The following is a 43,927-nucleotide window of genomic DNA, read 5'->3' on the forward strand; positions in this document are numbered from 1 at the left end:
GTCCCAAGACCAAAGCTGGTTAGGCCCGTTCGCAGCGTGCGTCGTGGGTGCCGGATGCCTTTTCGGACGCTGAACGCGGCCCCGGCGATGCTGCTGATCGGCGGCATGCAGCACCCGATAAAAGCTGCTTTCAGACGCGAGATAACGGCCCTGATCGGCCAGCCGGGGCACGATCTGGCTCGGTGGAAGATGCGCGTATTCCGTGCTGTTGCAGAGCTGCAAGATCGTCTCGCGTTCAGCATTAGTCAGGGCATTCGCCAGCGTGGGCCGCTGCGTGGTCGTGCGACCATCGGCTTTCAGCGCGCCTTCTTGTGTCCAGCGTTGCAGCGAGCGGAGACTAATCGCCAGTTCCTTGCAGGCGACCTGTTTTCGGGCACCGGCGGCAATGGCTTCAGCAATCCAGACGACATAATCGCGCCGTACCGACAGCGTCGTTAGCTGTCCTCGCTGTCGTCCCCCCAGTAGGCATTGAGCTTTTTTCGCAGTACCAGAATCGCCGCAGCCTCCGCCAACGCTTTGTCCTTGCGCCTCAGCTCGCGTTCCAGTTCGCGGATACGTTTCTTGTCAGCCTTGGCCTGTTCGCGATCGAGTTGGCGCTGGGCTTTGGCTGTCTGCTGACCCGACAGACAGGCGTCGCGCCATGCCTTGATCTGCTGGGGATATAGCCCTTTACTGCGGCAGTATTCGCTCAGCTCGATTTCAGACAGCGCGGTGGTCTCAATCACCACCGCCAGCTTGGACTCAGCTGACCAGTTATCCGTTAGCTTTTGATCTCCGGGCACCGCAGCCCCTCCCGCTTTGGCCTGTTTGCGCCAAGCATACAGGGTTACATCGGAGATGCCTTCCTGGCGGGCGAGCTCGGCTACAGACATGTTGTGGGGCGGCAAAAGCTTCTTCAGCAGGGCCTCTTTACGCTCAGGTGAATAACGTCGCATCGCATGACTCTTTCCGTCCCCGGGACTTTGGTTTAGATGAAACTGATCAGGCGACAACTACCCTGACACCGGGGGAGCTCTACCAAGCAGGCACAAAAAAAGCCAACCTCAAGAAGGTTGGCTTTTTTCAGTTGCTTATAAAGCAACAAAGTATGGTAGCGGTGGCCGGATACACTCGATCATCCCTGCTTGCCAAACTTCGACCTTGAGGCTTGGGTATGTTGTGAACTGCAGGAACTAGACCCGCTGATGTTCTCATGCACTGCAACGATACAGTTCATTGATAGCGACTATTTTGGCCTTTTGCTGGACTTAGCGCTTGAGCAGTATACGGTGACTTGAGCGTCAAGCCCGTGTTATCGGAGGAGGTGCGGTCATTCATCACTTGAGTTTGGGTTAAGTGATATTGTTCCTTCATTTAGAACAATAGCTCTATATAGCTTTCCAAAGTTAGAGTTGTGACTAGACGCACCGATGATGGCGATCAATAGCGCAAGAATAACTGTAGAGGCAATAGAGGCTCCCATACCCAGTAGCAAACCAGTCTTTGTACTAGTTCGATCTGTTATGTGGGACTTCACATCAACCAAGTCATCTATTACCTGGCTATTGGAGGCTTCTACTTGCTTCAGGACGGAGGAGTTTCGTGTTTGTTCTGTCAGGAACTGTTGTGAAATTTCGTCAGCAAATGCAAATAATGTTTGCTCCGCTTCGGATCGCAACTGCTCTAAGCGTCGATCATTGTAATTTCTAAGAAAGCCTCGCAATTCCTCAGGGGTAGGGGAGCGGCCTTCGTTTTCTTCGGTATCACGATAAAACTCAAACTTTTGGAGTTTATATTCCGCGTACGCCAATCGCCCTATTAAGGCCAAGGGTAGGTCATCTTCATCAATGACCAACTTTCGAAGAATGGGGTTGTGAACTGGAATGAGTGGCTGAACATCTTCAGCTTGACCTTCCGTGGCCTGTTGTGTCATCAACTTACCCGTTAGGCGTAAAAGCGTTTAGTAACCAAAATTCCCTTTTAGATGAGTGCTTCAGCAAGTTCGTCCTCATTCTTCTCATCTCTGCGTCTTTTATAGTGAGCAATCATAGCTTTTTTCATGGCGCGATCAGCTGCGGCACGGTTTACACGCACTACCGTAAAATCTCGACCGCCAAAGGCAATCATATGAGAGCTCGGCGCCTCAAGCGTAACTTCGCATTTTTCTCGGTCTGAGGATATGAATACTCTCGACCATTCCCTTTTACGCCTCATCGCGACCCTTCCAAGTTATCTGCAAGGTTTTTGTAATAACCCACCTTAACTTTAGAGTTGATCATAGCATAACCACAATGGTTGGTGTCATCTGGAATATAAGTCAATGATATTTAACGGGAAGTTATTGCGTCCTTGCGTATATCCATGGTTGGTGACGTGACGGGGCGAGGTCATGAGCACCAAAACGAACGTACTGAATGTTGAGGCAGGTGAGCCCATAGGTAACAAACAACACGAAACCCGGTGATTTTGGGTTGTTGGGTAGCTAGTGGGGTATGTGGCGGATTCGCTTGTAACTAATTGATTTTTATGAATGACTGGTACCAGTGGCCGGACTCGAACCAGCACGCTTTTAAGGGCGGGGGATTTTGAATCCCCTGTGTATATCAACTTCACCGTCACCGCCAAAATCTGTTGAGAGCGGCTTCCTCGTCCTTGCCCGACGCCGCCTTTGTTGAAATCTTGGCCGATGGTGTCGAGGATAACAGACCATGCGTCATGGCGGTGTGCGGCGTTTTACCGTATTTTTGCAGTATCTACCATGTGTCAATAAAACTCACATAGCGCTTCAGATTTTGAGGCTTTTAGCCTGTATTGCACAGCTTTGTGTACTTGACTACCTGTTCGACGATGGTGTCCGCAAACTGATGGTCGTTGATGTGGAAGTCGAACTCGCGCAGATCAAGGTTGGAAGGGCGGAGGGATTGCAAGTGTGCCGCGAATACAGGTGGTAGCGATGGGTCGTGCAAATGGCCGCGGGGGCTATCGTGCTCTGAGAAGCCCCGCAGCGGGATGAAGAAGGACACGGGGCCCGTTGCGTCGGCGATCAAGCGAGTCATGTGCTCTGCCAACGCCAGGAGTTCGCGGCGTTCGGTACGTACCGCCGTGAGCGCCGTGTTGTGCATGTGGCAGCGTTTGCCGGGAAAGAGGTGGCGGGCTTCAGCAATGGGGCCTGTGGAAATGAAGTCAGCGTTGCCTGGTGCAAAGATTGTCGGAATACCCTTCCTGAGAGCGGCCTTGCAGCGGTCAGCGCCTGCGCTGCACAGACCGTTGTGCAAGAAGTCGTTCACCTCCAGGAGGGATACATCCACGACGACACAGGTATCGCGCTGCCTGATGATCTCCTCCATCGCAATGCCGCCACTGCCGAGAGTGTGAAAAACCATCACCTCGTAGCCCAGAGCTTCCAGTGCACAGCGCACGCGCACTGTGCAGGGATCTGTTGTCGAGAGTGTGGTCATCGTCACCAGCGGACGGTTTTCGGCGATGACGGCACGATACTCCCTGGCTTGGGCTGCGATTGCTATTGCGCCGTTGCGGTAAGCGGCTTGGGAGATACTGTTGAAACCGCTGATGTCACATACCGGATTGACCATCATAATGTCGTTGGAACCAACGAAGGGTTTGGTGAAGCCAGAAGCCAGTGTCGATATCATGACTTTGGGCAGGCCATAGCGGAAGGTGCGCATGACCGCGGTGCTAAGGGTCGTGCCCATTGAACCACCCATGCCAATGATACCTGCGAGGCCTACTTTCTGATCTACTTCACGGGCACAGTGTATGGCACCCTCAGCCATAATAGACAAACACTTGCCTTCGTGATTGAGGGCACGAATTTCGTCCATGGTTCGACCCGCGGCGGCAGCGATTTTTGTTGGGTTTATTTCGGCCGGACTCGCATCCTCGCCACGAATACTGGCATCCAGGTGAATCACGTTCACTCCGCGGGCCTCTAATACTTGGCGGAGGTACGCCGCTTCCAGCTGTTTTGTATCACGGGTAGCAATCATTAGGACGTAGGGTTTTTGTTTTTTCATTATTTTATTCTCCCCAGGAGTGGTCGCCGGATCTGAGGCTTTTTGCGGTATTACACCGCCCTCTTAATAGCACATCAAAATTTATGGCGGTGGCGTAGATCATTATCTTCGGGTGGTAAATGTTCCAAATGGTACATCAGGCCGCTGATATTTTTTACTATGTTGCCATCAAATTCGTTGAGATCTCGTGTGCAGCCGCAGTGAGTTCTGATAGATGCGCCTTTACGATTTCCTCGGTCGTCTTAACCTTACGATTCCATGTCAAATTAAGCACCGCAATTACATCGCCACTGGCCATGACAGGCACTGCAATCGAAAGGCGACCATCATCCGACTCGCGTCTTGATTCGTTGAAGTCCCCGCCGAAGTCACCTGCACGCTCTCCATACCCCAGGCGCCGGGTTTCATTCAGCAGCTGTTCAATGACCTCTGCTTTTCTGGCGATGAAGTTTCCGGGCTCTTTGCTACTGCGCAGCCGTTGCAACACCGCCTCTCGTTCGGTGTCGCTGCAAAACGCCAGATAGGCACGCCCGGTCGCAGACCTGGGCATGTTGATGCGAAAGTTGAGTTGTCCCTGGAGTATGTGTGAGAAATAAGACTGTGACGTATTTGTCTCCACGACCGCCATGTGGTCAAGACGCGGCACCGCCAGTATCGATGGCCATTGCACCTGGCGCCCCAGTCGCTCCAAGATCGGTGAGGCTACTTCAACTACGTGACCGGTGTCGTTCAGCTCAGGCAAGCGCACCTGTATTCTGTGGCTTGCCATGTAAGCGCCGTCTGCCAGTCGCTGCCATACCAGCCCTCGCTGCTCCAGCGTTAGAATGATGCGTGTTAGTGTTGCTTTGGGCAGATCCGTCGCGAGGTATAACTCATGCAGACTGGCGCTGCGGGCATCCTGTAAATAGGTAAGTACTTCAAGGCCTCTGTCCAAAGCTCGGATGGTCTTTACTTTGTAATCCCGCATCTTATTTTTCACCACGTGAAACTTATAGGTTTAATGATAGCCTGCCTGGAATTCCTTTGACAGGCGTTGCGCTAGCCGTTGCCCTATTTTCACCACGTGAAATCATTTCACGCCGCGCTGGCGGTGTAGAAATGAAATGGATAATAATTTAACTCAATCGACGAATTATTATATTAACTCCGTCAAATCAAAAAAATGGGATCAAGGTTCAGAAGTTAATTTTAATGTGAGTATTTAACTCCATTTTAATGTCACCTTGCTGCTTAAGTTTGGTCCAAAAATAATAAGGAATATGACTTATGTCTATTACTGAAGTTAATAAGGTTGATGCGGAAGTTATCGATGGAATGCGCATTGGTTGGGATATTCCGATCAGAATGAGTGATGGAATTATTCTTCGCGCTGATATTTTCCAGCCGCCGGAAGAGGGGCGTTACCCGGTCATCCTGAGTTACGGGTGCTATGCAAAGGGTCTCTCGTTTCAGGAAGCCTACGCTGGGCAATGGGATGTAATGACAAGGGATTTTCCGGAAATAAAGGACGGTACGACCAACAAATACCAGTGTTGGGAGGTTGTTGATCCGGAGTGTTGGGTACCTGATGGTTATGTCGTGATACGTGTTGACTCTCGAGGTGCGGGGCGTTCAGAAGGTGTGCAGAGCGTATGGTCTGAACAGGAGATTCAGGATTATTACGAGTGTATAGAGTGGGCCGGCGAGCAAGCCTGGAGCAATGGTAATGTCGGGCTGCATGGAATTTCCTATTACGGCGCCAATCAATGGCACGTAGCGGCCATGCAACCGCCTTATTTGAAGGCAATTATCCCCTGGGAAGGCACCTCTGACTGGTACCGCGAAGTGTTCTACCACGGCGGTATTCGATCCGGTTTTCTTGACCGATGGTTGCCCCGTCAGCTCGCGATGCAGCACGGCTACGGAGAGCGTGGTCGCAAGAACCCCAACACCGGTGTGCCCGTGGCAGGCCCTGAGACCCTCACCGATGAGGCGCTGGCGCTAAACCGCGTCGACAAGGTGGCGGAGGTGCGCGCCCATCCGCTGGCGGACGATTATAACAACGCTCTGGTGGCGGATTTGTCGAAAGTTACCGTGCCGCTGCTCTCAGCGGCTAACTGGGGTGGCCAGGGACTGCACCTGAGGGGCAACATCGAGGGCTACACACAGGCAGCCTCCGAGAACAAGTGGCTGGAAGTCCATGGGCTGGAGCACTGGACGCATTACTACACCCCTTACGGGGTCGATCTCCAAAAACGCTTCTTCGATCATTTCTTGCGCGGTGTGGACAACGGTTGGGACAAGCAGCCGAGGATTTCGTTGCAGGTCCGGCACATTGATGCCGGTGCCAAGGGCAGCATCGCGGGCAGGTTCGTGCAAAGAGGGGAGCACGCATGGCCGCTCGAACGTACGCAGTGGACTCGCTTCCACCTGCAGGCCAATGGAGCAAGGCTGCAGGCTGAGCAGGTGGATACCGACGCCTATCTCGAGTACGACGCTATGGGGGCCGGGGTGACTTTCACCAGTCCTGCATTGGAAAACGACACCGAAATTACCGGCCCGCTGGCAGCCAAGCTGTTTATCAGCTCATCGACGACTGATGCTGATCTGTTCCTTGTGGTTCGGGTGTTTGATCCTAACGGTGACGAAGTTGTGTTCCGCGGCGCGATGGACGTACATACGCCGGTTGCCCAAGGGTGGCTGCGCGCCTCACACCGGCGCCTGGATACTCACCGCAGTCAGCCGTACAGGCCGTATCACCAGCATACGGTGAAGGAACCCCTTACGCCTGGAGACATTTACGAGGTGGACGTCGAGATTTGGCCGACGTCCGTCGTGGTGCCGGCAGGGTACCGGGTGGCGTTGACAGTGCGCGGAAAGGACTATGAGTACGAGGGGGAGATCGACCCGAGCGACACGACTCATCGCTACCCGTCACGTGGGGTCGGCCCTTTCGTTCACAACGATCCTCTGGACAGGCCTGCTGATGTGTTCGGGGGGATGGTCCGGTTGCATACCGGTGGCGATTATCAGTCATATCTCCTCATGCCGGTAATACCAGCAGCGGAATGACATAACAAAAACAACATATTTATGAACAAACTGGAGGTTTGAAATGGCTGTAATGCGATTGGGGTACCTGCATGCGCGCGTGACCAACCTGGCGGAAGCCAAGCGCCACTACGTGAATACGCTCGGCATGCAGGTGGTGCTGGAGCAAGACAACAGGCTCTATTTAAAGTGCTGGGACGAGTGGGATCATCATTCGCTTATGCTGGAGGAAGGTGGTGTCGGGCTGATCAAGCTTGGATACAAGGTCGCCAAGGCTGAGGATCTGGCTTATTTCGAGCAGAAAATCGAGGCCTTTGGCGTCAGAACCACCCGCATGAGTGCAGGGGAAAACCTGGCCGTCGGTGAGGGTATTCGCTTCACCATGCCATCGGGGCACCTGATGGAGCTTTATCATGAAATGGAGTTCACAAACACCGCCGTCGGCCTCGTCAATCCGCCGCTGTTTCCCCGGCACCTGGTGGGAGTTGGGGTGCCACGACTCGATCATTGCCTGCTTAAAACCGACGATATTCCCCTGGCGGAGCGTTTCTGTATTGAGGCGCTGGACTTCAAGCCCGCAGAGCGGCTGGTAAGCGAGCTCGGTGACACTGGCGAATTAATGGGGACCTGGCTGTTTTGTCAGCACAAGACCCATGACATTGCCTTTGTCGCCGGGGAGCAGGGCCGGATTCACCACTGGGCATACAAGCTGGAGAACTGGGATGCGATCCGCCATGCAGGAGCGATCTTGTCGATGGATGATACGTCTGTCGGTTTTGGGCCAGACATACACGGACTCAGCCGGGGCGACACTATCTATTTCTTCGACCCGGCGGGTAATCGTAACGAGGTTTTTGCCGGTGGTTACGAGACCTATCAGGACTTCCCGACAGTTACCTGGACCGCAGACGAAATCCCGCGGGCGGTCTCCTATATCGGTCGGGAGATAGCGGAGAACCACTTTACCGTTGACACCTGAACCATGAGTCATGTCGTTACGATCTTGCCGGACGGGGCTCGTTTCCCGGTTCGGCCGGGTGAGACCTTGCTCGCGGCTGCTCGTCGTTATGGTTTTGCATACCGGGTGGGCTGTCGAGAGGGCGGGTGCGGTGCCTGCAAGCTGGAGTTGGTGTCTGGGGAGTTGGTCTACAGCAAGACCGTGGCAGAGTCGGTGCTCAGTGACCAGGAACATGCCAGAGGCATCTGCTTGCCGTGCCGGGCGGTGCCCGTGACAGATGTCGTAATCAGGCTCGATGCAACCGATCGGCTCAGGCGCGGGCCTTTCAGTGACCGACTTGCCAAACGTGACCTTAACAAGGCAGACCGTCTCGATGTTCCCGCTGAATCGGAACTCAGCGATTCGAATAATGTACCTGCCGCCAAGCTCTCATAACAAAACTAAATCGATCTCGGACGGAGCATACCATGTCAATCGATAACCTCGCACCAAAACACAAGAGCACCCTCCATGACCGCGAGTGGGAGTGGGAGGGCGATCTCCTGATCAAGAGCAGGGAACTGGTCTCGGAAGGGGTCGTCGTGCTCACCCTCACGGACCCGGCTGGCGCGGGCTTGCCCGAGTGGAGCCCGGGCGCGCATATCGACCTGCTGCTGTCCGATGGGCTGATCCGGCAGTATTCCCTGTGCGGGGACATCCACGACCGCCGTTCGTATCGGATTGGGGTACTCCTTGATCCAGGCAGTCGTGGGGGATCGCAGTTTGTCCACGATAAGCTGCAGGCTGGTGGGACAGTACGTGTGCGCGGGCCGCGCAACCACTTCCGGCTCATCGAGGCCCCGGAGTACCTGTTTATCGCCGGTGGGATAGGTATTACCCCCATGCTGCCGATGATTGCGGCGGCGCAGGCCGCCGGCGCGAACTGGCGCCTTTTCTACGGTGGCCGTACCAGGGACTCAATGGCGTTTCGCGACGAATTGTCTGTCTACGGGGACCGGGTCAGTATATTTCCCCAGGACGAGGTCGGGCGGATCCCGTTGATTTCAGTTTTGTCCGAGGCCCGTGACGATGTTCTTCTGTATGTGTGTGGCCCAGAGCCGTTACTCGATGCGGTCGAAACCGGTGCCGCGCACTGGCCGGCCGACAGCCTGCATACCGAGCGTTTTGCCGCCAAGCCTGTTGATGCACCCGCAGATGCGCTGGAGTCCTTCGAGGTCGTGTGCCAACGCTCCGGTATTAGCCTGAGCGTCGGTCCTGATCAGTCGATTCTTCATGCAGTTGAAAAGGCCGGTTTGAAGGTCCTTGCATCTTGTCGTGCCGGTGTTTGCGGAACTTGTGAAGTCGATATTCTCGAAGGCAAAGCCGATCACCGCGACACTGTGCTATCGCGCGCGGAGCGGGAGTCCAACGAGTTCATGCTTGTTTGTTGCTCGCGCTCGCTGTCGCCAAAGCTCGTTCTGGACATTTAGGCCGATATATCAGGATTCCCAGTCTCGATGTCTGGCGGCAGCTCTAAGCCAGAGCTGCAGATCCCTGATGTGCGATGCACGGCCGACCGAACTTTACGAATCAAACTGTTTGGAGAAACTCACATGACTAATACAGTACTCTCACGAACTGCGCCCGCTACGTGCGACATCGATCTGTTCAGCGACCAGCACCTGGAAAACCCCTACCCCAACTACAAACTACTGCGTGATGCCGGTCCGGTTGTTCACCTGCCTGAACTAAACGTCACCGCACTTGCACGTTACAAGGCCATTCGTTTTGCGCTGGATAATTGGCGAACCTTCTCCTCGGCCGATGGTGTTAGCCTTAATGACCTGCTCAACAAGGCTTGGACCGGCACGGTGATTGCCTCCGATCCTCCCTATCACTCGGCGCTGCGAGCGGTACTCAATGAGCGGGTGTCGCCGCGCCAGATCCGCAAATTAACCGCGGACATCGAGGCGAGAGCCGAGCTACTTGTGGAGGAGTTGGTTGAGCGCGGTTCATTTGATGCGATGACTGATTGCGCTTACCGGTTTGTTCCACCCGTTATCTTGGATTTAATCGGGTTCCCTAAGGAAGGCAGCGAGAACCTGCTGCAGTGGGCCGAGCAGATCTTTAATGTTAACGGCCCTGACGGCAATCAGAAAATGCAGGAATCCGTGCCGGGGTTGGTGAAAATGTTTGAGTGGCTCGGAAAAGAATGCACCAAGGATCGAGTAACTCCGGGAGGTTTTGCGGCCACCATTCACGAAGCCGCGGAGCGCGGTGAGATCAAGCCGGAGTCGGTCGTACCCCTGATGGCCGGTTACAGTATTCCGGGCACTGATACCACCATCGGTCTTATCGGCAGCGCCCTCCATCTGTTTGCTAATAACCCTGACCAGTGGAAAATGGTTCGTGAAAATCCGGATGAACTGCTTCGGCCCGCCGTTGCCGAGGTGTTGCGCATGGAGTCCCCGGTGCAGTGGTTTTCCCGAGTGCTGAAGCAGGACTACGATGCTGATGGAGTCATCGTGCCTGAGGGCAGCCGCATCCTTCTCCTCTTTGGTTCTGGCAACCGCGACGAACGCCATTTCCCGGATCCTGACCGCTTCGACGTGATGCGTGATCCGATGGACCACCTCGCGTTTGGTGGCGGGATTCATGGCTGTCCCGGACAGCACCTGGCGCAACTGCAAGCAATTTCCATCCTGAAGGCATTTGCTCGCCGAGTCGAACGGTTCGAGATTACGGGGCCCGCTGTGCGCACCCTGAATAATACAACTCGCGCATTTTTTAATCTGCCAGTAACTGTGTCCTGACAACAGCACCGGCTATGTTCGGTTAATTCGAAAAATTGAGTTGTTTCCGAAAACCCGTGATGTGGGTGGCTGCGGACAAAAATCATGCCACATCAGTCAAGGGTTACATGGATTCAACAGCGAAATAGAGCATAGCCACAGCAGTGGTCGTTTTCTGATTATGGCTGTTTGGCCCAGTCACAGATCTGCTCGGTTCGATAATGATTACAGGGAACAAGATGAAAGAATTCAAACACTTTATTCACGGCGAGTATGTCAGCTCTGCCAGCGGCAAGCGTTTTGAGAACCGCTGCCCAGTCGACAACAGTCTGATAGGGCAAGTCCATGAAGCCGGCCGCGACGAAGTTGACGCGGCTGTGCGCGCCGCCAGGGCCGCGCTCAAGGGGCCCTGGGGTAAGCTGAGCCAACCCCAGCGGATTCAGTTGCTGAACAGGGTTGCCGATCGCATTAACGAGCGTTTCGACGAATTTCTCGAGGCCGAGTGCCGCGATACCGGCAAGCCCTACAGCATCGCCAGTCATATCGATATCCCGCGTGGTGCGGCCAACTTTACCGCTTTTTCCGAGACCCTGGCCAACCACCCGACTGAAGGGCTTCGCCTCGATACCCCGGACGGCAAGGGGGCGCTCAATGTTGGCCACCGCACCCCGAAAGGCGTAATAGCGGTGATCAGCCCCTGGAACCTGCCGTTGCTGCTGATGACCTGGAAAGTGGGGCCTGCGCTGGCCTGCGGCAACACCGTCGTAGTCAAGCCCTCGGAAGAAACCCCGGCCACCACCACGCTGCTGGGTGAGGTGATGAACGAGTGCGGCGTGCCCCCGGGCGTGTTTAATGTGGTGCACGGCTTCGGTCCCGATTCGGCCGGCGAGTTCCTAACCACCCATCCGCTGGTGGATGCCATTACCTTCACCGGCGAGACCCGCACGGGTGAGGCCATCATGCGGGCGGCCTCAGTGGGCTTGCGCAATATTTCGCTGGAGTGCGGCGGCAAGAATCCTGGCATCGTCTTCGCTGACTGCGACCTGGAAAAGGCGGTCGAAGGGACTATGAGGTCCGCCTTCGTCAACTGCGGCCAGGTCTGCCTCGGCACTGAGCGGGTGTATGTAGAGCGCCCGATCTATGACGCTTTCTTGACCCGGATGAAGGAAGAAGTGGCGAAACTCAAGCTGGGTCGACCGCAAGACAGCAGCGTCGACTTCGGTCCGCTAGTCAGCCAGAAACACAAGCAGAAGGTACTGTCCTACTACCGACTGGCGGTGGAAGAGGGCGCCACGGTCGAGATCGGCGGTGGTGTACCGGATATGGGCGCCGAGCTGAACGATGGTGCCTGGGTCGAACCGACTATCTGGACCGGCCTTGCCGACGATGCACGGGTGATCAGGGAAGAGATATTCGGTCCCTGCTGTCATATCCGGCCATTCGACCGCGAAGAGGAAGTCGTCCAGCTGGCCAACGACACCAACTATGGCCTGGCGGCGGCGGTCTGGACCGAGAACAGCGCCCGTGCGGTGCGGGTGGCCGAGCAGATGGACGTTGGCATTGTCTGGGTCAACAGTTGGTTCCTGCGTGATTTGCGCACTGCGTTCGGTGGCGCCAAGCAGTCAGGTATCGGTCGTGAGGGCGGGGTGCATGGACTCGAGTTTTACACCGAACTGAAAAACATCTGCATCAAACTCTGAGCCGGAGAAGAATGATGGATACAACACAGATACAAACACTGGGTGACGAGCTCTACCAAGCCCTGACCAAACGCGAGACCGTAGCGCCGCTGACCAGCCGCTTCAGCGATATCAGCATCGAAGATGCCTATCATATCTCGTTGCGGCTGCTGCAGCGCCGGCTCGAGGCAGGGGAGAAGGTGATCGGCAAGAAGATCGGCCTGACCTCGAAAGCGGTACAGAACATGCTCAAGGTAAATCAACCTGATTTCGGTTACCTGACCGATGCGATGGCGTTCAGCCAGGGCCAGGAAATGCCGATCTCCGAGCGCCTGATTCAGCCTAAGGCCGAGGGCGAGATTGCCTTTATCCTGAAAAAGGACCTGATGGGGCCCGGTATCACCAGTGCCGACGTACTGGCGGCGACTGAATGTGTAATCCCCTGTTTCGAGGTGGTGGATTCGCGCATCGAGAACTGGCAGATCAAGATTCAGGATACGGTCGCGGATAACGCCTCCTGCGGTCTGTTTATCCTCGGTGACCAGGCGGTCGACCCGCGCAAACTGGACCTTCGCACCTGCGGCATGGTGGTCGAGAAAAATGGCGAGATTATCAGCACCGGCGCCGGTGCAGCGGCCCTGGGTGGTCCTGTCAACTGCGTCACGTGGTTGGCCAATACCCTGGGGCAATTTGGCATTGCGCTGAAGGCCGGCGAGGTGATTTTGTCCGGCTCGCTGGTACCGCTGGAGCCGGTCAAGGCCGGTGACTTCTTGAGTGTCTCGATCGGTGGCATCGGCAACGCCTCAGTTCGCTTCACCTGATCTATCAGGGCGAATGCCGGGTCAGGGCCTAGCCGATATTCAGACTATCCAAACTTCGCCCCAATCATCGATATCAATGTCAGGGTTAATTCTATGAAAACAAAACTCAAGGCGGCCATTATCGGCCCCGGCAACATTGGCACCGACCTGCTGATGAAAATGCAACGATCGGAGTGGATCGAGCCTGTCTGGATGGTCGGTATCGACCCCGAGTCCGAAGGTCTCAGGCGTGCGCGGGAGATGGGCATCAAGACCAGCGCCGAGGGTGTCGATGGTCTGCTGTCGCATGTAATTGAAGACGACATTCGCGTCGCCTTCGATGCCACTTCCGCCTATGTCCATGCCGAGAACAGCCGCAAGCTCAATGAACTGGGCGTCATCATGATTGACCTGACCCCGGCAGCGATCGGCCCCTTCTGTGTTCCGCCGGTTAACCTTAAGCAGCATGCCAAATCGCTGGAGATGAACGTCAATATGGTGACCTGTGGTGGCCAGGCGACGATCCCGATGGTGGCGGCGGTGTCCCGCGTGCAGCCGGTTGAGTATGGCGAGATCGTCGCTACGGTGTCGTCCCGTTCGGTTGGGCCTGGTACGCGTCAGAATATCGACGAGTTCACCCGCACCACCGCCGGTGCCGTGGAGCAGGTTGGCGGCGCCAAGCAGGGCAAGGCGATCATCATCATCAATCCGGCGGAGCCGCCGCTGATGATGCGCGACACCATCCACTGCCTGACCGAAACTACACCGGATCAGGCTGCCATCATCGACTCGGTTCACGCCATGGTCGCGGAAGTGCAGCAATATGTGCCGGGCTATCGTCTGGTTAACGGCCCTGTTTTCGATGGCAACCGGGTGTCTATGTTCATGGAAGTGGAGGGCCTGGGTGACTTCCTGCCCAAATACGCCGGCAACCTGGACATCATGACTGCGGCGGGCCTGCGTACTGCTGAAATGTTCGCCGAAGAAGCGGCGGCCGGAACCGTTACATTGCCGGAACGTGGCTAAGCGAGGGAGACTGGACATGAATCTCAATGGTAAGAAAGTCACGCTACACGATATGAGCCTGCGCGACGGCATGCATGCCAAGCGCCACCAGATCAGTCTCGAGCAGATGGTCAGCATTGCCACCGGACTCGATCAGGCCGGCATGCCGCTGATCGAAGTCACCCACGGCGACGGCCTCGGCGGTGCCTCTGTCAACTACGGTTTCCCTGCCCACAGCGACGAAGAGTATCTCAAGGCAGTGATCCCGCAGCTGAAGCATGCCAAGGTCTCAGCGCTGCTGCTGCCAGGGATCGGCACCGTCGACCACCTGAGAATGGCCCGCGACTGCGGCGTCAGCACCATCCGTGTCGCTACCCATTGCACCGAGGCTGATGTTTCGCAGCAGCATATCGGTCTGGCGGCGAAAATGGAGATGGACACCGTCGGTTTCCTGATGATGGCCCATATGGTCAGTGCCGAGAAGGTGCTCGAACAGGCGAAGCTGATGGTCGGCTACGGCGCCAACTGCATCTACTGCACGGATTCCGCCGGCTACATGCTGCCGGACGACGTGACGGCCAAGATAGGTCTGCTGCGGGCCGAGCTGCCGGCCAATATTGAGATCGGCTTCCACGGTCACCATAGCCTTGGTCTTGGCATCGCCAACTCCCTGGCCGCGATCGAAGCCGGCGCGAGCCGTATCGACGGCTCGGTCGCGGGTCTTGGAGCCGGCGCTGGCAACACCCCGCTGGAGGTGCTGGTGGCGGTGCTGGAACGGATGGGCGTCGAGTCCGGTATCGACCTCTACAGGATCATGGATGTGGCTGAAGACCGGGTGGTTCCACTGATGGATCAGCCGATCCGCGTCGACCGTGATGCACTGACTCTGGGCTATGCCGGCGTCTACAGCTCCTTCCTGCTGTTCGCGCAGCGCGCTGAGAAGAAATACGGCATATCTGCCAGGGACATCCTGGTAGAACTGGGCCGTCGCGGCACCGTCGGTGGCCAGGAAGACATGATTGAAGATCTGGCACTGACCATGGCCAAGCAGAAAGGCCTGGTCTGATTGCTGAACTGAGGAAAGGGTGCGGTTCGCTTCGCTCACCAGCACCCTGCTACTCCCGTGAATACTGAAAGGACCGATATAATGGGTAATCTGACACAAACACAGATCGTAGAACTGGCGGCACACCTGGAAACCGCCGAGCTGGAAGCGTATGAAGTCACCAAAGTCACCGACGATTTCCCTGACATGACCTACGAGGATGCCTTTGACATCCAGTGGGAAATTCGTCGCCGCAAGGAAGCCCGCGGCAACAAAATCGTCGGCATGAAAATGGGCCTGACATCCTGGGCCAAGATGGCGCAGATGGGGGTCGAGTATCCCTGTTACGGCTTTCTGGCGGACTATTTCAGCGTGCCGGACGGCGGCGAGATCAAGCATAGCGAGTTGATCCATCCGAAGATTGAAGCTGAATTGGCGTTCGTTACTAAAGCCGAACTGAAGGGCCCCGGGGTGCATATCGGCGACGTGCTGCGCGCCACCGATTTCGTGATGCCGGCGGTCGAGGTGATCGACTCACGCTACAAGGACTTCAAGTTCGACCTCAAGAGCGTTATCGCCGACAACTCCAGCTCCAGTCGTTTTATTACCGGGGGCCGCATGGCTGCGCCGGAGGAGCTCGACCTCAAGACGCTCGGTGTGGTGATGGAGGTGAACGGCGAAGTGGTGCAGACCGGTGCAGGTGCGGCAGTACTGGGCCACCCGGCGGCCTCGGTGGCGATGCTGGCCAACATGCTGGGCGAGCGCGGCGAGTCGTTGCCGGCCGGCAGCTTCATCATGATAGGTGCAATTACCGCGGCGGTGCCGGTCGAGCCCGGCGACAACTTCACCGTGCACTACCAGGGTCTGGGCTCAATCGGCGGCCGTTTCGTCTGATACTGATACAGGAGCCAGGACGATGCCTATTATCCAGGTCAATCTAATGGAAGGGCGTAGCGACGAACAGAAAGAAGCGCTGATTCATGAGATCACCGAAGCTGTGCATCTGGCCATCGAGGCGCCGCGGGAAAGTGTGCGGGTACTGCTTAATGAAATGCCAAAGCAGCACTTCGGTATCGGCGGCCAGTCGGCGAGAAAGCTAGGTCGCTAGGGGCTGTTAACGTTGTACATGGATAGCGACAGGAACCCGCATGCGACGGCGATAATGCAGTCGTAATTCAGGTTAAGCTTGCCGTATCGGAATACCACTGCGCGGCAGTACTTCAGCCGCGCAAAGGCGTTCCCGACCAAGCGCCTGTAGTAATACAGCCCCCTTTCCAGAGCGCCATTGTTCTTGATCAAGTGGCGCTTTCTGGGAATGACCGGTCGGGCCACAACCTGTACACGGATACGTCCATTGTCATCCCCCTTGTCTGCAACGATCACTCAGACAGTACCACTGCTGCATGCAATGAATGCGTAGCAGGGTTATGACGAGATAGGGCCTGCGTTTGGGGTAATACGGATCGATGACAGTTGCTTCCGGGTCCATGGAGTCCGCTCCTCCATATGGCCGACAAACTGCTTTTTACGGGGTTTTCCATGCTTATGGCCGAGCTTTCTTTCGGCGAAGATAAGCTCCTAATTCATGTAGTGCCTCGGTGCCTCAACGTGCAGGGGGACACTATCCCTTAATGACTTAATCACAGTTTTATTAAAGTTTTCACTCTATGAAAAGCACTTTGTATTTGCTTCCATCTCGGCTTTTGTTGCATTTAAATGTAATGACAAAGTTTTATTTTTAGTGATTTTAGTTATAAAAGTCAAAAATTAATAGGGTGGTCCTGAGAAATGTAAATACTAAGATCTGACCACCTTAAGTAAAAAGGTTGTTTTTTATAAAATCGAGGATTGCATGAAGAATAATAATATTATAAGTGTGACAGGATGTTCTCCAACTATAAAAAAATTAGGGTTATCCGTCGCTTGTTCTATGTCCGTTTTGATGTCTGTTCCTGTTGCGCAGGCTTTCACAATTGATACGGGTAATCCGAATATACGTCTGTCCTGGGATAATTCAATTCGATACAGCGCTGGATGGAGAGTAGAGGATAAGAGTGAAGATGTATTGTCATCATATAATCCAAATCTCGATGATGGTGACAGGAATTTCAATAAAGGATTAATCTCAAATCGAATGGATTTGCTATCAGAATTCGATCTCAGTTACGACCGGCGATATGGTGTTCGTCTCAGTGGTGCAGCGTGGTACGACGACGTCTACAATAAAGGAACGGACAACGACGGCTCAGGCCTGAGCAACAATCTGAATGGCTCCTTTGATGAGTTTCCGGATGAAACTGAAGAGCTCCATGGTCGCGATGCCGAAATATTGGATGCATTTTTATATGGGAATTTCAACGTAGACGGAAAGTCCCTTTCCCTGAAAGCCGGTCAATACACGCAAATTTACGGTGAAAGCCTCTTTTTCGGTGGTAACGGGATAGCAGGGGCGCAGGCTCCGGTGGATATTGTCAAGTTACTATCGGTACCCGGCTCGACCTTTCAGGAAATTTTGCGGCCGGTCGGCCAGTTAGGTGCGAATCTTGTCATTAATGAAAGTCTCAGTGTAGGCGCTTACTACCAATATGAATGGGAAAAAGCACGCCTGCCCGGTGCGGGAAGCTATTTCAGCTTTTCCGATTTCGCGGATGCCGGTGGCGACTATATGTATCTACCTCCGGCTCTGGGCGGTTTGAGTCACCGCGTTGGGGATATTACACCGAGCGACGATGGTCAGTTTGGTGCCCAGATCAAGATTAAGGATGGGAACTATGAATATGGCCTGTACGCAGCTCAATATCACGATAAATTCCCACAATTCTATGTCCGCCCAGGCAGCTCAGAATATACGCTTGTTTATGGCGAGAGCATAAAGACACTAGGGGCAAGCGTCAGTACTCTCATTGGCGAGGCCAATGTTGCAGCAGAGGTCTCGGTTCGAAAGGATATGCCTCTGGCCGGTGTCGGTAACGTGGTGATCGATGTAGCCGGCAATGGCGATGGTGACAAAAATGCGCTCTACCCGGTTGGTAACACCTTCCATGCACAGATATCAGCCATTACTCTGATGAATGAGAGTCCGTTGTGGGATGGGGCTACCCTTCTTGGTGAAGTCGCATATAACCGAATTACTTCTATCGAAGAGAACCGCGGTCAACTCGATCCCAATACAACTCGCAGCTCAGCTGCTTTACGTTTGCTGCTTGAGCTTGAATACTTTCAGGCTATGCAGGGTGTTGATTTAAAACTACCAATTGGTCTGGGCTACGGCATATCCGGTAATCCTGCTATCGGAGGAACGGGCTTCTCACCTGAAGGTGGTGGTGATCTAAGTGTCGGCCTGAAGTTCGATTACCTTAAGACTTGGCGTGGCGGTGTGCAATATACCCATTACTTCGGCAGTGCTGGCGGGATCGTGGATTCCACAGCAGCATTATCCGGAGATCAGGTGCATGCGGACCGTGATTTTATATCGTTTAACATCCAGAGAAGTTTCTAACGATTGGAAGGCATTAGATCATGAATATAAATAAAACAATTCTGAATTTTACCATTGTCGGTGTACTGTCCGGTTTTCAATTTTCATATGCTGCCGTAGCCGTTGATGAGGCGGCACAGTTAAGCAGTTCCCTGACGCCGCTAGGTGGCGAGAAAGCCGGTAATGCTGATGGCACCATTCCCGAGTGGACAGGGGGAACAGCCAAGCTTCCTGTGCAGGGTGAAAACTATATCCCATGGGAATTTCTGAGTGACGATCAACCTATAGTCAAAATTAATTCCAAAAATATTAAGCAGTTCTCTGATAAGTTGTCGCCAGGCACAATAGCTTTACTGGAAAAATATCCCGATAGCTTCTATCTGAATGTATATCCTACGCGCCGTACAGCGTCTGCTCCTGACTATGTATATGAAAATACACGAGATAACGCACTCAACTGTAAACTATCCGCGGCTCAGGATAGTGTAGAGGGCTGCTTTGGTGGTATTCCGTTCCCGATTCCGAAATCCGGTTTGGAGATTATCTGGAATTACCTGTTGCGCGTAGAAGCCACCGCTACTGAGTATGGGTTTAAAAACTTACTCCTGCTGAAGGATAGCGAGCCGACTCTGGCCACGCGAAACGACAACTATTGGCAATACCCATACTATTATCGTGACGGCTCTGCCGACAAATGGTCTGGCGAATACTTCCTGCAGCGGTTTACCACCACTGAGCCGCCTTTCAAGTCAGGAGAATCACTGGTCATTCGAGATAGCATCGATCCCAGTGAGCCGCGTCGTGCCTGGCAGTACCTGCTGGGACAGCGACGTGTACGGCGCGCACCGACGGTTGGTTACGACACACCTGATTTTGTTTCGTCCGGTGCCAACTATTTCGATGAAGTACAAGGCTTTTTCGGTATGCCCGACCGCTATGACTGGACGATTGTCGAAAAACGTGAAACCTATATTCCTTACAACAGCAATGGGCTCGTTACGGCTCAGATAGAGGATGCTTTCGTTGCAAACCATTTGAATCCTGCCGAAATGCGTTGGGAGCTCCACCGTACCTGGGTTGTGGAAGCAACTGTCAAGTCTGACAAGCGCCACGCCGTACCGAAGCGCGTGTTCTATTTCGATGAGGACAGCTGGCTGCTGACCCTGTTGGATGGCTACGACTCGGAAGGCAGCCTGTGGCGAACGTCTCAGGTGTTCCCTTTCGTTGTTCCAAGCGTGCCGGTGACGCTTGTTAAGCCGGTTTCGGTATATGACCTTCAGGCGGACACCGTGAGTAACGTGCAATTCCTTAATGGTGAAACGTTCAGAATCGTTTCCAACAAGCCGGAAACGTTTTTCACCGGTGACGCGGTGGCGGCAGAAGCATCACGCTAATCGGCTAGGTGAGCTTGCTCGGCATAGGGTTCCCCCTTCATCCTATGACCGGGCAAAAGCTCCTTGCTTCCTAAGCATCTATCGATGCAGAGATAAAAATAATGAATCAAGCGTGTTTAATTAGAAAATGTAAGTTAGCTTTGGCTATCGTTGCGTTATCAGGTGTTTTTGCGAGCGATCTAATTACTGCCGGCGTTAAAATCCAAGATGTATTGGATAGGCCCGCTAAAAAACTAAAGAACGCAGTGGATTCGGTGCAACTTTCACTTACCGAGGCGGGCGAACGTTTCGTCTCAGTCGGTGAGAAAGGAATCATATTACTGTCAGATGATAAGGGAATAAGTTGGAGGCAAGCAACATCGGTTCCCGTATCAGTTACGCTGACAGATGTTAAATTTATAAATTCTAATGTTGGCTTTTCAACCGGCCATGGTGGCGTTCTTTTGACCACAGTGAACGGCGGTGAAAATTGGGACTTTAAATTCGACGGTCGGAATATTGGCGAAATGTACATGCGCCAGGCTGAATCCACAGAAGATCCTGCTCTGAAAGCCAAGGCACTAAAACAAGCCGAGTATCTTATTCAGGACGGCGCCGATAAGCCCCTGTTGAATATTGATTTTGTTGACAGTTATTTTGGTGTGGTTACAGGGGCTTACGGTCTTGCTTTTAAAACGACGGATGGTGGTGCTACCTGGATTCCACTCATGCTTGAGGTGCCAAACGACGGTGGTATGCACCTTTACGACTACGTGCAAGCAAAGGGTACTGAGTACTTGGTAGGTGAGCGTGGCATATTTTTTAAACGTGATATGAATAATGAAATATTTGAAGAACAGAAGTCACCCTATAATGGGTCTTTTTTCGGTGCACTAGTTGACGAAAAGGAAACTATTCTTGTCTATGGGTTGCGAGGAAATCTATGGGGCTATTTATCAGGATCGGAACAGTGGTCGCAGTTTGAATATCCATATGATATTTCAATTACATCAGCCGTAAAGGCTACTAGCGGAAATATTCTTCTTGGGGATGCTAATGGGAATATTGTCCAGCTAGAATCAGGGATATCTAATTCATTTAGATTGGTTGAAAATATCGGGTCGTACGTAACAGATATGATTGTTCATGAGGGAGAAATAATCGTGTCAACTGTTCGCGGAAATAAGCGTATTGAAGTGGGTCTATTAGAATGAATAAAGAGGTGAGTGAAAATATTCGTAAAAGTACTCCGCTGGCTAGATCAATTGAGGATTTTGACCCTCGGTCGGGACAGTTTATAGAGCGGGCTATTTTTAATAATAGGCTGATAGTTATACTTGTTTGTCTATTGATTACTTCGTTTCTTTCCTACAAGTCGCTAGGTCTTAATGTAAGTGCCGCATTCAATAAAATGATGCCGAGCAAACATGAATATATTATTAACTACCTGGATAATGAGAAAGACCTTACCAATATAGGCAACTCGCTACGTGTTACGGTTGAAAATACTCAAGGCAGTATTTTCGAGCCAGAGTACCTCAATGTAGTTAAAGCGCTGACAGACGAACTTTTCCTGCTGCCAGGTGTTGATAGGCCCTACTTGAAATCTCTATGGACGCCATCTGTGCGTTGGACTGGGGTCACGGAAGAAGGGCTAGATGGGGGCTCCGTTATGCCTGACACCTATGACGGTAGTCAACGGTCTATCGAGGAGTTTCAGGCCAACGTGGAGCGTTCCGGTGAGATTGGCCAGCTCGTTGCTGCAGACTTAAAGTCCAGCGTTATATTGGTACCCTTGCGTGAAATCGCCGGTCAGGAGTTGGATTATCATCAGCTTTCGAACACGCTCGAGGAGCTCAGAACACGATATCAGAGCGATTCAACCAAGATCCATATTACCGGCTTTGCAAAGGTCGTAGGTGATCTTATCGATGGACTGTATGAGGTAGTGATCTTCTTTGGTATTACAATTATGCTGGCAACGTTGGTGCTTTATTACTACACACGCTGCTTGCGTAGCACTTCGCTGGTTGTTATCTGCTCTTTGATAGCGGTTGTCTGGCTGCTTGGGTTACTGCCTACGCTGGGTTATGATCTCGATCCTTACTCGATACTTGTTCCATTCCTGGTTTTTGCCATCGGCATGAGTCATGGCGCGCAGAAGATGAACGGAATTCTGCAGGATGTGGGCCGTGGTATTCACAAGTTGCTGGCAGCTCGATATACCTTCCGCAGACTGTTTCTCGCCGGTATTACGGCGCTAGCTTCCGATGCCATCGGTTTTGCTGTACTTATGGTGATCGATATTCCCGTCATTCAGGATCTCGCTGTGACTGCGAGTCTTGGCGTCGCCACTTTGATCTTCACCAATTTAATGCTTTTGCCTGTGATGCTTTCTTATGTTGGGGTTAACGAGAAGGCGGCTGCCCGCAGTGTTTTCGACGAGCGCACAGATTTGGCGGACAAAGCGCATCAAAAGCATCCCTTGTGGAATCTGATTGACCATCTAACACGACGCAAGTATGCCACGTTACTTCTTGTTCTATGTAGTGTTCTCGGGGTTGGGGCGACACTGCTCAGTTTCGAGACAAAAATCGGCGACACCGGGGTGGGGGCGCCTGAATTAAGGGCCGACTCCCGTTACAACCTTGACAACAAGTTCATGGTTGACCACTACGCGGCCAGTAGTGACATCTATATTGTCATGGTCAAAACCGGGCAGTATGGGTGCGCCCTTTATGAGACGGTGAGCGCTGTCGATGGACTGGAGTCGGAGCTGCAGGCTCTGGAGGGGGTGGAATCGACGAACTCACTGGCCGCGCTCTCGAAGATTGCCAATGCCGGAATGAATGAAGGTAACATGAAGTGGTACGACATACCCCGTTCGCAAGGGATGCTGAATGCCATAGTTACTCGCGCGCCAAGAGAGCTCTTCAACCAGGGCTGTGATCTGTTGGTTGTATATGCCTACCTGAAAGATCACAAGGCCGATACGCTCAATTCAGTCGTTTCCGTCGTGGAGCGCTTTGCTGACAGACATGGTACGGATCAGCTTGAAGTACTGAATGCGGCGGGTAATGCGGGAATCGAAGCGGCGACCAATATTGTGGTCAAGCAGGCTAACGTCCAAATGCTTGTACTTGTCTACAGTGCGGTTATTGCGCTGGCCTTTTTGACCTTTCGCAGCTGGGCCGCTGTTGCCTGTGCGGTTATTCCATTGATGCTTACATCGATCTTGTGTCAGGCACTGATGGTACTGCTGGATATTGGTGTCAAGGTATCGACCTTGCCCGTTATCGCGTTGGGCGTAGGTATCGGAGTGGATTACGCACTTTATATCATGACGGTGACGCTGTCACGCTTGCGGGAAGGCGATAGTTTGTCCCAAGCCTATTACCGAGCACTGACCTTTACCGGGAAAATAGTGATATTGACGGGGTTGACGCTGGGCGTTGCGGTGGCAACCTGGGTGTTTTCACCGATCAAATTCCAGGCAGACATGGGAATATTGCTGGCATTCATGTTTATCTTTAACATGCTCGGGGCACTTCTCCTTTTACCAGCGTTGGCTTACTTCCTGGTTAAACCTGAAAAAATTATTTTTATGTTAAAACAATAGAATGGGTTCTTGGGGGCGATGAAAGGGTACCTTGAATAACTCATCAACATTCGCTGAAAAGCGAAACAGGCTTGTGACGAAAACTAAAAAATATTTGAACTCGTCAGCGAGTGAAGACTTATTCGGTTGGGGGCTCTTTGTTGTGGGCTGAGTCGCGCTATATAGACGCGATTCAGCCCATGTAGATTGTTAACAGACCTCAATTTCGGCGAAGCGTTAATACACTAACCGCTGCGAGTTATAGCAGGTTATCAATAGCATGATCTTAACGTTCATTCGGGCATAGCTAAATTCTTTGAATCAGCCCATTCATATGATTTACCGCTCAACCTAGGCGTGGTGGGTGTTTAGGCAGTCGGATAACGGCGCCTACGCGTACGATTTCATCGAATATGGGGGCTATTGCCACGCTGCCTGGGATACGCTTCCCGCCCGACGGGCATAACCGAAATCAGCATAGAAATTCTAGCGAGGATTTCGTGGATTGAGCTCTTGCCCAAGTACTTTCGTAACCCGATTGGCAGCGTCAGTATCTGTCGCTATTGTCGGTTAGTTTTTATGGTACTAGCAGTTTTTAGAGGAGTGAAGTTGGTTTTTAAGTTATTCCTTTTTAAGGACGGCTAAGAAATTTTGGTGTGTTCCTTGCTCACTTCCATATTCAAAACAAAAAAGCCACTCTCTCCCTCTGGGAATTTTTTTGTTTTCAAGGGCTACAAATTTTATTTCGAGAAGAGGGTTCGACTGAAGCGCAGCGAAGACCATCGCTACGCGATGGTTGTGTGAATTCGCACGCTTATTCCAGCCTAGCCGCGCGACAGCACACTCACAGCAAGGTACTCATACCTCTCGCTTTATAATGGGGCAGCGGTCGTTCGGGGCGCTGTTGTTCATTCCGAGAACATTTCAAACATGAGATTTCGCAACCAGATGTTGCCGGTATCCTGGTGGTAGCGACGATGCCAGAACAGGTTGATCTGTGCCGGTGGAATCTCCATGGGGTGGGGCCGTATTACAAGATTCAGGCTCTTGCATGTCTGCAGCGCGAGCTTTTCCGTTACCGTGGCGATAAGGTCTGTTTCGCCGACAATATAGGGCGCTGACATGAAGTTGGGCAGCCGCAGGTGGATAATGCGCGCGATACCGCTTTTCGTCAGCTGCTTTTCAACACGCCCATGGCCGGTTCCCTGTGCTTCGATGACGATGTGTTTGGCCTGGGAAAACGCTTCCAGAGTCAGGGGTTCATGGGACAAGGGATGTCCCTCACGCATCAGGCACACGTACTGTTGCTCAAACACGCGCCTTTGGTAAAAGCCGGCCTCAAGCTGGGGCAGCAGGCCAAACGCAAGATCGACACTGCCAAGCTCCATGTCTTCTTTGAGCGAATTGCCACTGTTGCGCACAGTACTCAGGGTAATGTTGGGAGCATGTTCTGCCAGGTACGCCATCAGGCGTGGCAGTACATACATCTCCCCTAGGTCGGTCATCGATAGGCAGAAGTTACGGTCGCTGGTGGCGGGGTTGAAACGTTCTTCATGATTCAAGCCGTCCTGCAATGTACTCAATGCGTAACTTATTGATTCCGCTATGCTATCCGCAAAGGGGGTGGGTTTCATTCCCCTGGCGGTACGCTCGAACAACTCGTCGTTCAACGTCTTTCGCAATCGTGCCAGTGCGTTGCTGACCGCGGGCTGGGTCAAGCCCAGCTGTTCTGCCACCAGCCCTGTCTTGCGTTCTCTATACATGAGCTGAAATACGACGAGCAGGTTTAGATCAATGTCCTGAAGCCTGAGCATGGCTGTCTTCCGCCTCTTAAAGATATCACCAATATGAATATAGATTATCACGGTGATTGGCTGTCTGAATATCTCGGCGGGTTATACAGTGGATGCACAATTCAAACAACGGGCGCTTGCTCTCGGAGTGACGATGGACATTCGCATAATACCGCTCAATAAAACCGTCACCGCAACCACGGGGAGCAACCTGCTGGATATCCTGCGGGATAATGAGATCCCCATTTCGTACAGCTGTTTGTCCGGGCGTTGTGGTACCTGCCGCTGCAAGGTCATCGAAGGGGAGGTGAGCGGTCCGCCTGCCGCTGATGGTCGTCTGGCGCGGGACGGTCAATATGTACTTGCCTGTCAGACTGTGGTCGAAAGCGATTGCGCCATTGAAGTGCCAGAGCCCGATGAGGTTGTGAATCATCCAGCCAAAACCCTCAAGGGCACGGTGACTGTCTATGAGGCGCTTTCAGCGGATGTACGCCGATTGCGGCTGAAGACCAACAAACCGCTGGAGTTCTCCCCGGGTCAATATGCCCATCTGACCTTTCGCGGCCTCGAGGGTACTCGGGCCTATTCGATGGCCGGGTTGGCACAGGACACTGAACTTGAGTTCCATATTCGGCTGGTGCCGGGTGGACGTGTTACATCCAAGCTGGATGAGACCATAACGCCTGGCAGTATCGTCAAGGTGAACGGTCCTCTGGGGGCGTCCTATCTTCGCCGCAAGCATAGTGGCTCTATGCTGTGCGTTGCGACCGGCACCGGACTGGCGCCGATACTGTCGATTGTTCGAGGTGCGCTTGAGTCAGGCATGGAGAATCCAATCCATCTGATTTTCGGCGCCCGAACGCAGGACGATCTTTATGGCGTTAATTACCTGAAGACGCTAGCGGCCGACTTTTCCAATTTCGACTACAGCATCACGCTTAATCACACCAATGATCTGAAAAACTATACCCGTGGCTTGGTCACCGATGCCATTGCCGAGCAGTTCCCGGATCTTTCCGACTGGCGAATATACCTGGCGGGTGCGCCTGTCATGGTGGAGGCGGCAACCGTGGCCTGTACCAGTCGAGGTGCCAGCATCGAACATATTTATGCCGATGCCTTTTATCCCAGCGGCGTTTAACTACTGCCATTACAATTTAAAACTATAAGAGAGTGTACTGATATGAGTCAGGAAAATCTTATTCCGCTGCTGCCTGTATGGGATCAGCCCGATACCAGCCGTATCCCTTTCTGGGCGTACACCAGTAAAGATATTCACAAGCAAGAGCTGGAAAAGCTGTTTTATAAAGGCCACTGGTGTTATGTCGGTCTTGAGGCTGAAATACCCGAGACCGGTGATTTCAAACGTACTGTTGTGGGTGAGCGTTCCGTGATTATGGTGCGCGATGCACAAGGTGGCATTAACGTTGTCGAAAATGTGTGCGGCCATCGTGGAATGCAATTCTGCCGCGAGAAACATGGCACGGTAAAAAGCTTCGTATGTCCGTACCATCAATGGAATTACGATCTTGAAGGCAATCTGCAGGGGGTGCCTTTTCGTCGCGGCGTAAAACAGGACGGTGCTGTAAAGGGGGGCATGCCCAAGGACTTTAATCCCAAAGAACACGGCTTGACTCAACTACAAGTCGCCCGACGTGGCGGTGTGGTATTCGCGAGCTTTGATGCCGACGTGGAGCCTTTCGAGGACTTCATCGGCCCCGAGATGCTTGCCTACTTCGATCGCATGTTTAACGGTCGCAAACTCAAGGTGCTGGGCTACAACAATCAGCGTATTCCGGGCAACTGGAAGTTGATGATGGAAAATATCAAGGACCCCTACCATCCGGGCCTGCTGCATACCTGGTTTGTCACTTTTGGCCTTTGGCGCGCAGACAACCGCTCCGAGCTGAAGATGGACCGCCACCATCGCCATGCCGCCATGATTTCAACCAAGGGCGAGGGTGGCAAAAACGCGCAGACAACCAATATTTCCAGCTTCAAGGAATCCATGCAGCTGAATGACCCACGCTTCCTGGATGTCGAGATGGAGCCCTGGTGGAATGGCCCGACTGCCGTGATGATGACCTTGTTCCCCAGTGTCATTCTGCAACAGCAGGTCAACAGCGTCAGTACCCGTCATATCCAGCCCAACGGCCATGGATCCTTTGACTTTGTCTGGACGCACTTTGGCTACGAAGACGACACCCCCGAGATGACCGAGCGGCGCCTGTGTCAGGCCAACCTGTTCGGGCCTGCAGGCTTTGTGTCGGCAGACGACGGTGAAGTGATCGAGTTTTCCCAGCAAGGCTTTGAACAGAAGCCGTTCCATCGAACGCTGGCGGAACTGGGCGGTCGCGACATCGAAGATACCGACCACATGGTCTCTGAAACGCTAATTCGCGGTATGTACAAGTACTGGCGCAAGGTCATGGGGGTATAAGCAATGAATATGGAAATCTATCTTCAGCTGACAGAGTTCAACCAGGAATATGCCGCTGCCGTTGATGCCGCAGACTGGGATCGTTGGCTGGAGATGTTCACCGACGACTGCACCTATCGAGTTCAGTCGCGGGAAAATTTTGATCGTAACCTGCCGATGGCTGCACTTTCCCTTAGCAGCAAAGGCATGTTGAAAGATCGTATCTACGGTATTACCGAAACAATTTTTCATGATCCCTATCGACAGAATCATGTTATTTCCGCGCCTCGCATTACAAGCATCTCGACGGGGCTGATTGAGGCGCAGGCAAACTATGCGGTATTCCGGACGAAAAATGACGGCATCGCCGAGGTGTTCAATGTCGGTCGCTATCTTGATCGGATTCGTCAGACACCGGATGGACTGCGAATTGAATCACGTACATGCGTATTCGATAACGACATGATTCTTAACTCGCTTATTTACCCGATCTGAGGTGCGCCATGAGTGATAATTGGATAACAGCCGCCAGTCTTGCCGATATTCCCGATGATGATGTTATTGGTATAACGATAAACGGTCACCCCATCGCACTTTACAAGTTCGGAGGTGAGGTATTCGCCACTGATAATGTCTGTACCCACGGCCAGGCCCTCTTAAGCGATGGCTTTCTTGAAGATGGTGAAATCGAATGCCCGTTGCATCAGGGGCGCTTTTGCATCAAAAGCGGCAAGGCCATGTGTGACCCCCTGACGGAAAATATCAAGTCCTATCAGTCCCGTGTAAACGGAGAAGAGGTGCTGCTTCTAATTGAGTAACGCGCTCGATGTACATGGGCACCCTAGAAATATAACGATAAATAAAGTTGAGAATAATCATGAATAAGTCAGCCATATCCCTGTTCGCAGGTGTTTCACTGTCGCTGTGCTCAGCGCTGGTATCGGCCCAGATGCTGTCGTTTGCGTCCCCGCCCCAGGGGTCTGTGTGGAATACGATGAGCACCTCCATAGCCAACGTGGCCCGATCCAAGCAGGGCCTTAATGTGGTGGTGCAGCCGTTCAGCGGTAACCGCGCCATGATGGATGCGGTCGATAAGGGCCTTGCCGAGTTCGCGATCAATGACATTAATGACGTGATCATCGCCGCGCAAGGCGAGGCAGATTACGACGACCGCAAGCGAGGCAACCTTCAGGTTGCGCTGCGGATTAGCCCACAACCGATCGGCATTTTTGTGCGCAGGGACGCCAATATAGACAGCGTCGCAGATCTGGCTGGCAAACAGGTGGCATCGGGCTGGAATGCGTTTCCACTGGGGCGCTCCCACATGGCGGCCATGATGGCGACCGGCGGACTTGGCTGGAGTGATGTCGACGAAGTACCGGTACCTGACCTGATCCGTGCCGCTGATAACCTGGCGTCGGGCCGACTCGACGCTACCTATTTTGCGGTGGGTGGCCCCAAGGTCGCCGAAGTTGATGCCTCGGTGGGGGGCGTCAAATTTCTCCCTGTAGCGACTGATGCACAGTCCCTGGCCGCGATGGCGAAGGTTCGCCCCGCGTTTTACTTTTCCGTTGTCAATCCGGCGCCTCACCGTGCGGGTATAGACGCACCCATGGAAATGGTGACCTGGGACAACGTGCTGGTGGTGGGCAAGGGTGTGTCGGAAGAGACCGTCTATCAACTGGTCAGCGCGGTGCTGGAAAACAAGGACGATCTGGCTCAATTGTTTCCAGGCTTTCGTGATCTTGCGGTCGATGCGCCGCACAAGCTGTATCCGGGCGTTGAATACCACCCGGGTGCGGTGCGCTACTTCAAGGAAAAAGGTCTCTGGCAGGAATAAAAATTACTGAACGCCTTTGGAGGACCCCTCATGAGTCATCATTCTCAGGTTCGCGAGCCTGCTGCGCTGCCATTGATACGAACCCTGTTAGGGGTCTTCATTGCCATCGCCGCTATCGCCTATGCATCTGATCTGTTTAGTCGGGTCGGCATGTCGATTTTTACCGAACAATACCTTGCCGTCATTCTGGGTATCAGCCTTGCGCTGGTGTTTCTTAAGCCACAGGCGTCGCTGTTGCGCCGCAGTGTCGATAGCCTGATCGGTGCTCTGGGTCTTGTTGCCAGCCTCTATCTTGCCGTGGAATACCCAGACCTGGTGGAGCGACAACTCGATATGCCGCTCTCGGCCCTAGTGATATCAGGGATACTCTTTGTGCTGGTGCTGGAGGGGCTAAGACGCGTTGTCGGACTCTCGCTGGTGCTGGTGGTGCTGGGCTTTCTGGTGTTTGCGTTGGTGGGGCATAACCTGTCCGGCCCACTGCAGACTCGGGAGGTGGAGCTTGATCGCCTGATGGTCTATGTCGGCCTTGATACCAACGGCATGCTGGGCCTCACCCTGAGTGTCGCGGCCACCATCGTGATCGGCTTCGTGCTCTTTGGTCAGCTGCTACTGCGCTCCGGTGGCGCCGATTTCTTCAACGATTTGGCCTTGTCGCTGATGGGGCATTCGCGCGGTGGGTCCGGCAAGATCGCAACTATCGCGTCGGCCTTGTTCGGCTCTATCTCCGGTGTGGTTGTCTCCAATATTGTTGCAACCGGTGTCGTCACCATTCGCATGATGAAGCAGGGTGGCTTTAAACCGCACACGGCGGCGGCGATAGAAACGGTGGCCTCGACAGGCGGGCAGATTATGCCGCCGGTGATGGGTGCCGTGGCCTTTCTGATGGCTGAGTTTCTGCAGATCAGCTATGCACAGGTTGTACTGGCTGCGCTGGTGCCGGCCATTCTCTACTACGCCGCCCTCTACATTCAGGTTGACCTGGAAGCCGCCAAGGAAGATATCAAGCGCATTGATCCGGCGCTGATTCCACCCAAACGCCAGGTGTTTTCACAGGGGTGGGTGTTCGTTATTCCCTTTGCTGCCGTTATAGGCGCGCTGTTTTTCTTTAACTCGCGACCCGAAACCGCTGCGCTTTGGGGCGCCCTGGGGGCACTGGTTGTGGGTGTGGCCAGGGGCTACAAGGGCAAGCGCATGTCTCTGAGGGATATCCGGGATTCGCTGGCCGAAACCGGGCACTCCATCGTCGATATCATCATGATCGGTGCCGCCGCCGGCTTCATTATCGGCATCTTGAATATCACGGGTCTTGGCTTTGGCCTGACGTATTTTCTGGTGGAGCTGGGGCAGGGCAATCTGTTTCTGTTGCTGCTCATTTCTGCAGGGGTATGCATCGTGCTGGGGATGGGCATGCCCACCGTAGGTGTTTACATGCTGTTGGCTGTACTGGTGGCCCCGTCGCTGGTCCAGGTGGGTGTGGAACCCATCGCTGCGCATCTGTTCATTTTCTATATGGGTATGATGTCGATGATCACACCGCCTATTGCCATAGGTGCCTTTTTCGCCGCCAGTATCGCCAAAGCCAGCCCAATGAAAACGGCGTTTACCGCCATGCGACTGGGCTGGACGGCCTACATAGTACCGTTTTTGTTCGTGTCCTCGCCTGCACTGCTGCTGATCGGTGACGGTATCGATATTGCCGTGGCGGTTGTCAGTGCTCTCATTGGTGTCTGGGCTGTTTCGGTTGGCGTGGTCGGCTTTCTGGGACATAAGCGCAGCCCCGGTGTACGTATTGCCTTCGTGCTGGTCGGTATCCTGTTCCTGATACCGGATCTTGGCGGTATGAACCTGATACCGATGGCCCGAATCGCAGGGTTCATCATATTGGCAATGCTCATCGCCCTTGGCATTACAGGCAAGAGACGCCTGGCTATCGCGGCCAAGTAATCATTGCGCCAACAGGAAAATTTTTGGAGCCTAACATGCAGCTATACAGCTTTTTCAACAGTTCCACGTCTTATCGAGTGCGCATCGCCCTGGCGCTTAAAGGGCTGGAGTACGACTACCAGGGCGTCAATATCCGGGTGGGTGAACAGAGCGATACGAAATACACCGAGATCAACCCATCCAGGGGTGTTCCAGTGCTGGTGGATGACGAGGGTGCGTCCCTGACTCAGTCACTGGCCATTATTCAGTACCTGGATGATCTGTTTCCGGAACCACGCCTGATTCCGCACAACAGTGTCGACAAGGCACGGGTACTGGAGGTAGCCAATGCCATTGCCTGCGACATGCACCCTATCAATAATCTGCGCATTTTGGGCTACCTCAAACGTGAGCTGGGCGTTACTGATGAGCAGAAAGATGCCTGGTACCGGCACTGGGTGGCTGAGGGTTTCAGGGCCCTCGAGAAACTGCTTAATCGGCACGGCCATGGCCAGTTCTGCTTTGGCGATACACCGACGCTGGCCGACTGTTGCCTGGTGCCCCAGGTGGCCAACGCGCAGCGTTTTGGCTGTGACCTTGCAGCTTTTCCAAAGGTGATGGCGGTATACGAGCACTGCCTGCAGCATCCGGCCTTCAGGCAGGCCGCCCCGGCAGAGCAGCCGGACTACCTTGCCTGATCAGCCACTGACCGTTACAACAAGAGGACACTGATATGCACGCTCTGGGGACGCTGGAAGAACTGCCACAGGCTTATCGCGATGAGCTGACCGGCCAAAACCTGGTGCCGCTGTGGCCAAACATGCGCGCGGTGCTGCCGCCAAATATTCCCAGTCGCAGGACGCAAGCCCTGAACTGGAACTATGATGCGGTGCGCCCGTTGCTGCTGCAGGCCGGCGAGCTGACGCCGATGGAAAAGGCCGAGCGCCGCGTGCTGGTGCTGGCCAACCCGGGCCACGGCCTTGGCAACATGCAGGCGACGCCGAGTATTTACATGGGGTTGCAGCTGATATTGCCGGGCGAAACCGCCCCCAATCACCGCCACACACCCAATGCGGTACGCATCATCGTCGAGGGTGAAGGTGCCTACACCACCGTCGACGGTGAACCTTGCCGCATGGAGCGCGGTGACCTGATTCTGACGCCGGCGGGCAAATGGCATGAGCACCATCACGAGGGCAGCGGGCCTATCGTCTGGCTCGACGTTCTCGACCTGCCACTGATGTACCAGCTGGAAGGCTCCTGGGCGATGGAAGGCGTGCCACAGCAGCAGACGCTGCCGCGGGACAAGTCCTTCGCCGAATACAGCGCTGCGGGCGTTGTGCCGAGCATCAACTTCCAGCGCACTGAGACCAAAGCACCCATGCTGCGCTATCCCTGGGTCAGAACCCGGGCTTGCCTGGTCGAGATGGCCGAGCACTATCGCGAAGACCTGCTGCGTATCGATTACGTTAATCCGGAGACCGGTGCCAGTCTGTTCCCGAGCATTGGCTTTGGCGCATTGATGCTGCGCCCCGGCGAGACCATCCGCTTGCCCAGGCGCACCACCGCCTGCATTTATCACATTGTGGAAGGCCAGGGCCGTATGAGCGTTGATGGCGGCGAAGCGCTGGGCTGGCGAGAGAAGGACACGTTATCCGCACCTGGCTACACCGATATCACCTTCAGCAATGCATCAGGCAGTGAGCCCGCGTTCCTTATTACCGCGGATGAGGCACCGCTGCACCGCTACCTGGGCATCTTTTAAGCACCCGTACTGAAAATCCGGGGCAGGGACGCGTACCCCCACATTTCGTAACATCACGTGAGAGACTCGACATGAACAGCACATTGATTTTCCAGGGCAAGCCTCAGATCACCACCGCCATCGCCGGCACCGATGCACTCTTTCCGGTGCACCGTATCTTTTGCGTCGGCCGCAACTACCATGCCCACGCCGCCGAAATGGGTGTGAGCGTCGACAAAACGACTCAGGAGCCGTTTTATTTCACCAAGCACCCGAGCACGCTGATCCCAACGGGTAGCGAGATTGAATATCCGCCGCAGACCGGCAATTACCACTATGAGATGGAGTTCGTTGTGGCGATCGGCAAAGAGGGTTTCAACGTCTGCGAAACCGATGCCGATGACCTTATCTTTGGTTACGCCGCAGGCCTGGACATGACCCGTCGTGACCTGCAGTTGAAAGCCCGCGAAACCGGCCGTCCCTGGGATCTGGGCAAGGACTTCGAGCAATCCGCGGTGATCACGCCTATCGTGCCTAAAGCACAGACCGGTATTGTCGAGACTGGGGCCGTTGAACTGGCCGTCAATGGCGAAACGCGCCAGAAATCCGATATCACCAAGCTGATCTGGAACGTGCGCGAAATCATCGCCCATCTGTCCAAGTTCTATCACCTGCAGCCAGGCGACCTGATCTATACCGGAACACCTGACGGTGTCGGTGCTGTGGAGCCAGGCGACAGGATTACTGGATTTGTCGAAGGTGTGGGTGAAATCAGTCTGATTATCGCTAAGGGCTAAGGGCTAAGGGCTACGGAGCCCTGACTAAGCTCACGCAGCTCTGCGTGAGCTTCAATTTTGCATATCAGCAAAATCTAGAAGCCTGTCGAACTTGGCCGATCGTAGCGAGGGAAAGTCCGTTTTGAGGCAGTTTTTGAACTCTTTTGAGGCAAATAGTGGTTCTATTTAACAAAAAAGAGGACGAGAAATGACCAAAATCGGCTTTTCCGCAGTAGATCAGTGGTAAGTCCGACAGGCTGCTAGGGCGCATGGTCGTGTCTATCCCGTCGGCATGTTATATTTTTACTACCTGAAATACAGGGTCGATAGACGATGATTAGCCCAGTGTTATCTGAATCCTTGCGTTCAATTGTCTATTTCGTGACGGTAGCCAAAGTCGGCAGTTTTACCGCGGCGGCGGATGAATTGGGTGTTTCTAAATCTACCCTGGGTAAAAGCATAGCTAAGCTAGAAAAGCACCTCACCACAAAACTGCTACATCGCACCACCCGGAAACTGAGTTTAACCACGGAAGGAGAGTCTTATCTTGCCAGCTGTCAGCTAGCTTTGGAAACCCTTCAGGAAGCTGAGTCCGCATTGCTGTCAAAACACTCTCGACCTAGTGGAAGAGTTCGTGTTGATTTGCCGGCTGCATTTGGGCGCTTGGTGGCGATGCCATTGCTGCTTGAAATGGCTGATAATAACCCTGATTTAAGGTTGATCATTACATTCAACGATAAAGTTATCGATCCTATGGATGCCGGATTTGATTTGGCATTCAGATTCGGTCCCTTGAGCGACACTAATGAACTGGTTGCGAGAAAGCTCAACGATCAGAAACTTGTTCTGTGCGCCTCGCCAGACTATCTCAGTCGCTACGGAGCCCCAAAAACTATTGATGACTTGAAAAGCCATCGCTGCATTATGGCGTGGCGTGGGGGTAGCCCGCTGTACTGGTTGCTGAAATCGGAATCCGGGGACGACATTCGTTTTAATCCAGGCGGTTTCCACCAGATAAGTGATGGTGACGCCATGGTTGATGCGTGCGTCGCAGGAGCAGGGATAGTGCAGTTTCCTGAGTCTCTGCTACGGTCACTGGTTGATGGAGGGAAACTGGTACCGGTATTGCCGCAGTTGACGCCAGATCCGACTCCGCTACACATTATTTGGCCAAGTACTCGCCATCTGCTGCCCAGTGTACGCTTCATCATCGATGAATTCGTGAAATTGTCGAAGGGTGGTGCATTTTTGTGACGACTGTAGACTTTAATTCTACAGTCTGGGGATATTTTGACGGTTTATAAATTGTAATATTGCCTTTATTATCTTGAGTAGTCGCTATCAGCGGTACTGTTATTTTACTTAAGATGAGGAAGTGGTATGCCAGTTATCAACGTGAAAATGTTTGAAGGTCGTGACAGTGCAAAGTCAGCTATTGCCAAAGATATAACAGATTCGATTGCAAAGCATGCAAGTGTTGATCCCAAGTACATCTACGTTATTTTCGATGATGTTAAAACTGAAAACTGGGCAATTGAAGGTGAGCTTTTTTCTGAAACGTTGAAGAAATAGGCTGCGCCATATATTAATATTGGTTGTTTTTTGAAATTCAGAGTGTTAACAGTTTTTGTTTTTTATTGTTTTATGGAAGGTAAGGCATATAAATAAATATGTAATTTATAAAGGTGATTTTTTGGTTTAATTTATTAAATTATTAGCTCGCCGCATTTCATGATCAAACTAAAAATATAAAAGGTCAAAAATGAAACTATTTCCGCTGTTTATTGCATTGGCAGGTCTTTGTGGCCCGGCCTTGGCGCAAGAGTTCAAGATGCCGGGATTTAAAACTCAATCGACGCCGGCCGCAGTCTTTGATGAGCATATTGATGCTTTGAATAAATGTGACCTGAGCCGGCTTATGGCTCAATATCCCGATGACGCTGTTTTTATCTTGCCAGATGGTGTCTGGATGCAGGGGCGCGATGAAATTTTAAATCTCTTCCTGGGTTTTTGTAAAGATCGTGAAAATGGCGGATTAAAAGGCGCCGAGTTTCATGTTGAGTTTACTAATGTCGTAGGTTCCACACTAAACATATCCTGGAGACTTGAAGCACCATTTTTGGTAGAGCCATATAGAGGTGCTGACGCCTACGTCACTAAAGATGGCTTGATGCAAGCCCAAGTCACAACCTTTAAAGTATCGGATATGAATTTCAAGCCGTAACTGTTGAAGAGGTTATTAATCAGCTATTTTATTGCTATTGCCTGTATCCAGGCGATCTACAATACGCCAGTACCCAAGGTGGTTTAATGAATAATAATAACCAGAGTGCCAAAAGTGGCCTCATGCTTGAAAAGCTTGAGGGATCGCTGCTGAGAGGTCAAATTAGCCGGCGCAGGTTTACGCAATTAGCTGTTGCCGCTGGGCTTTTATCGCTGTTCAAGGCAAATGCCTGGGCTGAAGAACTGGGGGCTATCCGCTCAAGCCAAGAGACAAAGAGTATTAACCTGCAAAAGCATTATGACTACATAGTCGTGGGAGCGGGCAGTGCCGGTTGTGCATTGGTAGGGCGCTTGGCGGCTGACAAGTCGAAGCAAATTCTGTTGATAGAAGCCGGTGATTGGGATACCGCGCCGTCCATACTGGATCCTCGACTCTGGTTCACAAATCTGGGTACTGAGCGTGAATGGGGGGATGTAGCCGTTCCGTTCGACGGAGTGAACGGTCGTGCGATTCCTGAGCATACAGGGCGGGTTCTCGGTGGCGGAAGCAGCATCAATGCCACTATCTGGGTACGTCCCTTCAAGGCTGATCTCGACGGCTGGGCCAAAGTCTCCGGTGACGACCGCTGGAACTATGAATCATCGCTGGAAGTATTCAAGCGGGTAGAGAATTGGCAAGGCCAGCCGAATGGCAAGTACCGGGGGCAGAACGGACCTGTGTGGTGTCAGCCGGCGCATGACCCTCTGCCTGTCGCGCCCGCAATGCTTGATGCGTGTCGTCAGATGGGTTTGCCAGTGCTGGATGACCTGAATGGGCTGCGCGAGGAACGCGGCCAAGGCTTTGCGCTGATGGATCACATCATTCGTGACGGACGGCGTCAAAATATGGCCAAGTCTTATCTGTATCCGGTGATGGCACAGGATAATGTCACGGTACTGGTCAATACCCATGTCAACAGGCTGATTATCGATGGCGTAACAGTTGTAGGTGTTGAGATTGAACATAATGGACAACAGCGTACTGTTGCTGCCGGCGTGGAAACTATCTTGTCGGGTGGCGGATTTAATACGCCAAAATTGCTTATGCTAAGCGGCATCGGCGATGAAGCACAACTCAAGCAACACAACATAGAAACGGTGGTGCACTCGCCCGAAGTGGGCAAGAACATGCAGGATCACCTACTGCATGGAGGAGTGCTGTTTGAGCCCCACGAAGCTATGAGCCACCGCAACTCTGCTGCGGAGGTCTCGGGTTATCTGAAAAGCGACCCCTCCCTGGAACTGCCAGATATTAGCGTAGTGCAAATCGAGCTGCCCTATGTGAGTGATGTTGTGGGGAAAGAGTTTAATCCGCCAAATTCGAGCTGGGCTATTTGTGCCGGTTTGGTTACGCCAAAGAGCAGGGGAGAAGTAAAACTTCGTTCATCAGACTATTCAGACCGGCCTATTGTCGAGGCGAATTTCCTTGATCATCCGGACGACGTCAGTGCTCTGGTGAAAAGTGTAGAGCTGTGCAGAGAGATAGGCGCCTCACCGGCACTGAAAAACTATGTTAAGCGAGAAGTAGTTCCTGGCAAAAAGTTGGAGGGGAAAGAGATGGTAGATTTTGTCAGGAACGGTGCGACTACCTACTTCCATGTGAGTGGAACCTGTCGTATGGGCAAGGATGACAATGCCGTTGTCGACTCTGAATTGCGCGTTAATGGTTTAAAAAAGTTGAGAATCGCAGACAGCTCTATAATGCCGACGATAGTATCGTGTCCGACGATGGCGGCATGTGTATTAATTGGTGAGCGCGCATCGGAACTGCTAGCATAAAATGAATGTTAGAATAGCTGTAGTGTGATTATTTTTTCACATGTGCACTAAGTCTTATTTCTGGTATTAAAAATATAACTATATGGAGAGATTTTATTATGAATACGCAACTGGTCATTAATAACAAAGATGTGGCGTCTGAGACGGGTAAAGTTTTTAAGAGGCAAGATCCCATAACTGGCGATACAGTTTCTACCTGTGCAGCCGCAAGTGTCAACGACGCTAGAATTGCCGCCGAGTCAGCTAAAGTGGCATTTCAAAGTTGGAAATCTTCCACTCCTGGCGAGCGACGTACTCTGCTATTAAAATCCGCCGATGCGATAGAAACCAAGATGGCATCATTTGTTGCAGCAATGAAATCCGAAATAGGTGCCAGCGATCTTTGGGCGGGCTTTAATGTAATGCTGGCAGCGAACCTTTTCAGGGAGGCGGCAGCACTTACAACCCAGATCCAGGGTGAAACAATACCGACTGAGAAGCCCAATACCCTCTCCATGACGATACGCCAGCCCGTTGGACCATGCCTGAGCATTGCCCCCTGGAATGGCCCAGTTGTGCTGGCGGCCAGAGCTATTGCGTATCCCTTGATGTGCGGAAATACAGTGGTATTTCGAGCCTCTGAAATCAGCCCAATGACACACAGGCTGATAGCTGAAGCCGTATACGAGGCTGGTGCTCCAGCCGGTGTACTGAACTTTATTACCACGGCTCCCGATGATGCGCCCGCCGTGATCGAAGCCCTGATTGCTGATCCTGCCATAAGACGTGTGAACTTCACCGGTTCGACACATGTTGGCCGTATTATCGCCGAAAAATGTGGCCGGCATTTGAAGCGCTGCTTGTTGGAGCTCGGGGATAAGTCGCCTTTGATTGTCCTGGATGATGCGAATATAGACGATGCCGTATCGGCTGCTATTTTCGGTTCCTTCCTTTATCAAGGGCAGATTTGTATGTCGACCGATCGGATTATCGTTGACGAAAAAGTTGCGGATGAATTTGTCCAAAAGTTTACTGCACGGGCCATGGAGTTACCTGCTGGCCAGCCGTTGACGATGGGCAACTGCATTATTGGCCCTGTCATTAGTCAAGAGTCGGCCAATCGATTGAATACTATCGTTGATGACTCATTGCAAAAAGGTGCAAAACTAGTTTTGGGTGGCAAGTCGGAAACGTCGCTTTATCCTGCGACTATTATCGATCATGTTACATCGGAAATGACGGTATATAGCGAAGAAACCTTTGGGCCTGTTATCTCAATTATCCGGGCTAAGGATACGAACGATGCGATTAACATTGCAAATGATACAGAATTTGGCTTGTCCGCCGGAGTTTTTGGCAAGGATATAACTAGAGCCTTAAGTGTTGCGAAGAGCATTGAAACGGGTAGTTGCCATGTTAATGGTCCTACTGTTCAAAATGAAGCCCAGGCGCCCTATGGAGGTACCAAGTCCAGTGGTTATGGGCGCTTTGATGGTCGCGCTGTCATTGACGAATTTACCGAACTTAAATGGCTCACGATTGAAGACAGTTCACAGCAATACCCATTCTAACGATATGATATGAACCCGGTGGACAAACAGATAGGTACTCTATCTTTTTGTCCGCCGTTCTATATAAACGAGCATAAATACTTAGACGTTCATATTATTTTTGACTCGCATTGTCTGCGGTCGCTGATGAAGCCCCCCAGGGCAAACGCATGAACGTTTTTTGCACAGCGCAGCGCGGATCTTACTTCTCTCTTGCAACCGACTAGCCCGGCTGGTATTCAGAGAATTTCCATCATAGGACAGGCGCGAATACCCTATGTCAAAGCGTTCTCTGCTCAGCCATCTCCAAGAGATTGAAGACCCTCGACAAAGCGCAAAATGCACTCACAATTTTGCCGAAGTTCTGTTTATGAGTATCTGCGGAATCCTCTGCGGGGCCGACGACTGGAACTCTATCGCCCTGTTTGCCCAGACTCGAGAGGGCTGGTTCCGTCAGAACCTGACGCTGCCCGGTGGTATTCCCTCCCACGATACCTTCAGTCGCATGTTCAGCTTGTTGGACCCGAAAGCTTTCCGACCCCTGTTCATTACCTGGGTCCAGGACGTGATGGTGGGTAGCGGTCTGTCAGGCACTGTCGCTATCGATGGCAAGACGGTCAAAGGATCCGCCTGGAACAAGGGCAAGGACGCCATCCATATGGTCAATGCCTGGTCCACCGACCTGGGCATGGCGGTGGGGCAATACAAAGTGGACGGTAAGTCCAATGAGATCACTGCTATTCCCAAATTGTTGGCGTTGCTGGAGCTTCAAGTGCCTGGTCACCCTGGATGCGATGGGGTGTCAGAAGCGCATCGCCGATAGCATCCTCAAGCGCGGTGCCGACTATCTGCTGGCGGTCAAAGCCAACCAGAAAAGTCTGCATAAAGAGGTGGCCGAGTACTTCGATCGGTACTGGGAAAACACCCCTGAAGACGCGCCGGGCCCCGTGTTTGCCGAGCGAGCAGAGCACCAGCACGGCCGCCAGGAACACCGTCGCTGTTGGGTTCTGAACGAGCCGTCGGAACTGGCCACCGCGAAGCGCTGGCAGGCCAAGACGGTGGCGGCCGTGCAGTTGGACCGCCAGGACGCTCGCAAGGGTGACACCATGATCCGCAATTACATCTCCAGCCGCACGTTGACGGCCCAGGAGGTCTTGGCCGCTACTCGCGAGCACTGGCAGGTCGAAAACTGTCTGCACTGGGTGCTGGATGTAGCCTTCGACGAAGACCGCGCTCGTGCCCGCCAAGGCTGTGCCGCCGAAAATTTGGCGACGGCCCGACAAATCGTCTTGAATCTTCTCAAGCAGGATACGACGCACAAGGTGGGCATCAAGAACAAGCGCAAAGCCTGTGGCTGGGACCTCGACTACATGCTCAAAGTGCTTGGGGAAATCAAAATATGATCATGCGTTTGCCCTGGCGGGAGCCTGTACTGGTAGTATGCTGCCATCAGTGACTCCGCGCAGATTGGCACTAGGCCTGAAGGCTTCAGTTGCTAGTGTAGTGTTGCACTCTTGGTGGTGCTTTAGAACGCGCTCATTTTTTCGCCAGCCAAGGCGTGAGGCGGAGTCATAGTGGGGCTACGGCGACAACGAACAACGCAGGATGGTGGAAAAAGGGGCCGTTATAAGCTTCATATAGCGTGAAACACTACACTAGGGTCCGAATAGTTATCTATCTCACTGGCGGCTACTAATGCGCCCTCCTTGTCGTAAACTGACTGTTGTAGCATGTACTCCTTTGTAGCTTTTCATAGCGCCACTCCGCATACCTGTACCACAGGGATTAGGAGGTTAACGAGATGCAGCGCAAACAGGCTCCAGCACCGCCGACGGTCGGTCGATCGTTTGCCTTTACCCTGGCGTTTAGCCTCGCCCTTTTTCTAATTATCACAGTGCTGGCGCTGCGCCAGTCACCACGTCTCTACCCACTGGCCGCTCCCACCGGCTGGCAGTCATTTGCCCTGCCGCGGGAGCAAAACGCTTTCCTGCGCCTGCCGCTGTTTTCCGGCGCTATCAATGATCTGTTTGTTGTGCCCGGTTCAAGCCTGGTATGGGCAGTGGGCGATAATGGCCTGGTGCTGCACAGTGTCGACGGGGGTATTCATTGGCAGCAACAGCGGTTGCGGCGGGAGACGGAGGTCAATAATGATGATTCTGCACCTGCTGTAACTGCGGCTGACAACGACAGCCGCAGCGGAGGTGTGGCGCGGTGGGCAGAGGCACCGGTGACAGAGGCATCGCCGTCCCTTTTTGCGAAAGCGCAGGCCGCTGTCGAGGCTGAGGCAAGCAAAACGGCACCGCTGCCACCGTCTAATCTGCGCTTCTCCGGTACCAAAGACGTGCCGCCTGACACTGCCGCTGAACGCCAATTTTTGCTCGAACTAGAGCAACAGCAACAACTGCAACAACAGTTGCAGCTTCAGCAGCAGCTGGAGCAGTTGGCGGAGGAAGAGACGGCACAGCAAGAGCAAGAGCAAGAGCCGACACAGCAAATAGAAGAACCTGCAAGGTCCACACAGCAAGAGCTCTTGCCTGATTTGCGCTCAGTGTGGTTTTTCGACGCCAATATAGGTGTAGTGGCGGGTGATCGGGGCGCGCTTTATCGCACCCTGGACGGCGGCGCAAACTGGCAGCTGGTTAGCCTTCCTTCCAGCTGGAATATTAACTATTTGTATGCGGCTGCCGCTGAAAAACTGTATGCCGCGCTGGATGCGGCCGTGATCTATTCATCCGATCAAGGCGCTACCTGGTCCGGCGGTGAGGTCATGTTTAACATTGTCGAAACACCGGTGGGATGGGTGGAGCGGGCAGAGCAGAGGCTCAGGCAGTCTCTGCCTATAGAGCCTCTGCTTATAGATAGTGGTGGCAGCCTCTACCAGGTATACGGCGACGGTGAGGGCAATATTGTTGGTAATCCCGAGTCATTGCCTAACCCCATTAGCCACGGAGCGGGCCGCGCAGGCTATTGGTTAGGGGTTGGAGATCAGGGGACTATTGTGCGCGGGACAGCGACAGGGCTAAACGTCGAGCGTAGCATACGCTCGCCCACGGATCAGTCCCTGCGCCACGTGCTATGGGTTAACGACGATCGTGCCCTGGCGGTCGGGGAACAAGGTACTGTCATTGAGTCTGTGGATGCTGGCCAGAGTTGGTCAGCTCTGGCGTCCGCCACCGAGCAAACCCTGGAGACGCTGGCGGCTATTGATGACCAAGTGCTGCTGGCTGCAGGTACGGCCGGTAGCCTGTTGCGCTCGGACGATGGAGGCACTCGCTGGAATTACGTGGTTGCCAGCGCAGCGGTGCTGGCCAGCGAATATGCCAAACGCCATCCGGGTCAACAGCTGCGCCGCAACGGTGAGCAGTTTGAAGTGGCGGCGGCGGGCCGCGACAACTGGCAGGCGTTGACTTACCAGCGAACCCCGGCGCTTTGGTACTGGCTGGCCTGCGGTTACTTCGTCCTGCTGGCGCTGGGCATCGCCAACCGCAAGCGCGAGGCGCGGGATAACAGGGTGCAAACGGTGGCGGATGTTTTGGCATCGGATCGCCCGCTGCGCCCGGATGACCCGGACCCACTGCAATTCGGCGCCATTGCCCGTGGCCTGTCGCGCTTTATGCGCAACCCGAAAACTGAACCACCGTTGACCGTCGCCATTACCGGTGCCTGGGGCACGGGCAAAAGTTCGCTGATGAACCTGTTGCACCACGACCTCAAAACTTATGGCTTTACCCCGGTGTGGTTCAATGCCTGGCATCACCAAAAGGGCGAGCAGTTACTCGCCTCGCTGTACGCCAATATCCGTAGCCAGGCGGTGCCGGGCTGGTTTAGCTGGTCACGGGGCGTGCCGGTGGGGTTGCTGTTTCGTCTCAATCTGCTGTTTCGGCGTAGCCGCAAAAACCTGCTGGTATTAACCCGGTGGCAATTTATATCTGATATAATGTGCGCATGAATACCGACGCACGCAAGCTCAGCACAGAGCAACAAGAACTTCTCAGACAGCAAGCCATTCGGCTCCGTTTGGAAGGCAAAACTTTCCGTGAGATCGGGCAGCTGCTCAATGTTCACCCCGATACTGTTGGACGCTGGTACCAGCGTTATGAAGCCGGCAGAAA

General features: G+C 53.3%; 37 protein-coding genes, 1 tRNA gene and 2 pseudogenes. 32 read left to right on the top strand and 8 right to left on the bottom strand.

Going from position 1 to position 43,927, the window contains the following annotated elements; translation table 11 throughout:
- The 6 genes and pseudogenes from MPRO_RS25265 to MPRO_RS20110 all read right to left on the bottom strand — a co-directional run.
- A pseudogene (locus MPRO_RS25265) lies at positions 1-935 on the bottom strand (transposase); the annotation flags it as partial.
- A gap of 374 nt (positions 936-1,309) precedes the next feature.
- Complete coding sequence (locus MPRO_RS20095) at positions 1,310-1,912, bottom strand: hypothetical protein (protein WP_067297346.1); 603 nt, start codon at positions 1,910-1,912, stop codon at positions 1,310-1,312.
- Positions 1,913-1,959: 47 nt separating this feature from the next.
- Positions 1,960-2,106, bottom strand: a complete 147-nt coding sequence (locus MPRO_RS26005; RefSeq protein WP_158651894.1) for a hypothetical protein — start codon at positions 2,104-2,106, stop codon at positions 1,960-1,962.
- A 408-nt stretch (positions 2,107-2,514) separates the two neighbouring features.
- Positions 2,515-2,602 (bottom strand) — tRNA-Leu (locus tag MPRO_RS20100).
- Positions 2,603-2,780: 178 nt separating this feature from the next.
- Positions 2,781-4,013, bottom strand: coding sequence for a Tm-1-like ATP-binding domain-containing protein (locus tag MPRO_RS20105; RefSeq protein WP_067297349.1), 1,233 nt, complete (start codon positions 4,011-4,013; stop codon positions 2,781-2,783).
- 157 nt (positions 4,014-4,170) lie between these two features.
- Positions 4,171-4,980 carry a helix-turn-helix domain-containing protein gene (locus MPRO_RS20110; protein ID WP_067297457.1) on the bottom strand — a complete coding sequence of 270 codons (810 nt, stop codon included), beginning with the start codon at positions 4,978-4,980 and terminating at the stop codon, positions 4,171-4,173.
- Positions 4,981-5,279: 299 nt separating this feature from the next.
- Between MPRO_RS20110 and MPRO_RS20115 the strand changes: the two genes are divergently transcribed.
- The 11 genes from MPRO_RS20115 (at position 5,280) to thmT (ending at position 16,409) form a co-directional block, all read left to right on the top strand.
- On the top strand, positions 5,280-7,064 hold the full coding sequence (locus tag MPRO_RS20115) for a CocE/NonD family hydrolase (protein ID WP_216821342.1): 1,785 nt from the start codon (positions 5,280-5,282) through the stop codon (positions 7,062-7,064).
- 43 nt (positions 7,065-7,107) lie between these two features.
- Positions 7,108-8,022, top strand: coding sequence for a catechol 2,3-dioxygenase (locus MPRO_RS20120; RefSeq protein WP_067297352.1), 915 nt, complete (start codon positions 7,108-7,110; stop codon positions 8,020-8,022).
- 3 nt (positions 8,023-8,025) lie between these two features.
- Positions 8,026-8,436: a 2Fe-2S iron-sulfur cluster-binding protein gene (locus MPRO_RS20125; protein ID WP_082709002.1), complete on the top strand. Its 411-nt coding sequence runs from the start codon at positions 8,026-8,028 to the stop codon at positions 8,434-8,436.
- A gap of 32 nt (positions 8,437-8,468) precedes the next feature.
- Positions 8,469-9,470: a PDR/VanB family oxidoreductase gene (locus tag MPRO_RS20130; protein WP_067297356.1), complete on the top strand. Its 1,002-nt coding sequence runs from the start codon at positions 8,469-8,471 to the stop codon at positions 9,468-9,470.
- A gap of 123 nt (positions 9,471-9,593) precedes the next feature.
- Positions 9,594-10,793, top strand: coding sequence for a cytochrome P450 (locus MPRO_RS20135; RefSeq protein WP_067297359.1), 1,200 nt, complete (start codon positions 9,594-9,596; stop codon positions 10,791-10,793).
- Positions 10,794-11,011: 218 nt separating this feature from the next.
- The gene (locus MPRO_RS20140) at positions 11,012-12,472 is read left to right on the top strand and encodes a 2-hydroxymuconic semialdehyde dehydrogenase (protein WP_067297363.1); all 1,461 of its coding nucleotides are present in this window, start codon (positions 11,012-11,014) and stop codon (positions 12,470-12,472) included.
- Between the two features lie 14 nt (positions 12,473-12,486).
- The gene (gene dmpE / locus MPRO_RS20145) at positions 12,487-13,272 is read left to right on the top strand and encodes a 2-oxopent-4-enoate hydratase (RefSeq protein ID WP_067297367.1); all 786 of its coding nucleotides are present in this window, start codon (positions 12,487-12,489) and stop codon (positions 13,270-13,272) included.
- Positions 13,273-13,365: 93 nt separating this feature from the next.
- Entirely contained in the window at positions 13,366-14,277 is a 912-nt protein-coding gene (locus MPRO_RS20150; RefSeq protein WP_067297370.1) for an acetaldehyde dehydrogenase (acetylating), read from the top strand.
- Positions 14,278-14,293: 16 nt separating this feature from the next.
- Positions 14,294-15,322, top strand: a complete 1,029-nt coding sequence (gene dmpG, locus MPRO_RS20155) for a 4-hydroxy-2-oxovalerate aldolase (RefSeq protein WP_067297373.1) — start codon at positions 14,294-14,296, stop codon at positions 15,320-15,322.
- 81 nt (positions 15,323-15,403) lie between these two features.
- Positions 15,404-16,195 carry a 2-oxo-3-hexenedioate decarboxylase gene (gene dmpH / locus MPRO_RS20160; protein ID WP_067297376.1) on the top strand — a complete coding sequence of 264 codons (792 nt, stop codon included), beginning with the start codon at positions 15,404-15,406 and terminating at the stop codon, positions 16,193-16,195.
- 22 nt (positions 16,196-16,217) lie between these two features.
- Positions 16,218-16,409, top strand: coding sequence for a 2-hydroxymuconate tautomerase (thmT, locus tag MPRO_RS20165; RefSeq protein ID WP_067297379.1), 192 nt, complete (start codon positions 16,218-16,220; stop codon positions 16,407-16,409).
- On the opposite strand, the gene MPRO_RS20170 is transcribed toward thmT, so the two are convergent.
- Complete coding sequence (locus MPRO_RS20170) at positions 16,406-16,684, bottom strand: hypothetical protein (RefSeq protein ID WP_067297382.1); 279 nt, start codon at positions 16,682-16,684, stop codon at positions 16,406-16,408. The genes thmT and MPRO_RS20170 overlap by 4 nt on opposite strands.
- Before the next feature lie 469 nt (positions 16,685-17,153).
- Here MPRO_RS20170 and MPRO_RS20175 point away from each other — a divergent pair, with 469 nt between their 5' ends.
- The 4 genes from MPRO_RS20175 (at position 17,154) to MPRO_RS20190 (ending at position 23,771) form a co-directional block, all read left to right on the top strand.
- Positions 17,154-18,800 carry a DUF1302 domain-containing protein gene (locus tag MPRO_RS20175; protein ID WP_067297385.1) on the top strand — a complete coding sequence of 549 codons (1,647 nt, stop codon included), beginning with the start codon at positions 17,154-17,156 and terminating at the stop codon, positions 18,798-18,800.
- A 20-nt stretch (positions 18,801-18,820) separates the two neighbouring features.
- Positions 18,821-20,173 carry a DUF1329 domain-containing protein gene (locus MPRO_RS20180; RefSeq protein WP_067297389.1) on the top strand — a complete coding sequence of 451 codons (1,353 nt, stop codon included), beginning with the start codon at positions 18,821-18,823 and terminating at the stop codon, positions 20,171-20,173.
- A 101-nt stretch (positions 20,174-20,274) separates the two neighbouring features.
- The gene (locus MPRO_RS20185; RefSeq protein ID WP_067297393.1) at positions 20,275-21,366 is read left to right on the top strand and encodes a WD40/YVTN/BNR-like repeat-containing protein; all 1,092 of its coding nucleotides are present in this window, start codon (positions 20,275-20,277) and stop codon (positions 21,364-21,366) included.
- On the top strand, positions 21,363-23,771 hold the full coding sequence (locus MPRO_RS20190) for an efflux RND transporter permease subunit (RefSeq protein ID WP_067297397.1): 2,409 nt from the start codon (positions 21,363-21,365) through the stop codon (positions 23,769-23,771). The genes MPRO_RS20185 and MPRO_RS20190 overlap by 4 nt, the downstream gene beginning before the upstream one ends.
- An 887-nt stretch (positions 23,772-24,658) precedes the next feature.
- Here the strand turns inward: MPRO_RS20190 and MPRO_RS20195 are convergent.
- The gene (locus MPRO_RS20195; RefSeq protein WP_067297400.1) at positions 24,659-25,564 is read right to left on the bottom strand and encodes a LysR family transcriptional regulator; all 906 of its coding nucleotides are present in this window, start codon (positions 25,562-25,564) and stop codon (positions 24,659-24,661) included.
- Between the two features lie 133 nt (positions 25,565-25,697).
- On the opposite strand from MPRO_RS20195, the gene MPRO_RS20200 reads away from it, so the two are divergent.
- From MPRO_RS20200 to MPRO_RS26595, 17 genes and pseudogenes are all read left to right on the top strand, one after another.
- Complete coding sequence (locus MPRO_RS20200) at positions 25,698-26,684, top strand: 2Fe-2S iron-sulfur cluster-binding protein (protein WP_067297403.1); 987 nt, start codon at positions 25,698-25,700, stop codon at positions 26,682-26,684.
- Positions 26,685-26,726: 42 nt separating this feature from the next.
- Positions 26,727-27,983, top strand: coding sequence for an aromatic ring-hydroxylating dioxygenase subunit alpha (locus MPRO_RS20205; protein WP_067297407.1), 1,257 nt, complete (start codon positions 26,727-26,729; stop codon positions 27,981-27,983).
- Between the two features lie 3 nt (positions 27,984-27,986).
- Positions 27,987-28,457 carry an aromatic-ring-hydroxylating dioxygenase subunit beta gene (locus MPRO_RS20210; RefSeq protein WP_067297410.1) on the top strand — a complete coding sequence of 157 codons (471 nt, stop codon included), beginning with the start codon at positions 27,987-27,989 and terminating at the stop codon, positions 28,455-28,457.
- Between the two features lie 8 nt (positions 28,458-28,465).
- Positions 28,466-28,780, top strand: coding sequence for a non-heme iron oxygenase ferredoxin subunit (locus tag MPRO_RS20215; RefSeq protein ID WP_067297414.1), 315 nt, complete (start codon positions 28,466-28,468; stop codon positions 28,778-28,780).
- Between the two features lie 59 nt (positions 28,781-28,839).
- Positions 28,840-29,802, top strand: a complete 963-nt coding sequence (locus tag MPRO_RS20220) for a TAXI family TRAP transporter solute-binding subunit (RefSeq protein ID WP_067297417.1) — start codon at positions 28,840-28,842, stop codon at positions 29,800-29,802.
- A gap of 30 nt (positions 29,803-29,832) precedes the next feature.
- Positions 29,833-31,746 carry a TRAP transporter permease gene (locus MPRO_RS20225; protein WP_067297420.1) on the top strand — a complete coding sequence of 638 codons (1,914 nt, stop codon included), beginning with the start codon at positions 29,833-29,835 and terminating at the stop codon, positions 31,744-31,746.
- A gap of 35 nt (positions 31,747-31,781) precedes the next feature.
- The gene (maiA, locus tag MPRO_RS20230; protein ID WP_067297424.1) at positions 31,782-32,423 is read left to right on the top strand and encodes a maleylacetoacetate isomerase; all 642 of its coding nucleotides are present in this window, start codon (positions 31,782-31,784) and stop codon (positions 32,421-32,423) included.
- Positions 32,424-32,458: 35 nt separating this feature from the next.
- Entirely contained in the window at positions 32,459-33,490 is a 1,032-nt protein-coding gene (locus tag MPRO_RS20235) for a cupin domain-containing protein (protein ID WP_067297427.1), read from the top strand.
- Positions 33,491-33,561: 71 nt separating this feature from the next.
- Entirely contained in the window at positions 33,562-34,266 is a 705-nt protein-coding gene (locus tag MPRO_RS20240) for a fumarylacetoacetate hydrolase family protein (RefSeq protein WP_067297430.1), read from the top strand.
- Positions 34,267-34,578: 312 nt separating this feature from the next.
- Positions 34,579-35,499, top strand: coding sequence for a LysR family transcriptional regulator (locus tag MPRO_RS20245; RefSeq protein ID WP_067297434.1), 921 nt, complete (start codon positions 34,579-34,581; stop codon positions 35,497-35,499).
- A 126-nt stretch (positions 35,500-35,625) separates the two neighbouring features.
- Positions 35,626-35,817, top strand: coding sequence for a tautomerase family protein (locus tag MPRO_RS20250; RefSeq protein ID WP_067297437.1), 192 nt, complete (start codon positions 35,626-35,628; stop codon positions 35,815-35,817).
- A 190-nt stretch (positions 35,818-36,007) separates the two neighbouring features.
- On the top strand, positions 36,008-36,469 hold the full coding sequence (locus MPRO_RS20255) for a YybH family protein (protein WP_067297440.1): 462 nt from the start codon (positions 36,008-36,010) through the stop codon (positions 36,467-36,469).
- Positions 36,470-36,555: 86 nt separating this feature from the next.
- On the top strand, positions 36,556-38,286 hold the full coding sequence (locus tag MPRO_RS20260) for a GMC family oxidoreductase (protein WP_067297443.1): 1,731 nt from the start codon (positions 36,556-36,558) through the stop codon (positions 38,284-38,286).
- Between the two features lie 98 nt (positions 38,287-38,384).
- Complete coding sequence (locus MPRO_RS20265) at positions 38,385-39,836, top strand: aldehyde dehydrogenase (protein ID WP_067297446.1); 1,452 nt, start codon at positions 38,385-38,387, stop codon at positions 39,834-39,836.
- 256 nt (positions 39,837-40,092) lie between these two features.
- Positions 40,093-41,218 (top strand): annotated as a pseudogene (locus tag MPRO_RS25270) (ISAs1 family transposase).
- Between the two features lie 398 nt (positions 41,219-41,616).
- A complete protein-coding gene (locus tag MPRO_RS20280) occupies positions 41,617-43,764 on the top strand; it encodes a P-loop NTPase fold protein (protein WP_067297454.1) in 2,148 nt (715 codons plus the stop codon).
- The coding region (locus tag MPRO_RS26595) for a helix-turn-helix domain-containing protein (protein WP_158651895.1) at positions 43,761-43,927 on the top strand (167 nt) is incomplete at its 3' end. The genes MPRO_RS20280 and MPRO_RS26595, both read left to right, overlap by 4 nt.

This window comes from Marinobacterium profundum (assembly GCF_001528745.1).
Lineage (GTDB): Bacteria > Pseudomonadota > Gammaproteobacteria > Pseudomonadales > Balneatricaceae > Marinobacterium_A > Marinobacterium_A profundum.

What these genes read in the sequence shown, in the direction of transcription:
- MPRO_RS20095 (WP_067297346.1), bottom strand. Translation starts at nt 1,912, where the DNA reads ATGACACAACAGGCCACGGAAGGTCAAGCTGAAGATGTTCAGCCACTC.
- MPRO_RS26005 (WP_158651894.1), bottom strand. Translation starts at nt 2,106, where the DNA reads ATGATTGCCTTTGGCGGTCGAGATTTTACGGTAGTGCGTGTAAACCGT.
- MPRO_RS20105 (WP_067297349.1), bottom strand. Translation starts at nt 4,013, where the DNA reads ATGAAAAAACAAAAACCCTACGTCCTAATGATTGCTACCCGTGATACA.
- MPRO_RS20110 (WP_067297457.1), bottom strand. Translation starts at nt 4,980, where the DNA reads ATGCGGGATTACAAAGTAAAGACCATCCGAGCTTTGGACAGAGGCCTT.
- MPRO_RS20115 (WP_216821342.1), top strand. Translation starts at nt 5,280, where the DNA reads ATGTCTATTACTGAAGTTAATAAGGTTGATGCGGAAGTTATCGATGGA.
- MPRO_RS20120 (WP_067297352.1), top strand. Translation starts at nt 7,108, where the DNA reads ATGGCTGTAATGCGATTGGGGTACCTGCATGCGCGCGTGACCAACCTG.
- MPRO_RS20125 (WP_082709002.1), top strand. Translation starts at nt 8,026, where the DNA reads ATGAGTCATGTCGTTACGATCTTGCCGGACGGGGCTCGTTTCCCGGTT.
- MPRO_RS20130 (WP_067297356.1), top strand. Translation starts at nt 8,469, where the DNA reads ATGTCAATCGATAACCTCGCACCAAAACACAAGAGCACCCTCCATGAC.
- MPRO_RS20135 (WP_067297359.1), top strand. Translation starts at nt 9,594, where the DNA reads ATGACTAATACAGTACTCTCACGAACTGCGCCCGCTACGTGCGACATC.
- MPRO_RS20140 (WP_067297363.1), top strand. Translation starts at nt 11,012, where the DNA reads ATGAAAGAATTCAAACACTTTATTCACGGCGAGTATGTCAGCTCTGCC.
- dmpE (WP_067297367.1), top strand. Translation starts at nt 12,487, where the DNA reads ATGGATACAACACAGATACAAACACTGGGTGACGAGCTCTACCAAGCC.
- MPRO_RS20150 (WP_067297370.1), top strand. Translation starts at nt 13,366, where the DNA reads ATGAAAACAAAACTCAAGGCGGCCATTATCGGCCCCGGCAACATTGGC.
- dmpG (WP_067297373.1), top strand. Translation starts at nt 14,294, where the DNA reads ATGAATCTCAATGGTAAGAAAGTCACGCTACACGATATGAGCCTGCGC.
- dmpH (WP_067297376.1), top strand. Translation starts at nt 15,404, where the DNA reads ATGGGTAATCTGACACAAACACAGATCGTAGAACTGGCGGCACACCTG.
- thmT (WP_067297379.1), top strand. Translation starts at nt 16,218, where the DNA reads ATGCCTATTATCCAGGTCAATCTAATGGAAGGGCGTAGCGACGAACAG.
- MPRO_RS20175 (WP_067297385.1), top strand. Translation starts at nt 17,154, where the DNA reads ATGAAGAATAATAATATTATAAGTGTGACAGGATGTTCTCCAACTATA.
- MPRO_RS20180 (WP_067297389.1), top strand. Translation starts at nt 18,821, where the DNA reads ATGAATATAAATAAAACAATTCTGAATTTTACCATTGTCGGTGTACTG.
- MPRO_RS20185 (WP_067297393.1), top strand. Translation starts at nt 20,275, where the DNA reads ATGAATCAAGCGTGTTTAATTAGAAAATGTAAGTTAGCTTTGGCTATC.
- MPRO_RS20190 (WP_067297397.1), top strand. Translation starts at nt 21,363, where the DNA reads ATGAATAAAGAGGTGAGTGAAAATATTCGTAAAAGTACTCCGCTGGCT.
- MPRO_RS20195 (WP_067297400.1), bottom strand. Translation starts at nt 25,564, where the DNA reads ATGCTCAGGCTTCAGGACATTGATCTAAACCTGCTCGTCGTATTTCAG.
- MPRO_RS20200 (WP_067297403.1), top strand. Translation starts at nt 25,698, where the DNA reads ATGGACATTCGCATAATACCGCTCAATAAAACCGTCACCGCAACCACG.
- MPRO_RS20205 (WP_067297407.1), top strand. Translation starts at nt 26,727, where the DNA reads ATGAGTCAGGAAAATCTTATTCCGCTGCTGCCTGTATGGGATCAGCCC.
- MPRO_RS20210 (WP_067297410.1), top strand. Translation starts at nt 27,987, where the DNA reads ATGAATATGGAAATCTATCTTCAGCTGACAGAGTTCAACCAGGAATAT.
- MPRO_RS20215 (WP_067297414.1), top strand. Translation starts at nt 28,466, where the DNA reads ATGAGTGATAATTGGATAACAGCCGCCAGTCTTGCCGATATTCCCGAT.
- MPRO_RS20220 (WP_067297417.1), top strand. Translation starts at nt 28,840, where the DNA reads ATGAATAAGTCAGCCATATCCCTGTTCGCAGGTGTTTCACTGTCGCTG.
- MPRO_RS20225 (WP_067297420.1), top strand. Translation starts at nt 29,833, where the DNA reads ATGAGTCATCATTCTCAGGTTCGCGAGCCTGCTGCGCTGCCATTGATA.
- maiA (WP_067297424.1), top strand. Translation starts at nt 31,782, where the DNA reads ATGCAGCTATACAGCTTTTTCAACAGTTCCACGTCTTATCGAGTGCGC.
- MPRO_RS20235 (WP_067297427.1), top strand. Translation starts at nt 32,459, where the DNA reads ATGCACGCTCTGGGGACGCTGGAAGAACTGCCACAGGCTTATCGCGAT.
- MPRO_RS20240 (WP_067297430.1), top strand. Translation starts at nt 33,562, where the DNA reads ATGAACAGCACATTGATTTTCCAGGGCAAGCCTCAGATCACCACCGCC.
- MPRO_RS20245 (WP_067297434.1), top strand. Translation starts at nt 34,579, where the DNA reads ATGATTAGCCCAGTGTTATCTGAATCCTTGCGTTCAATTGTCTATTTC.
- MPRO_RS20250 (WP_067297437.1), top strand. Translation starts at nt 35,626, where the DNA reads ATGCCAGTTATCAACGTGAAAATGTTTGAAGGTCGTGACAGTGCAAAG.
- MPRO_RS20255 (WP_067297440.1), top strand. Translation starts at nt 36,008, where the DNA reads ATGAAACTATTTCCGCTGTTTATTGCATTGGCAGGTCTTTGTGGCCCG.
- MPRO_RS20260 (WP_067297443.1), top strand. Translation starts at nt 36,556, where the DNA reads ATGAATAATAATAACCAGAGTGCCAAAAGTGGCCTCATGCTTGAAAAG.
- MPRO_RS20265 (WP_067297446.1), top strand. Translation starts at nt 38,385, where the DNA reads ATGAATACGCAACTGGTCATTAATAACAAAGATGTGGCGTCTGAGACG.
- MPRO_RS20280 (WP_067297454.1), top strand. Translation starts at nt 41,617, where the DNA reads ATGCAGCGCAAACAGGCTCCAGCACCGCCGACGGTCGGTCGATCGTTT.